This window comes from Pleomorphomonas oryzae DSM 16300 (genome assembly GCF_000422965.1).
Lineage (GTDB): Bacteria > Pseudomonadota > Alphaproteobacteria > Rhizobiales > Pleomorphomonadaceae > Pleomorphomonas > Pleomorphomonas oryzae.
In genome coordinates this window covers 511,854-569,524 of sequence record NZ_AUHB01000001.1, presented here as the reverse complement: position 1 = coordinate 569,524, position 57,671 = coordinate 511,854, and the positions used below count along the sequence as shown (strand labels likewise).

Annotated in this window: 48 protein-coding genes (2 of these 48 cut by a window edge); 11 read left to right on the top strand and 37 right to left on the bottom strand. The window is 63.2% G+C overall.

Features of this window, described 5'->3' with window-relative positions; all coding sequences use genetic code 11:
• The 3 genes from mmsA to glmU all read right to left on the bottom strand — a co-directional run.
• Positions 1-205: the beginning of a multiple monosaccharide ABC transporter ATP-binding protein gene (mmsA, locus tag G522_RS0102635; RefSeq protein WP_036837878.1), read on the bottom strand. Its footprint begins 1,310 nt before the window's first position; only the first 205 of its 1,515 coding nucleotides appear in the window; it begins with the start codon at positions 203-205; its stop codon lies off the left edge, out of view.
• A 187-nt stretch (positions 206-392) separates the two neighbouring features.
• Complete coding sequence (chvE, locus tag G522_RS0102630) at positions 393-1,457, bottom strand: multiple monosaccharide ABC transporter substrate-binding protein (RefSeq protein ID WP_026789720.1); 1,065 nt, start codon at positions 1,455-1,457, stop codon at positions 393-395.
• Between the two features lie 1,445 nt (positions 1,458-2,902).
• Entirely contained in the window at positions 2,903-4,270 is a 1,368-nt protein-coding gene (gene glmU, locus G522_RS0102620; protein ID WP_026789718.1) for a bifunctional UDP-N-acetylglucosamine diphosphorylase/glucosamine-1-phosphate N-acetyltransferase GlmU, read from the bottom strand.
• A 225-nt stretch (positions 4,271-4,495) separates the two neighbouring features.
• Between glmU and G522_RS0102615 the strand changes: the two genes are divergently transcribed.
• Positions 4,496-5,104, top strand: a complete 609-nt coding sequence (locus tag G522_RS0102615) for an NUDIX domain-containing protein (protein WP_051228146.1) — start codon at positions 4,496-4,498, stop codon at positions 5,102-5,104.
• 15 nt (positions 5,105-5,119) lie between these two features.
• Here G522_RS0102615 and G522_RS0102610 read toward each other — a convergent pair whose 3' ends face one another.
• Entirely contained in the window at positions 5,120-6,139 is a 1,020-nt protein-coding gene (locus tag G522_RS0102610; protein ID WP_026789716.1) for a substrate-binding domain-containing protein, read from the bottom strand.
• Between the two features lie 332 nt (positions 6,140-6,471).
• Here G522_RS0102610 and G522_RS25255 point away from each other — a divergent pair, with 332 nt between their 5' ends.
• The gene (locus G522_RS25255; protein WP_051228145.1) at positions 6,472-7,761 is read left to right on the top strand and encodes an ROK family protein; all 1,290 of its coding nucleotides are present in this window, start codon (positions 6,472-6,474) and stop codon (positions 7,759-7,761) included.
• 53 nt (positions 7,762-7,814) lie between these two features.
• On the opposite strand, the gene G522_RS25250 is transcribed toward G522_RS25255, so the two are convergent.
• From G522_RS25250 to G522_RS0102570, 7 genes are all read right to left on the bottom strand, one after another.
• Entirely contained in the window at positions 7,815-8,360 is a 546-nt protein-coding gene (locus tag G522_RS25250) for a DUF934 domain-containing protein (RefSeq protein ID WP_051228143.1), read from the bottom strand.
• A gap of 3 nt (positions 8,361-8,363) precedes the next feature.
• Entirely contained in the window at positions 8,364-9,116 is a 753-nt protein-coding gene (locus G522_RS25245) for a phosphoadenylyl-sulfate reductase (RefSeq protein ID WP_036837632.1), read from the bottom strand.
• Positions 9,106-10,761, bottom strand: a complete 1,656-nt coding sequence (locus G522_RS0102590) for a nitrite/sulfite reductase (RefSeq protein WP_026789715.1) — start codon at positions 10,759-10,761, stop codon at positions 9,106-9,108. The genes G522_RS25245 and G522_RS0102590 overlap by 11 nt, the downstream gene beginning before the upstream one ends.
• A 13-nt stretch (positions 10,762-10,774) precedes the next feature.
• Positions 10,775-11,071 carry a DUF2849 domain-containing protein gene (locus tag G522_RS0102585; RefSeq protein ID WP_051228141.1) on the bottom strand — a complete coding sequence of 99 codons (297 nt, stop codon included), beginning with the start codon at positions 11,069-11,071 and terminating at the stop codon, positions 10,775-10,777.
• 177 nt (positions 11,072-11,248) lie between these two features.
• A complete protein-coding gene (locus G522_RS0102580) occupies positions 11,249-12,544 on the bottom strand; it encodes an NAD(P)/FAD-dependent oxidoreductase (RefSeq protein WP_245586573.1) in 1,296 nt (431 codons plus the stop codon).
• Between the two features lie 200 nt (positions 12,545-12,744).
• Entirely contained in the window at positions 12,745-14,130 is a 1,386-nt protein-coding gene (locus G522_RS0102575; protein WP_026789712.1) for an aspartate aminotransferase family protein, read from the bottom strand.
• A 106-nt stretch (positions 14,131-14,236) separates the two neighbouring features.
• Positions 14,237-15,652, bottom strand: a complete 1,416-nt coding sequence (locus tag G522_RS0102570; protein ID WP_051228224.1) for a glutamine synthetase family protein — start codon at positions 15,650-15,652, stop codon at positions 14,237-14,239.
• 372 nt (positions 15,653-16,024) lie between these two features.
• Here G522_RS0102570 and G522_RS0102565 point away from each other — a divergent pair, with 372 nt between their 5' ends.
• The 5 genes from G522_RS0102565 to bfr all read left to right on the top strand — a co-directional run bounded on the left by G522_RS0102565 (position 16,025) and on the right by bfr (position 20,916).
• Positions 16,025-17,116, top strand: coding sequence for a polyamine ABC transporter substrate-binding protein (locus G522_RS0102565; protein ID WP_036837869.1), 1,092 nt, complete (start codon positions 16,025-16,027; stop codon positions 17,114-17,116).
• Positions 17,117-17,335: 219 nt separating this feature from the next.
• The gene (locus tag G522_RS0102560) at positions 17,336-18,487 is read left to right on the top strand and encodes an ABC transporter ATP-binding protein (protein ID WP_026789709.1); all 1,152 of its coding nucleotides are present in this window, start codon (positions 17,336-17,338) and stop codon (positions 18,485-18,487) included.
• A gap of 35 nt (positions 18,488-18,522) precedes the next feature.
• Complete coding sequence (locus G522_RS0102555) at positions 18,523-19,407, top strand: ABC transporter permease subunit (RefSeq protein WP_245586572.1); 885 nt, start codon at positions 18,523-18,525, stop codon at positions 19,405-19,407.
• Between the two features lie 9 nt (positions 19,408-19,416).
• Entirely contained in the window at positions 19,417-20,238 is an 822-nt protein-coding gene (locus tag G522_RS0102550) for an ABC transporter permease (RefSeq protein WP_026789707.1), read from the top strand.
• Between the two features lie 192 nt (positions 20,239-20,430).
• Positions 20,431-20,916, top strand: a complete 486-nt coding sequence (gene bfr / locus G522_RS0102545) for a bacterioferritin (protein ID WP_026789706.1) — start codon at positions 20,431-20,433, stop codon at positions 20,914-20,916.
• Between the two features lie 38 nt (positions 20,917-20,954).
• Here bfr and G522_RS28755 read toward each other — a convergent pair whose 3' ends face one another.
• On the bottom strand, positions 20,955-21,248 hold the full coding sequence (locus tag G522_RS28755) for a (2Fe-2S)-binding protein (protein ID WP_051228139.1): 294 nt from the start codon (positions 21,246-21,248) through the stop codon (positions 20,955-20,957).
• Between the two features lie 269 nt (positions 21,249-21,517).
• Positions 21,518-25,219, bottom strand: coding sequence for a PAS domain-containing sensor histidine kinase (locus G522_RS0102535; protein WP_051228137.1), 3,702 nt, complete (start codon positions 25,217-25,219; stop codon positions 21,518-21,520).
• A gap of 688 nt (positions 25,220-25,907) precedes the next feature.
• Here G522_RS0102535 and G522_RS0102530 point away from each other — a divergent pair.
• A complete protein-coding gene (locus G522_RS0102530) occupies positions 25,908-28,007 on the top strand; it encodes a PTS sugar transporter subunit IIC/EAL domain-containing protein (RefSeq protein WP_051228223.1) in 2,100 nt (699 codons plus the stop codon).
• 207 nt (positions 28,008-28,214) lie between these two features.
• Positions 28,215-28,883, top strand: a complete 669-nt coding sequence (deoC, locus tag G522_RS0102525; protein ID WP_026789703.1) for a deoxyribose-phosphate aldolase — start codon at positions 28,215-28,217, stop codon at positions 28,881-28,883.
• A 292-nt stretch (positions 28,884-29,175) separates the two neighbouring features.
• On the opposite strand, the gene G522_RS0102520 is transcribed toward deoC, so the two are convergent.
• Together G522_RS0102520 and G522_RS0102515 are read right to left on the bottom strand one after the other, a co-directional pair.
• Complete coding sequence (locus G522_RS0102520) at positions 29,176-30,126, bottom strand: aldo/keto reductase (protein ID WP_026789702.1); 951 nt, start codon at positions 30,124-30,126, stop codon at positions 29,176-29,178.
• Positions 30,127-30,250: 124 nt separating this feature from the next.
• A complete protein-coding gene (locus tag G522_RS0102515; protein WP_156886794.1) occupies positions 30,251-31,939 on the bottom strand; it encodes a methyl-accepting chemotaxis domain-containing protein in 1,689 nt (562 codons plus the stop codon).
• 185 nt (positions 31,940-32,124) lie between these two features.
• Between G522_RS0102515 and G522_RS0102510 the strand changes: the two genes are divergently transcribed.
• Complete coding sequence (locus tag G522_RS0102510) at positions 32,125-33,117, top strand: LacI family DNA-binding transcriptional regulator (RefSeq protein ID WP_026789700.1); 993 nt, start codon at positions 32,125-32,127, stop codon at positions 33,115-33,117.
• An 86-nt stretch (positions 33,118-33,203) separates the two neighbouring features.
• Here the strand turns inward: G522_RS0102510 and G522_RS0102505 are convergent, their stop codons facing one another.
• The 14 genes from G522_RS0102505 to G522_RS0102440 all read right to left on the bottom strand — a co-directional run bounded on the left by G522_RS0102505 (position 33,204) and on the right by G522_RS0102440 (position 47,454).
• Entirely contained in the window at positions 33,204-34,001 is a 798-nt protein-coding gene (locus tag G522_RS0102505; protein ID WP_026789699.1) for a transporter substrate-binding domain-containing protein, read from the bottom strand.
• 16 nt (positions 34,002-34,017) lie between these two features.
• On the bottom strand, positions 34,018-34,935 hold the full coding sequence (locus tag G522_RS0102500) for a glycosylasparaginase (protein ID WP_026789698.1): 918 nt from the start codon (positions 34,933-34,935) through the stop codon (positions 34,018-34,020).
• 3 nt (positions 34,936-34,938) lie between these two features.
• Positions 34,939-35,673 (bottom strand): amino acid ABC transporter ATP-binding protein, encoded by a 735-nt coding sequence (locus G522_RS0102495; protein WP_026789697.1) that lies wholly within the window; start codon positions 35,671-35,673, stop codon positions 34,939-34,941.
• On the bottom strand, positions 35,673-36,344 hold the full coding sequence (locus tag G522_RS0102490; RefSeq protein WP_026789696.1) for an amino acid ABC transporter permease: 672 nt from the start codon (positions 36,342-36,344) through the stop codon (positions 35,673-35,675). Before G522_RS0102490 ends, G522_RS0102495 begins: the two co-directional genes overlap by 1 nt.
• Entirely contained in the window at positions 36,344-37,006 is a 663-nt protein-coding gene (locus G522_RS0102485; RefSeq protein ID WP_026789695.1) for an amino acid ABC transporter permease, read from the bottom strand. The genes G522_RS0102490 and G522_RS0102485 overlap by 1 nt, the downstream gene beginning before the upstream one ends.
• A 104-nt stretch (positions 37,007-37,110) precedes the next feature.
• Positions 37,111-38,034: a LysR family transcriptional regulator gene (locus tag G522_RS0102480; protein WP_026789694.1), complete on the bottom strand. Its 924-nt coding sequence runs from the start codon at positions 38,032-38,034 to the stop codon at positions 37,111-37,113.
• A 70-nt stretch (positions 38,035-38,104) separates the two neighbouring features.
• A complete protein-coding gene (locus tag G522_RS0102475; protein ID WP_026789693.1) occupies positions 38,105-39,079 on the bottom strand; it encodes a quinone oxidoreductase family protein in 975 nt (324 codons plus the stop codon).
• 13 nt (positions 39,080-39,092) lie between these two features.
• Complete coding sequence (locus tag G522_RS0102470) at positions 39,093-39,497, bottom strand: carboxymuconolactone decarboxylase family protein (protein ID WP_026789692.1); 405 nt, start codon at positions 39,495-39,497, stop codon at positions 39,093-39,095.
• A gap of 10 nt (positions 39,498-39,507) precedes the next feature.
• The gene (locus tag G522_RS0102465) at positions 39,508-40,353 is read right to left on the bottom strand and encodes a branched-chain amino acid aminotransferase (RefSeq protein WP_036837631.1); all 846 of its coding nucleotides are present in this window, start codon (positions 40,351-40,353) and stop codon (positions 39,508-39,510) included.
• Between the two features lie 35 nt (positions 40,354-40,388).
• A complete protein-coding gene (locus tag G522_RS0102460) occupies positions 40,389-41,876 on the bottom strand; it encodes a sugar ABC transporter ATP-binding protein (protein WP_026789690.1) in 1,488 nt (495 codons plus the stop codon).
• Entirely contained in the window at positions 41,873-42,952 is a 1,080-nt protein-coding gene (locus tag G522_RS0102455; RefSeq protein ID WP_026789689.1) for an SMP-30/gluconolactonase/LRE family protein, read from the bottom strand. Before G522_RS0102455 ends, G522_RS0102460 begins: the two co-directional genes overlap by 4 nt.
• Positions 42,953-42,954: 2 nt before the next feature.
• Positions 42,955-45,159, bottom strand: coding sequence for an ABC transporter permease (locus tag G522_RS25235; protein ID WP_084632660.1), 2,205 nt, complete (start codon positions 45,157-45,159; stop codon positions 42,955-42,957).
• Positions 45,160-45,311: 152 nt separating this feature from the next.
• The gene (locus G522_RS0102445) at positions 45,312-46,343 is read right to left on the bottom strand and encodes a sugar ABC transporter substrate-binding protein (RefSeq protein WP_026789688.1); all 1,032 of its coding nucleotides are present in this window, start codon (positions 46,341-46,343) and stop codon (positions 45,312-45,314) included.
• Positions 46,344-46,473: 130 nt separating this feature from the next.
• A complete protein-coding gene (locus G522_RS0102440; protein WP_026789687.1) occupies positions 46,474-47,454 on the bottom strand; it encodes an ABC transporter permease in 981 nt (326 codons plus the stop codon).
• A gap of 519 nt (positions 47,455-47,973) precedes the next feature.
• On the opposite strand from G522_RS0102440, the gene G522_RS0102435 reads away from it, so the two are divergent.
• A complete protein-coding gene (locus G522_RS0102435; RefSeq protein ID WP_026789686.1) occupies positions 47,974-48,990 on the top strand; it encodes a LacI family DNA-binding transcriptional regulator in 1,017 nt (338 codons plus the stop codon).
• Positions 48,991-49,072: 82 nt separating this feature from the next.
• Here G522_RS0102435 and G522_RS25230 read toward each other — a convergent pair whose 3' ends face one another.
• The 8 genes from G522_RS25230 to G522_RS25225 form a co-directional block, all read right to left on the bottom strand.
• A complete protein-coding gene (locus tag G522_RS25230; protein WP_051228135.1) occupies positions 49,073-50,245 on the bottom strand; it encodes an aldose 1-epimerase family protein in 1,173 nt (390 codons plus the stop codon).
• Positions 50,246-50,409: 164 nt separating this feature from the next.
• Positions 50,410-51,687, bottom strand: coding sequence for a D-tagatose-bisphosphate aldolase, class II, non-catalytic subunit (locus tag G522_RS0102425; RefSeq protein WP_026789685.1), 1,278 nt, complete (start codon positions 51,685-51,687; stop codon positions 50,410-50,412).
• Between the two features lie 4 nt (positions 51,688-51,691).
• A complete protein-coding gene (locus tag G522_RS0102420; RefSeq protein WP_026789684.1) occupies positions 51,692-52,768 on the bottom strand; it encodes an ABC transporter ATP-binding protein in 1,077 nt (358 codons plus the stop codon).
• A gap of 57 nt (positions 52,769-52,825) precedes the next feature.
• Positions 52,826-53,779 carry an SIS domain-containing protein gene (locus tag G522_RS0102415; protein ID WP_026789683.1) on the bottom strand — a complete coding sequence of 318 codons (954 nt, stop codon included), beginning with the start codon at positions 53,777-53,779 and terminating at the stop codon, positions 52,826-52,828.
• A gap of 38 nt (positions 53,780-53,817) precedes the next feature.
• Entirely contained in the window at positions 53,818-54,690 is an 873-nt protein-coding gene (locus G522_RS0102410) for a carbohydrate ABC transporter permease (protein WP_051228133.1), read from the bottom strand.
• A 1-nt stretch (position 54,691) separates the two neighbouring features.
• On the bottom strand, positions 54,692-55,591 hold the full coding sequence (locus G522_RS0102405; protein WP_036837627.1) for a carbohydrate ABC transporter permease: 900 nt from the start codon (positions 55,589-55,591) through the stop codon (positions 54,692-54,694).
• Positions 55,592-55,770: 179 nt separating this feature from the next.
• On the bottom strand, positions 55,771-57,021 hold the full coding sequence (locus G522_RS0102400; protein ID WP_026789680.1) for an extracellular solute-binding protein: 1,251 nt from the start codon (positions 57,019-57,021) through the stop codon (positions 55,771-55,773).
• Between the two features lie 30 nt (positions 57,022-57,051).
• Positions 57,052-57,671, bottom strand: the 3' portion of a protein-coding gene (locus tag G522_RS25225) for an N-acetylglucosamine kinase (protein WP_036837625.1). 322 nt of this gene lie beyond the right edge of the window; the window shows 620 of its 942 coding nt (coding positions 323-942); the start codon falls outside the window, past its right edge — the gene reads right to left on this strand; it ends in the stop codon at positions 57,052-57,054.

Below are 57,671 nucleotides of genomic sequence, written 5' to 3'. Positions count from 1 at the left end.
TCGAGCCGAACTTCTTCAGCTCGCCGTTGTAGTAGATCTCGCCGTCATAGGTGCCGTGGGGATAGACGCCGCTCAGCACCTTCATCAGCGTCGACTTGCCGGCGCCGTTTTCACCGCAGAGCGCGTGGATTTCGCCTTCCTCAACCGAAAAGCTCACATCGCGCAACGCCATGACGCCGGGAAACGTCTTGGTGATGTTGCGCATCTCCAGGATCACGTTCGTGCTCACGCGAGGCTCCTTTGTCCGCCGATCTCCGATGGGCGACAGGCAGAATAGTCTTGTTGTTGGTGTATTGCCGCCAGGGCGTCCAAGGAACGCACCGATCCGCGCAGCGGGCAGATTTGAAGACCGCGCGGGGATGTACCCCGCGCGGAAAGTCGTGAGCCGAAGGTTACTTCAGCTGGTCTTCCTTGTAGTAACCAGACTTGATCACCACGTCCATGTAGTTGTCCTTGGTCACCAGAACCGGCTTCAGCAGGAAGGACGGAACAACCTTCACGCCGTTGTCATAGGTCTTGGTGTCGTTGACTTCAACTTCCTTGCCCTCGAGAGCCTGAGAGACCATCTTCACGGTCTGCTTGGCGAGCTCGCGGGTGTCCTTGAAGATCGTCGAATACTGCTCGCCGGCGACAATCGCCTTGACGGACGGCAGTTCGGCGTCCTGGCCGGAGACGTACGGCATCGGGGTGCCCTGGGTGCCGTAGCCGACGCCCTTGAGCGAGGAGATGATGCCGATCGAGATGCCGTCATACGGCGACAGCACGGCATCGACATGCTTGTCGGTGTAGTTGGCCGACAGGATATTATCCATGCGGGCCTGGGCGGTGGCACCGTCCCAGCGCATCGTCGCAACCTGAGCGAACTCAGTCTGCTTCGACTGCACGACGAGCTTGCCGCTGTCGATGTAGGGCTTCAGGACGCTCATGGCGCCATTGAAGAAGAACGTCGCATTGTTGTCGTCGGGCGAGCCGGCGAACAGTTCGATGTTGAACGGACCCTTGCCGTCCTTGAGGCCGAGCGGGGTCTCAAGCGACGAGGCCTGGAGCACGCCAACCTGGAAGTTGTCGAAGGTCGAATAGTAGTCGACGTTCGGCGAGTTACGGATCAGACGGTCGTAGGCGAACACCTTGACGCCGGCTTCATGGGCCTTGGCGAGGATGTCCGTCAGCGTCGTGCCGTCGATCGAGGCGATAACGAGGACGTTGACGCCCTTGGTCACCATGTTCTCGATCTGGTTCAGCTGGTTCGGGATGTCGTCTTCAGCGTACTGAAGGTCGGTCTCGAAGCCGGCAGCCTTGAACTGATCGACCATGCTGTGGCCGTCGGAGATCCAACGCGACGAGGACTGCGTCGGCATGGCAATGCCAACCTTGCCCTTGTCGGCGGCGTAAGACGCGGTGGCCATGGCGGAAACGCCGATCACGAGCGTGGCAGCCAGAATCTTGGTAAGCTTCATTCTCTCCCCCTTCAATCCCGCGAGAGTTGGCGACTTGCCGCTCCTCTCAGGGAATTCCGTGTGAGTTGGTGACCAATTCGTCAGGCGCTAATCGCCCCTGACGTCCTCATAAAGCAGGATGTACCCGCCTTATTCCCTGTTGGGGTCCGGCGGATTGCCGCCGGATCCGCTCCTTCCGTCCAAGCCGGCTGCTGCCGGGCAGGGGGAAGGACCTCCTTGATGCGAAAGGCAATCGCACGATCGCCGTCGCGACACCGCCCGAACGGGGCGGCGAACCATTGACTCCGAAATACTTCCGGAGAGCCGTAGGCCAAATCCGCACGATGGGCGGCGCACAGATCTTGTTTTCCCACCGGCAGTTTCACCGAAACCGCGTCGCTGTCCAGACCTTCGGCGTACCGACCATCGACTAACGAGTTGGCGCGCGCCATGGACCGACTGTCATTTACCAACGGTCCGGCGAGATCCGGGACTGCCACAAAGGCCAGAATGGCCGAAGAGGAAAATCCTCCCGTCATCCTGACCGCCAAGTACCTATCGGTGACATCTTTGTCCGTGGACGAAATGCCTTGCCGAGTGGGGCGCGATTCTTTCTTGTCGGGACTACGCTCCGCAAATAGACGGACAGAACCGGCCATAGGCCGCGCACTGCCGTCGGCATCACGCTCGCAACTCCCTGTCATGCCTGATTTTTCCCCCAAATCAGCCGGAATGTCCGTGCCTCTTCCCAGGCGCCGGATCGACTTTATGTAATAGTTTAGCCAAGCGCTCCCTCCTCTGCAAGCCCCGGCTTTATCCGTGCAATCCCTTGCATTTTCGCTTTAGGGGAATACGGTGCTCACTCAACCTGCCGTAATCAAAAGGGAAAATTCGACTTTAGGAGAATTTTGAGCGGTTTTCAAAGATCTTCAGATTATAAATTCGATTCTCAAACAAAATTTTTATAGGTAAAATACAAAAATACAATTTAGAGACGAAAAACGATGATATGATAAAACCATAAGAAGCATGTCGCTATCCCGGATCGTGCTGAGGAGTCGATTGCCCGCCAACCTTCCCTAGGGAAGGTTGGCTTGGAGAAGCGCTTCCATGGGAAGAAATAGTGCAGGATCGTCCATGTTTTGATGAACGTTTCGGTCAGCTCTTGGTATCGAAAACGTTGGCAAACGGTTCGGAAGCTGCGCTCACGCCGTAAAACCTGCCGAGCGAACACCGAAGCGGTAGGCCTCGGTGCTTTTGTCGCCTCGTCGCGGGGCGCTGTACTCCCCTGAATTTTCCTACCGGAGATTGTCTCCCCGACCGTTCAGTTGGCGCGCGCGATGTATCGCCACCCGTCGGTTTCGGCGCGACAATTGAGGCAAAAGGGAATGAATCGGCACCGCCATCCATTGGGATGGCCAACTTGCATTGCCAGTCAGCGGTCAGAAAGACGCCGCGGGGCGTAATTAGCCGCTGGACTTCGCGGCGGCCTTCTTGGCTGCGAGCGCAGCCTTCTTTGCCGCGCCCATGCCTTCCTTCACTTCCTGTCGGGCACGGCCGAAAGCCATGGCACCATCCGGCACGTCGGCGGTAATCACCGAACCGGCTGCCGTCAGCGCATTGTTGCCGACTGTGACCGGCGCCACCATGACGGTGTTGGAGCCAACGAAGACGTCGGCCCCGATGATGGTCTTGTGCTTGAAAACGCCATCATAGTTGCAGGTGATCGTGCCGGCGCCAACATTGGTGCGCGCGCCGATGGCGGCATCGCCGATGTAGGTGAGATGATTGACCTTGGCGCCCTGATCAACGCGGGCATTCTTGATCTCCACGAAATTGCCGACGTGGACATTCTCGGCAAGATCGGCGCCCGGCCGAAGACGCGCGTAAGGACCAATCACGGCCCCGCTGGCAACTCTGGCCCCTTCAAGATGGCTGAAAGCCCGGATGACGGTACCCGAGGCCACCTGCACCCCGGGGGCGAACACCACATTGGGGTCGACGACCACGTCGCGGTCGAGTTTGGTATCGAAGGAGAAGAATACTGTATCCGGCGCGACCAGCGTCACACCGGCCGCCATGGCCTCGGCACGCGCCCGCTGCTGAAAGATCGCTTCGGCGGCTGCCAGCTGGACGCGGTCGTTGATGCCGACGAATTCGCTTTCGTCATCGCCGATCACCGCTTCGGCTCGAAGGCCGCGCGCCGTTCCCAGAGCGATGGCATCGGTCAGATAATACTCACCCTTGGCATTGGCGTTGCCGATCGCTTCGAGCAGCTCCGGCAAGAGCCCGGCCCTGAACGCCATGATGCCCGAGTTGCAGAGACGAATCGCCTTGGTCGCAGCGTCGGCCTCTCTCTCCTCGATGATGGCGACAAGCCTCTCATCTTTGATAATCAGCCGGCCATAGCCGGTGGGCGCGTCCGTGGTGAAACCGAGCAGGGCAATATCGGCGCCGGCAGAAAGCCGGCCGATGAGGGCGGCGATCGTCTCGGGCCGGACGAGCGGCGTGTCGCCGAACAACACGAGAACCGGTCCTTGATGGTGAACAAGAGCCTCGCGGGCGGCCAGCGCCGCATGGGCGGTGCCGAGCCGCTCCCGCTGTTCGAAGACCTGCGCGTCGGGCGCGGCCTTGCCGAGGTGGGCGCGCACCTTGTCGGCGCCGGCGCCAATCACGATGGCAAGACGGTGGGCTCCCCCGGCGCGGGCGCTTTCGATCACGGCATCGATGAGTGGCCTGCCTCCGACCGCGTGCAGCACTTTCGGCAAATCGGATTTCATGCGCGTGCCTTCTCCGGCCGCGAGGACGACGGCGAGACAGGACAGATCGGTCATGCTGGGCTCCCAAACGATGGTTGCTGCATTTGGCCGAGGCGGGGGGCGGCGGTCAAGCTCAGACCGTACCTTCAGATCCCAATGTGCTGCGTCCCACTGTTGCTGACCGGCGACAGCGGCCCCTGAGGTGGTGTCGGCAATGCCGATTGTCGGACCGCCAGCGCTGGCGAGGGCGATGGTGGGCGGCTATCAAGGACCGCACCAACGGCGACAGGGAGATTCCACGTGGCAGACCAGCTGGCCGACAACCATTTGCCTCCCGTGTCGATCAAAGAGCGCCGAACCGTCTACGACGGCTGGTTGACGCTGGAAGTCGCGGTTCTCGAAACGACCGTTCATGGCGAGCCCCGGCTGGTGCGGCGCGAGGTTCATGACCATGGCGATGGTGCCGCCGTCCTGATCTACGACCCGATTCGCCGTACGGCCGTTCTGGTCCGGCAAGTCCGTGCCGCCGCGCTCCTGGCCGATGGCCACGGCATCACGCTCGAAGCGATTGCCGGCATTGTCGATGACGGCGAAAATGGCGAGACGGCCGTGCGCCGCGAGGCCTGGGAGGAAGCCGGTTGCGTCATTGGCAAGCTTGAGTTTCTTGGCCATCCATACTCTTGCCCGGGCTCGGTGACCGAGCGGGTCTGGCTCTATCTCGGCGAGATCGATCCTACGGCACCGCGCGGCAAGGGCGGCGGTCTTGCCGAGGAGAACGAAGAGATCGAAGTGGTCGAGCTGTCGCTGTCGGCGCTGGCCGAACTTGCCGATGGCGGCGAGGCGCTCGATCTCAAGACGCGGCTGCTTGTCGAGGCTTTGCGCCGGCGCCAGCCCGAGCTGTTCGCCTGATCAGACGCCGGGCGTTCAGCGACAATCGGTAATGCGGCCGGCCGGTACGTCCTGGCAGAGGCGCTGGCTGTCGATCCAACCGGCCGACAAGACGAGACCAAGTGCATCGACGGTGATGGTAAAGGGTTGGAGATAGAGCTCGTAAGTGGTGCCTTTGCCATCATCGGTCGGCTTGGCCACCCCGAGCTCCCGCGGCGGACGGCCATCTGCCAGCTTGAGCGCCACCTCGCCGGCCTTGCGGGCCAGCGCTGCGTGATCTTCCCAGATGGTGGCCGTCTGCAGTCCACGGGCAATACGGTTGAGCGTCATCGGATCGCCGCCCTGGCCAACGACGGCGACCTTGTCGGCAAGGCCTCGCTCCTCCAGCACGGAAATGGCCTCGCCGGCGCTCGCGTCATCGGGCGCCAGGACGGCGTCAACCGCATTGCGGGTGTCGTCGAGAATGTTGCCGAACGCTCGGCGAGCGTTGAGCGACAGGCCGCCCGGCGTATAGGCTTCCCCGGCGATCCGGATCAGGCCGGCATTCAGGGAATCCTTCAGCACACCTATTTGGCCGGCATAGAGACGAGCCGTCTGAGGATCGTCAAAATCGCCTTTGAGCAGCACCCAATTGCCGCGCGGCCGGGCCGCGTAAAGAGCCAGCGCCTGCAGCCGTCCGACATCGATCTGATTGAAGCCGATCGAGATCACCCCGTCGAGATCGATCGGGCGATCATACCCGATGACCGGGATGCCGGCGGCAACGGCCGCCCGGATCGGCGACTCCATGGCCCGCGGATCGACGGCGGCGACGATCAGCACGTCGATGTGCGCCTCGATAAGGCTTTTGACGTCGAGAATTTGTTTGGCAGCCGACAGGCGGGCGTCGGTTTCGATCACCGCGCCGGCGTTGACGGCCACGGCCTTGCGGATCGCTTCCGAATCCACTCTCCAGGGATAGGTGGTATCGCCTGGCCAACTGATGCCGATCACGGGCGAGGCGACCGCCGCCTGACAGAGCAACCCGAAGGCGATGGCCGGAAGCACCCTCCGCATGTCGAAGACGTCCCCCCGAATGTCGTTCCCATGAGCGCGCGGACAATACGCGCCGGACTTGGTGTTGTGAAGCGAGACAGCGATGCCGCTCGACCCTATGATTATCTTTGAAGCCCAAAAAAAGCGTGGACCGAGGCGGAGCGCAATGTCAATATTCGCATCGGTTCAGGCTGGCCGCCGCGAGGGAGGCGAACGGACGGCTCGGTCGCGGTTGGGAGCGGTGGGCTTCTCACGCTTCGAGTGCGCACCAACGGGGCAGGGCGGAGGTTCTGAAACGGACTGCGATCTAGGGCGTCGGAGGAGACCCCCCGACTGGGAGGACAGGCATTATTATGACCGTGCGTGGAGATGGGTCGCGTCGCGTCTCGGTCGGTAAGGCCGACAGCGATCACGTCCGTCGACAAAATCGTTCGCTGGTGCTGTCGGCGCTGAGGCGGCGCGAGCCGATTGCCCGTGTCGATCTTGGTGCCGAGACGCGCCTCTCGCCGGCGACCATTACCGCCATCACGGCCGACCTGATCGCCGAGGGACTGGTCGAAGCGCGCGACGACGAGGTGGAGGGCGGCGAAGCCCAGGCCGAGCCGGTGCGGCGGGGCAGGCCGCGCGTCATGCTGCGTCTCGATCCCACGGCGGGCTATGTGCTGGCCGCCAAGATCTCGCGCGACAGCGTCGTGCTGCAGCTCGCCGATTTCGACGGGCGGATTATCGCTCACAAGGAAGCGGCGGTGCCGACCTATGAGGAGACGCGCGACAGTTTCCCCGTGAAGCTGGCCGATCTTCTTCACGGCATCGTCGCCGATAACGGCGTCGACTTCCGTCAGGTGGCGGAGATCGCCATCGGCGCGCAAGGCTTCGTCGACACCAACGCCGGATCGGTGATGTGGTCGCCGGCTTTCAGTGTCCGTGACATGCGTCTCGTCGAGCCGCTCAGGGTACTGACCGGCCGCAACTGCATTCTCTCCAACGACGCCAATATGATCGCCCAGGCCCTGCATGAGGCCAATCCCGACATCTACAGCGGCACTTTCGCAGTGATCTTCGTCGATCAGGGTGTGGGAGCGGGCCTGTTCGTCGGCGATCGCCTGCATCACGGCGCCGCGGGATCGGCGGCCGAATTCGGCCACATGAATCATTTGCCCAATGGGGCTCTTTGTCAGTGCGGCCGGCGTGGTTGCCTGGAAGCCTATATTGCCGACTACGCCATTCATCGTCAGGCGCTCGGACTGCCGGAGGATGCGCCGCCGCTCAGCGTGCGCCCGACGCAGGGCGAGTTGATTGCCCACGAGGCAGCCGCCTATGCCGGCGACGAAGCGACGCGGGCGATCTATGCTCGGGCCGGAGAAGCGCTCGGTTATGGGCTGGCTCGGCTGATGGCGCTGATCAATCCCAGTCGCATCGTGTTGACCGGCGGTTCGGTGCGCGCCTATCCGCTGTTCGAGACGGGACTGAAGGCGGCGATCGAGTCGGCGCTGGTGGAGGATCTACGCCGGTCGACGGTGATCGAGACGCTGCCGTGGCAGACCGACATGATCATGACCGGTCTCATATCCTATATGCTGACCCGTCTCGATCGCGAGGTATTCGCCAATCCGGCCGAGGCCCGGCGGTTCCGCATCGCCTAAGCCCATCCCGCCAGACTATCCGTATTCGGGCGAAACTTCCCGAAGGGCGGCAATCAGGTCGTGCGGCGGCGGAGCCAGGGGCGCGTTCCAGCCGGCGGCTCCGGCAAGGCGCCGGGCTGGTAGTGGAGGCTGGGTGAGGGATCGCGGCCTTCAGCAAGATAGCGGCGGGCCGTCTCGTTGCTCACCTCGAAAGCCGTGAAGCCGACACGGCGCATCAAAGGGATTTCGTCGATCAGCACATCGCCAACCGCTCGGATCTCGCCCCTAAAGCCGGCCCGGACGAGGCGGGCGGCATGGCTGAAGCCGCGGCCATCGGAGAACTTGGGGAAGTCCACGGCGACGACGGCGACCTGGCCGAGAAGCGGCACCGCGTCTTCGAACCGGTCGGCCGGCGAGAACAGGAGGCCCAGCTGGCGGTTGCCGGTGCTGTTTCCTTCGAGTGCCGCCCGCAACGCGGCGAGCGGCAGGATCAGGCCGTCGCCGCCATTATCCTCGGCCGCAATGGCGAAGTCGTTCGGCTCGAAGCGGCCGGCGCGATAGATATCGGTCGTCGAGCTACTGGTGGCAGCGGCCTGCGGTACGATGGCGGTGGCGACCATGGTTCAAATCCCCGGAATGATTGCGCCCGAGGGCCGGCCGAGATGGATGCCGCATTCGGTTTTCGCTTTGCCGCGCCAGCGACCGGCGCGCTCGTCTTCGCCTGGCTTCACCCTGTCAGTGCAGGGCAGGCAGCCGATGGACGGATAGCCTTCGGCGACCAGCGGATGCGGCGGCAGCCGGCGCGTCTCGCGATAGGATTCTATGCGGGCTCGGTCCCAGCCGAGCAGCGGGTTGACCTTGATCCGGCCGTTCGCGGCCTCGAACAGCGGCAGCTTTGCGCGCGTTTCAGCCTGGTAGCGCTTGCGGCCGGAAATCCAGGCGGCATACGGCGACAGCGCGACGGCCAGCGGCGTCACCTTGCGGATCTCGCAACAGGCGTCGGTGTCACTCATCCAGAGGGCGCCAGCCGGATCGGTCGCGGCGAGGTCGGCAGCGTTTGGACCGTGAGTGATCACGCCGGTGAGGCCGAGCGCCTCCACCAGGGTGTCGCGGTAGGCGGTTGTCGCGGGAAACAGCTTGCCGGTATCGAGGAAGATCACCGGCAGGGAACGATCGATATCGGCGACCATGGCAAGCAGCACGGCACTATCGGCGCCGAAGCTCGATACCAGGGCGATCTTGCCGTCATAAAGATCGAGGGCGGCGGCAAGGATCACCTCCGCCTCTTCCCCTTCATGACGGGCGGAGAGAAGGCGCGCCTCCGAGGCGAGCCCTTGGTCCGGGTCGAGGGCAAGGCCCAGCGCATCAAGCACCATAAAGGGCCTCCTTGAACGGCGCCTCGCCGAGCCGGCGATAGGCGGTGAGGAAGGTTTCTTCCGGCGACAGCCGAAGCTTGATGTAGGTGTCGACGACGGTCTCGACGGCGTCGATGACACCCTCGGCGTAAAAGCCGGGTCCGATGATCTCACCGATCGACGCGCTCTCGTCGGGGTTGCCGCCGAGGCTGATCTGGTAGAACTCCTCGCCCTTGCGGTCGACGCCGAGAATGCCGATGTGGCCGACGTGATGATGGCCGCAGGCGTTGATGCAGCCGGAAATCTTGATCGACAATGGTCCAATCTCGTCCTGCCGTTCCGGCGCGCCGAAGCGCTCGGAAAGCTGCGAGGCGATCGGGATCGACCGGGCGTTGGCAAGCGCGCAATAGTCGAGGCCAGGGCAGGCGATGATGTCGGTGATGGCGCCGGCATTGGCGGTGGCCAATCCCGCCGCGGCAAGCGCTTGATAGACATCAGGCACATCGTCGAGCGCCAGATGCGGCAGGATCAGGTTCTGCTCGTGGCTGACGCGGATTTCCGAGAAGGCCCATGTCTCGGCGATGACTGCCACGGCGTCCATCTGATCAGCCGAGGCATCGCCCGGAATGCCGCCGATCGGCTTCAGCGAGATGGTGAGCGAGGTGTAGCCCGGTGCCTTGTGGCGGTGAAGGTTCTGCTTGACGAAGCGATCAAGCGTCGGGTTGGCGGTACGGGCCGCGTTGAGTTTGGCGGAAACCGCCGGCCGCTCTTCGAAGCGAGGCGGTGCGAAATAGGCGCGGATACGCTCCGCTTCCTCGGCCGGCAGGCCGAGAACGCCGCCACGGATCTGAGCGAATTCCTCCTCCACCATCCGCCTGAGTTCGTCGATGCCGGTCTCGTGGACGAGGATCTTGATGCGCGCCTTGAACTTGTTGTCACGCCGGCCGAACAGGTTGTAGACGCGCAGGATCGCGTCGACATAGGCGAGAATGTCCGCCTCCGGAACGAAGGGGTTGATCTCGCGGGCCAGCATTGGTGTACGGCCTTGGCCGCCGCCGACATAGACGGCAAAGCCGATACCGCCGTCGTCACCACGCTTCACCTCAAGGCCGATGTCGTGCAGGCGAATGGCGGCACGGTCGTGGGCAGCGCCGGTCACCGCAATCTTGAACTTGCGTGGCAGGAACGAAAATTCGGGGTGCAGCGACGACCACTGCCGCAGGATTTCGGCATAGGGACGAGGGTCATCGGCCTCGTCAAAGGCCGCGCCGGCGAAATGGTCGGCGGTGACGTTGCGGATGCAATTGCCAGAGGTCTGGATGGCGTGCATCTCCACCTCGGCCAGTTCACTGAGAATGGCTGGCACGTCCTTCAGCGCCGGCCAGTTGAACTGGATGTTCTGCCGGGTCGTGAAGTGGCCGAAGCCTTTGTCATAGGTGCGGGCGATATGGGCGAGCCGACGCATCTGGGTCGACGATAGCGTACCGTAGGGAACGGCGATGCGCAGCATATAGGCATGAAGCTGCAGATAGACGCCGTTCATCAGGCGAAGCGGCCTGAATTCGTCCTCGGTGATCTCGCCCTTCAGTCGACGTTCCACCTGGTCGGAGAACTGAACGACACGCTCACGCACGAAGGCGGCGTCGAACTCGTCATAGCGATACATGGCGGCCTCCTTCTTAGTTGGCACCGGGCCGGTGGTCGGACTTGACGGTGGGGCCGAAGGCGCGGATACGCTCGCGGAGCCGCTTCGGCACGATGTGACCGTCCGTCACCTCGACGGCAATCGGCGCCACATCCAGTACTTTCGACGCCTTGACGTCGGCGTTCGCCGCAGCCACGGCAAGGGTAAGCCGATCGGTACTATCGATCAGTTCCGCGGCATCGACATCAGCGACCCAGTCGCCGGCGGCCGTGCGGTAGACGACATCGCCGTCATAAAGTCGGTTGGCGGTCAGAATCTCGAGCATGGGCATTCCGGTATCCGCAAAGGAACGATCCTGACTGACACATAGTCGATTGGCAGGCCAAGAGCCTGCGTCAGCATTTCAAAAAGCATGGCGGCGGCGGAAAAAACATCCCACCGCCGGCGAATTATTGAAAGACTACAAAGGATATAGGCTATTTGTCGCGGAAAACTGCACCACTTCACGTCAGATACTGTCGAGTAGCTTGAACCAGGTCATGGCGGCGACCAGCGTGGGCCAACGCAGCAGCGAGCCGCCCGGGAAGGGCAGCACCGGCACCTTGGCGAACACATCGAACCGGCCCATGGCGCCGCTCACCGCCTCGGCAATCACATGGCCGACGAAAGGCGCCAGCATCACTCCTTGTCCGGAATAGCCGGCCGCGATGAAGACATTGGGCTTCGGACGGCGGATGAACGGCATGCGGTTGAAGGTGATGCCGAGCGTGCCGCCCCAGGCGTGGCTGACCGACACATTGGCGAGCTTGGGATAGACGCGGGCGAGATGCGGCCGCACGAAGGCCGCGATATCCTCAGGGAAATCGTGGCTGTAGGTCTCGCCGCCACCGAAAACCAGCCGCCGGTCGGGCGTCTGGTGCCAGTAGTAGACGACGAAGCGGCTGTCGCTCACCGCCTCCTCGCCAGGAATCAGCACCTCGTCGAGCGGCTCGGTGGCGACCACGAAATTGTTGATCGGCAGCACGCGGGCGTCGGTCTCGGCGTCGAGGCCGCCGAGATAGCCGTTACCGGCGATGATCACCGTGTCGACCATTGCCTCGCCATCGGCGGTGACGACGATCGGCTTGGACGCGTGGCGGATTTCGATGACGCGGCTGTCTTCATGGAGCGTCGCGCCGGCGGCAACGGCCGCCTTGGCGAGACCGAGGGCGAATTTCAGCGGGTGCAGCTTGCCGCCCTGCGGGTCGAAACTGCCGGCGTGATAGACGTCGGTGCCGATCCGCCGCGCCGTCTCATCCCGATCGAGAAACTGACGTTCGATGCCCCACTTCCGCTGGAGGTGATCGACGTGTCGCTTTTCCGCGTCGACCCAGCGCGGCTTGTGAACGGTGTGGATGAGGCCCGGCCGGAAGTCGCAGTCGATGGCGTGGTCGCTGATCAGCCGGTCGAGATGGGCGCGCGCCTCGTCGGCGAGCCGCAGAAGGTCGCGCGTCGGTCCTTCGCCAATCCTTGCCGATAGCCAGTCCGGATCCTGCCGTTGGCCGGGATGAATCTGCCCGCCGTTGCGGCCCGAAGCGCCCCAGCCGATCTTGTTGGCCTCGATCACCACTACCTTATAGCCGGCCTTCGACAGGGAAAGCGCGGCGGAAAGGCCGGTATAGCCACCGCCGACAATGGCCACGTCGGCCCGGTGGTGGCCTTTCAACGCCGGATAGGTTGGAATATCGCCGACCGAGGCGGCATACCAGGAAGCGACGTGGGGGGCTCGCCCTTCGGCGGGCATGAAGGTTGGCGCGGAGAACATGCTGTTCGATCCAAAAGTTGTCTCTGCCTGAAGCCAGGCCGGACGTCGGTGGAAGGCCGGCCAACCTGCGCCACGGGGCCGTCCTCCCGGTCGCTTCAGCGTCGTCCGCGTCTTATCGGTCGCACCCTATCTGAAACAATCGGGACTGCGTAATCCGAAAGTTGGGCAGCGCGGTTACCGCCGCCCAGCCGGTGGCATGTTCAGCCCATCAGGCCGTCGCGCTTCAGGTCGGCATGTGTCATGTCGAGCGTCAGGGTGGCAAGACGGATCAACTCGTCAGCCTCTCCATGGGTGAGCACGAAGGGCGGTGCGATGACCATGCTGTCATGAACATGGCGCATCACCAGGCCGTTTCGGAAGGAATGTTCGCGGCAGCGCAGACCGATGCTGCCGTTGCCGGCAAAGCGCCGGCGTGAGGGTTTTGCCGGAACCAGTTCCAATGCCCCCATCAAGCCGGTCATACGCGCCTCGCCGACCAGCGGATGGTCGCCGAGCTTCAGCCAGCGTTCGCGGAGATAGGGGCCGATGTCGTCGCGGACACGCTCCACCAGTTTCTCCTCGCGCAGGATCTTGAGATTGGCGATCGCCGCCGCCGCGCAGACCGGATGAGCCGAGTAGGTGAAACCGTGGTTGAACTCGCCGGTGTCCTCGATCACCCCGGCCACCTTGTCGGAAACCAGCACACCGCCGATCGGCAGGTAACCGGAGGACAGACCTTTGGCGATCGGCATCAGATCGGGCTTCATGCCGAAATGCTCGGCGCCGAACCAACTGCCGAGCCGGCCGAAGCCGCAGATGACCTCGTCGGAGACGAACAGGATATCGCGCTCGCGGCAGATGCGGGCGACCTCCGGCCAATAGGTGTCCGGTGGAATGATCACGCCACCGGCCCCCTGGATCGGTTCGGCGATGAAGGCGGCGACCTTGTCTTCGCCGATCTGATCGATCGCGGCTTCAAGCTCGCGCGCCGCCTTGAGGCCGAACTCGGCCGGCGTCAGATCGCCGCCCTCATCGAACCAATAGGGCTGGCCGATGTGGTGGATGCCGGGGATGGGCAATCCGCCTTGGGCATGCATCGGCGTCATGCCGCCGAGCGAGGCGCCGGCCACCGTCGAGCCGTGATAGGCATTGCGGCGAGCGATGATCGTCTGCTTGTCCGGCTTGCCGAGCGTCGCCCAATAGGTCCGCACCATTCGGAGCATGGTGTCGTTGGCCTCGGAGCCCGAGCCGCAGAAGAATACGCGGTTGAAGCCTTCGGGTGTCACCTCGGCAATCAGCGCGGCGAGTTCGACCGCCGGCGGATGCGTCGTCTTGAAGAACGTATTGTAGTAGGAAATCTCGGCCATCTGCTGCTGCACGGCCTCGGCGATTTCCGGCCGACCATGGCCGATATTGACGCACCACAGACCCGACATGCCGTCGAGAATGCGGTTGCCGTCGCTGTCCGTCAGCCAGACGCCTTCGCCTTTGACGATGACTCTGACGCCACCGGCGTTGAGCGAGCGGGTATCCGAGAATGGATGCAGATGATGTGCTGCGTCGAGGGCGCGGTAATGATCGGTCGGATAGGTATTGTGAATGAGCATGAAAGCCTCGGAATAAAGGCAGCCGGGTCGGGTGAACGGCGAAACATTGAGGGCGGAACCGGCACCCTTGCTCAGGATGCCGGCGCCTCCAGCGTGGACAATATCCTCACACCGCCAGCAGGAGATGCTGTCGCTCCCAGCTGGAAATGACGTTCATGAAAGTCTCGTATTCCTGCTGCTTGATCGCCCTGTAGGTGGCCATGAAGCGCGGGCCGAAGACATCGGCCAGATCGCTGCTGTCTTCGAACAGCGCTAGTGCCTCCAGGAGGCCGCGCGGCAGGCCGAACGGCAGATCGCGAGCCGATCCCGAGATGGGTTCCTCCGGCGCCAGCCGCTGTTGCATGCCGAGAAGACCGCAGGCCAGCGAGGCGGCGACAGCGAGATAGGGGTTGGCGTCCGAGGACGGCACCCGGTTTTCGACGCGCCGCGAGCCCGGCCCAGAATTGGGCACCCGGATGCCGACGGTCCGATTGTCGTAGCCCCAATGAACGTTGATGGGCGCCGCCGTGCCGCGTGTTAGCCGGCGGAAGGAATTGACGTAAGGGGCGAGGATGCACATCACCGCCGGCAGAAATCTCTGAAGGCCGGCAATGAAGGAGAAGAAGGCGGGCGTCGGGTTGCCCTCTTCATCGGAGAAGACGTTGCGACCGGTTTCGATATCCACCACCGACTGGTGGATATGCATGGCCGAACCCGGTTCTCGGCTCATCGGCTTGGCCATGAAGGTGGCGTACATCTTGTGCCGTAAGGCCGCCTCGCGGATCGTCCGCTTGAAGGTGAACACCTGATCGGCAAGGGCGAGCGGATCACCGTGGCGGAGATTGATCTCCATCTGCGCCGCGCCTTCCTCGTGGATCAGCGTATCGATCTCCAGGCCCTGTTTTTCGGAGAATTCGTAGATGTCGTCGAACAGGTCGTCGAACTCGTTGACGTGCTGGATCGAATAGGACTGCCGGCTCGCCTCTGCGCGACCAGAACGGCCGATCGGCGGCTCGAGCGGATAATCAGGATCGAGGTTCTGCTTGACGAGATAGAACTCGATTTCCGGCGCCACCACCGCGCGCAGGCCTTCGCGCTCGTAAAGACCGATGATCTTTCTGAGGATCTGTCGCGGCCCGAGGTCGAACGCCCGGCCGTCTCGGTGGAAGGCGTCGTGGATGATCTGTGCGGTGGGCTCCGACGCCCAGGGCACGGCGGTCAGCGTCGAGAAGTCCGGCTTCAGGAACACGTCGCCGTCCGATGGGTCGTGCTGGAAGGCATCATCCTCTTCGGGATACTCGCCGGTGATCGTCGTGGTGAACACGGACGATGGCATCGACATGACGGTCGAGGAGAAGAACTTGTCCGCCGGCATCAGTTTGCCGCGGGCGACGCCGGCAAGATCCGGCGTGATGCATTCGATGTCCTCGATGCCCCGCTCCTTGAGCCAGGTTTTTGCCTCGGCGAGCGTATCGACGCCCCGCTCCGGCTTGTGTTCGCCGACCCTCGGCGCGTCCTTGGGTTCGGTCGAAATCAGACTCATGATTGCTTTCTTTCGTTGCTGGCGCGCGAAGGCGGGAGCCTCTTCCATCCCGCCCGTCCGAACGCACGCCTTTGTGTTTCGGAAAATGCAGACCCCGTTATTTGTGATGATATTTTCCGGTTGGCGCAATTGCATTTTCGCCGGGTTCGCCGCGATGGGTGGTGAGAAAATGCCATGCGCTAGAAAATAGGCAGCAACCAGTTGTCGTCATCTCGCCGCTGTGCATAAATGCGCCCGACCGCCGTGTGCGTAGAACGCCGGATTCCCCCAGTCGTTCTATTGCAAAAGCGCCGGAGCTGGACCGACCCCGCCGGCTTCGCCATTGCGAAGACCAAGGGGCGGCCGCGACAGGGGACAGGGAGCATGACGAAAATGGTGAGACAGCGTCTTCTGGGTGCCGCCGCGCTGACGATCGCGCTCGCGACGGGCGCCGTGGCCGAGGACAAGGTTGTCAACGTCTACAACTGGTCCGACTACATCGACGAATCCGTGCTGCAGGAGTTCACCAAGGAGACCGGCATCAAGGTGGTCTACGACGTGTTCGACAATCAGGACATCGTCGAGACCAAGATGCTGGCCGGCGGCTCGGGCTATGACGTGGTGGTCATCACCGGTCCGTTCCTGGCGCGGCAGATTGCAGCGGGCGTCTACCAGCCGCTCGACAAGTCCAAGCTGCCCAACCTTTCCAACATGTGGCCAGAAGTGATGAGCCGCGTCGCCCAATACGATCCGGGCAACCAGTACGGCATCGATTATATGTGGGGCACCACCGGCATTGGCTACAACGTCGACAAGATCAAGGCGATCATGCCCGACGCGCCGGTCAATAGCTGGGACATGGTGTTCAAGCCGGAGATCATCTCGAAGTTCAAGGACTGTGGTGTGCAGTTCCTCGATGCGTCCGAGGAGCTGATCCCTGCGGCGCTCAAGTATCTCGGCAAGAACCCGGACTCCAAGGACCCTGCCGACATGGAGGCAGCGGGCAAGCTGCTCGCTTCGGTCAAGCCTTACGTCCAGAAATTCCATTCGTCTGAATATATCAATGCACTCGCCAACGGCGACATCTGCGTTGCCGTCGGTTATTCCGGCGACATCCTGCAAGCGCGCAACCGGGCGAAGGATGCCAAGAACGGCGTGACCATCAACTATGTCATCCCCAAGGAAGGCGCCAACATGTGGTTCGACATCATGGCGATCCCCAAGGATGCGCCGAACCCCGACGCCGCGCATGCCTTCATGAACTTCATGATGAAGCCTGAAATCATCGCCAAGTCGACCAACTACGTCGCTTATGCCAACGGCAATCTCGCCTCGCAGAAGTTCGTCGATCCGGCCATTCTGGCGGATACTTCGATCTATCCCAACAAGGACACGCTGGCCAACCTGTTCTCGACCACACCCTACGACGCCAAGGCTCAGCGGGTGCTGACCCGCGTCTGGACGTCGGTCAAGACGGGCATGTGATGCTTTGGGGCGCCGTTCAACGCGGCGTCCCATCTTCGGGCCAGAGCTCCTACGTGCCTGACGCGGATGGGAAATTTATGTACCCGATATGCCAATGCGCCGGCGTTCTGGCAAGTTGACACAAGGAACTGTCGAAAAGCGCCCGGCCCTCTGGCCGGGTGCTTGCATGTGACGGGTCATGGTGGCACGTCAGGCTTGGTGGAAACGAGGGTTCCGAAGATGATCGAGGCGGTTGGGCCGATCAAGCGCAAGTTTGCTCCCTGGGACGATCCGACGCTCAAGCCGTTCATCCGCTTTGAGAACGTCACCAAGCGCTTCGGCGACTTTACCGCCGTCGACAATCTGACCCTCGACATCTACGAGCGCGAGTTCTTTGCGCTGCTGGGGCCGTCGGGCTGCGGCAAGACGACGCTGATGCGCATGCTTGCCGGCTTCGAACAGCCGACCGAGGGGCGCATTCTTCTTGACGGCAAGGACCTGTCCGGCATTCCGCCCTATAAGCGGCCGGTCAACATGATGTTTCAGTCCTACGCGCTGTTCCCACATATGACGGTGGAGGGCAACATCGCCTTCGGCCTCAAGCAGGAGGGCATGGACACTTCCAGTATCAATACCCGCGTCGCTGAAATGCTCAGCCTGGTCAAGCTCGAGAAGTTCGCCAAGCGCAAGCCGCATCAGCTTTCCGGCGGCCAGCGTCAGCGCGTGGCGCTGGCCCGTTCGCTGGCCAAGCGCCCGAAGGTGCTGCTGCTTGATGAGCCGCTCGGCGCGCTCGACAAGAAGCTGCGCGAGGAAACGCAGTTCGAACTGATGGACATCCAGGTCGAGCTCGGCATGACCTTCCTGATCGTCACCCACGACCAGGAAGAGGCGATGACGGTTTCCGACCGCATTGCCGTCATGAACCACGGCATCATCGCCCAGATCGGCACCGCTTCTGAGATCTATGAACAGCCTGCCACGCGCTACGTTGCCGATTTCATCGGGGACATCAACCTGATCGACGGCACGGTGTCGGCCGTGAAGGATGGCATTGCCACACTTCACAGCGCCAGCGTCGATGCCACCATCATGGCCGAGACCGGAACGGGCGAGGTCGCCGTCGGCGCTGAGGCGGGCTTTGCCATTCGGCCCGAGAAGGTCCAGATTTCGCTGGAAGCGCCTCCGGCCGGCACGCCCAATGTGCTCTCCGGCGAAGTTTGGGACATCGGCTACCTCGGCGATATCTCGGTTTACCGCGTCCGTCTGGCCGGTGGCTCCATCGTCAAAGCGACGGTTGCCAACCTGACACGCATGGTCGAACGGCCGATCACCTGGGAAGACAAGGTGTATCTGACCTGGCCGGCCGACGCCGGCATCATCCTGCTGAAATGAAGGAACGGGCTATGGCGGAGCGCGGGACGCAAGGAATGAGGCCCTTTGTCGCCAAATGGGCGCTGGTGGCGGTTCCCTATCTGTGGAGCCTGATGTTCTTCCTCGCGCCGTTCCTGATCATCCTCAAGATATCGCTGTCACAGACGGCGATCGCCATGCCGCCCTATACGCCGGTCATCAACACGCTCGGCGAGTTCTGGTCGAAGCTGACGGACTTCTCTCTCGACAACTACATGTTCCTCGGCGAGGACCCGCTTTACTATTCGGCCTATCTCTCCAGCCTTCGGATCGCGCTGATATCGACGGTGCTGCTGCTGATCGTCGGCTACCCGATCGCCTATGGCATGGCCCGCGCGCCCAAGAGCGTGCGCAACGCGTTGGTCATGGCGGTGATCCTGCCGTTCTGGACCAGCTTCCTGATCCGCGTCTACGCCTGGATCGGCATCCTGAAGCCGGAGGGTCTGATCACCATCGCCCTGCAGGGGCTGGGAATCCTTGGCCCGGGCGAACAGATCCACATCTACAACACCGAGACTGCCGTCTTCATCGGTATCGTCTATTCCTATCTGCCCTTCATGGTGCTGCCGCTCTACGCCGCCCTCGAAAAGCTGGACGCGACACTCCTCGAAGCGGCTGCCGATCTCGGCTGCCCGCCCATGAAGTCCTTCTGGGTGATCACCTTCCCGCTGTCGCTGCCGGGCGTCATCGCCGGCTGCTTCTTGTGCTTCATTCCGATCGTCGGCGAGTTCGTCATCCCCGATCTGCTCGGCGGATCCGGAACGCTGATGATCGGCAAGACGCTGTGGGCCGAGTTCTTCAACAATCGCGACTGGCCGGTCTCCTCGGCGGTGGCTGTGGTGCTGCTGATCATCCTGGTGGTGCCGATCGTCATCTTCCAGAACCAGCAGAAGAAGGCTTGAGGGAGCGCCATGAACAAGACGACGAGCTGGTTCAATGTCACCTCGCTGGTGCTGGGCTTCGCCTTCCTCTACGTGCCGATCCTCATCCTGGTGGTCTATTCGTTCAACGCCTCGAAGCTGGTGACGGTCTGGGGCGGCTTCTCATCGCGCTGGTACGTCGAGTTGTTGCATGATGAGGCGATCATCGACGCCGCCTGGGTGACCATTCGCGTCGGCATTCTCTCGGCCTCGTTCGCCACTGTCCTCGGCACCATGGCGGCTCTGGTGCTCGATCGTTACAACAAGTTCCACGGTCGTGCCCTGTTCTCGGGCATGGTCTATGCCCCCCTGGTCATGCCGGAGGTCATTACCGGCCTGTCGCTTCTCCTGCTGTTCGTCGCCGTCGGCTTCGATCGCGGCTTCTGGACCGTAGTCATCGCCCATACGACGCTCACCATGTGCTTCGTCGCCGTGGTGGTGCAGTCGCGTCTCGTCACGCTCGACCGCAGCCTGGAGGAGGCGGCCCTCGATCTCGGCTGCCCGCCGGTAAAGACCTTCTTCCTGATTACCTTGCCGCTGATCCTCCCCGGCGTTGTCGCCGGATGGATGCTGGCCTTCACGCTGTCGCTCGACGATCTGGTGATCGCCTCCTTCAACACCGGCCCCGGCGCCACTACGTTGCCGATCAAGATCTATTCGATGGTCCGCCTCGGCGTGACGCCGGAAATCAATGCCATCTCAACCATCCTGATCTCGGTGATCGCCGTTGGCGTTATCGTGGCCTCGGTTATTTCGCACCGTTCGCAGGTGGAGAAAGAGAAAGCCGAGCGCGCGGTCTTCCTCGCCGGTTGAGCTCCGGCGCCGGAGCCCGTTTACGCCTTCGGCAAATCCGGGTCGAGGATACCGACCTCGGGTCAATTGCCAACGCTAGCCATTTGCTTCTAGTTTGATTTCGGGTGAGCCGGACGGGGCGCCCACCTGAAGACAGCTTGCATTTCTTGCGACTTACCGTAAGTTAGAAGAATTCTAACCAAGGAGGTTTTCATGCGTGGGAATGAGAAAGTCATTGAGCGTCTCAACGAGGCGCTTTTCCTCGAACTCGGCGCGGTCAACCAATATTGGCTTCATTACCGGCTCCTCGATGACATGGGCGTCACCAAGTTCGCCAAGAAGGAGCGCGAGGAATCGATCGAGGAAATGCATCACGCCGACCGGCTGATTTCCCGCATCATCTTCCTTGAGGGACATCCGAACCTTCAGACCATTCCGCCGCTGCGTATCGGCCAGACCGTGCGTGAAATTCTCGAGGCGGATCTGGCCGGCGAGATCGACGCGCGCAACTCCTACCGTGCCTCGCGCCTGCTCTGCGCCGAGGAAGGCGATTACGTCTCGATGGAGTTGTTCACCGACCTTTTGAAGGATGAGGAAGGCCACATCGATTTCCTGGAGTCGCAGATCTCGCTCTACGACAAGATCGGTGAGGTCGCCTACATCCAGCTCAACGCCGACAGCACCGACAAGGTCGACTGATAGAAGCGTTCCCGGCTGGGTCGTTTCACCGCCGATGCTCAGGCATTGGCGGCGATACGACGGCGTTGCTGCATGCTGTCGCGATAGGCGCGCTGCTGCTCGACGATCTGCTGGCGACGTTCGGCGAGGTCATCACCGGCGAGCCGCTTTTCGATATGCGCGTTGATCACGTCGATGGCGAGAGGAAAGCAGCCGCAGCAGCGGCCGCGCGTTCCGAGGCGGCGATAGACGAGGCCGGGCGTGATAACGCGGAGGGGCATCTCGGCAAGGAGTTCGTCGACAGCTCCCTGGATGTCTTCGACGGTCAAAACATTGCAGTGACAGACGATCATCGATGAACTCCGGGGCGCCATTGGCGACGCCTGTAGCTCTCCGCGTTTCCGCTGGAACGGCGGGAAATGTCCCTTGTTGCCGCGCCTTTGTTGATAATCATTCTCAATTTCATTTTCAAGCACGTGGAACTCCGCACGCGGCGCTGCAGGCCTGCCGGGCGATGAGCGCAGGGCTCAATTTCGTCTGATTTTCATGACCAAGCGATGCAAAACACCCGGCGGATAGGTCCGCCGGGTGCTGCATTTTCGCAGTTTGTCTTACCGTTTGGTTATTCGGCGAGGACTCGTGTCGAGGGGAAGGTGATCTGGATCATCGTGCCCTGACCGGGTGTCGAGTCGATCTGGAAGGCGGCGCGGTTGGCTTCGACCAGCGCCTTGGTCAGCGGCAGGCCGAGGCCGGTGCCGCCGCCGGTCCGCGAGGTCGACAACTGGCGGAACGGTTCCATGGCCTTGACGATGTCGCCCTCGCTCATGCCCTGGCCGGTATCGCGCACCCTGAGCACCACCTCGCCGGATTCCTCATAGAGCGTCGAGACGATCACCTGTCCGCCCGCCGAGTTGAACTTCACGGCGTTGGACAGAAGGTTCAGGATGATCTGGCGAAGGCTGCGATTGTCGGCCACCACCGGCGGCAGACTGGACGACAACGAGGTACGGATGATGATCCGCTCGCGGTTGGCCTGCGGCTGCATCAGCGCAGCGCATTCCCGCACCACATCGTTGAGCCCCACCGCTTCGAACGTCAGCTCGAGCTTGCCCGCCTCGATCTTCGAGAGATCCAGGAGGTCGTTGACGAGGCTCATGATGTGAGTGCCCGACACGTGGATGTCGCGTAGGTATTCCTTGTAACGGTCGTTACCGACCGGGCCGAAGCGCTCTTCCATCATCACTTCGGAGAAGCCGATGATGGCATTGAGCGGCGTGCGGATCTCATGGCTCATCTTGGCCAGGAAGTCGGACTTCTGCGACGAGGCGTTTTCCGCTGCCTTCTTCGCCGAGGTCAGCTCCTCCTCCGCCCGTTTCCACTGGGTAATGTCCCGCAGCACGGCGCAGAACTTGGTCGCCGACACGCGGCCGATGGTCATGAACAGCGGCACCAGACCACCGCCGGCAACGCGGCCGATTACCTCGCGCCCATCGTTGAGCACGCTGGAAAGCGCATTGCGGCTGAGGCCGTCGAGGTAGTCGAGGGCCGAGCGGTGGCTTTCCGGCGCCAGAAGGTCGACGAAGGCCATGCCGATCATGTGCGACCGTTCGTTGCCGAACAGCGCTTCGGCCGATCTGTTGGCGCCGATCACCAGCCCCTTCTGATCGAGCACCAGTACGCCGTCGGTAGCGGTGTCGAGAATGGCCTCCATGTCCTCTGTGCGCTGCTCGGCGGTGGCGAGGCGATCTCGACTGGTTGTCGCGACCGTTTCCTGCACGACCAGCAGAGAGGCGATTCCTCCCTCCATCGGCATGGAGTGCAACCGCGCCGACACGGGAATCTCCACGCCATCGCGCCGGCGAATGGCGGGAATGGCCGCATCTCGATTGAGCGCCGCCCCTTCAAAGACCTGAGCAAAGCCGCCGTCGGCATCGATCGCGGCAACGTCGGGATAGCCGCAGAGATCGAGAAAAGCCTTGTTGGCATGGATGATGTCGCCGCCTCGCAGGATGGCAAGCGCTATCGGCAACTTGTCCAGCAGGGCGATGTCGACCGTCGGGCCGGTATCCGCCGGCACCTCCGCCTTGCGCTCCACCACCGGTCCTTGCGGAACGATGGCGCGGCTGGCGGAATCGGAAAGGATACGCGGGCCGAAGGCATCGGCCAGCGCCTCGGCGATCTTGTCGAAGGCGTCGCGCTCGGGCTTGGAAAGCGCTCGCGCCTTGTCGCCCGTCAGGCTGGCAAAAGTGCGGTGTGGCTCCACTGGCGACGACACGACTTCGGGAACCGACGGAACGGCCGGTTCGGGATCGGCCACATCTACCGCTTCTTCTTCCGGCGGTGGCGTTATGAGTGGCAACGGTTCCTGCAATTCGTCCGTCTCGGCCGACGGCTCTTCGGCAACGACAGGCTCGCCACCAGCGTTGTCTGCCGGCGTAGAATCCTGACTTTCAGGAACAGCCTCGACGGGTTCGTCGGTCACCGGCTCCGCCGCTTCCGGAGCAAGCTCTTCAGCGGAAACGATCGACTCGGAAGGAGTGGCCTCCAAGACAACTTCAGTTGGTTCGTCTGGCTCCCCGGGGGCTTCTTCTTCCGAAGCGACCTCGCCGTCAGCAGCGGACGGGTCGAGATGTTCGGAGGCCGTATCTACCTCAGCATCCGATAGGTCGGATTCGCCGGAATTGCCGTCTTCGGCGACATTGTCCGCCTCGACCTGATCGAGCTCTTCCACCGCTTCCGGGGCGGTGTTTTCGGGCTCGGTGACGACTTCCGTGATAGGCGCTATCGGCTCCTCCGACACGGTTTCATCTATTGTCGGAGATAGATCGCCGAAGCTCTCGAGCGCTGCGGCGGGTGCCTGTTCGGGGGCGATATCGTCGACGACGGGGAGTACTGCCGGCTCAGCCGACATGTCAGTCCCGTCTGCCGGTTGCATTTCGTCAACGATCGGCAGCGGAGCCGCGCCATCCGGTTCGGAGAGGATGATCGGCTCGGCTGGCACCGGTGCCTCGAAGGCGGCCCCCGTCTTCAGGACGCCGAAGCCGCGATAACCCCGGAACGACCGCTCGCGGCCGAACACCGGCATGCCGGCCAGATCGGCTGGTACGCGCAGGTTTTCACCTTCCACCGGCCAGTCGACGGTAAGGCCGGTGAAAGTATCGCGACGACCAAGCGCCTCGGCGATCCGACCACCCGGATCGAACTCGAGACGACCGGCGACCTCCGTCCAGCTACGACCGAGAATGTCGGCCATGCCTGGGCCAACCGTGGCCGCAAGATCGGACGAAACAAAAGTGAAGGCGAGCTGCGGATCCAGCTCGAAAACGAAGCGCACGGCACGACCATGCGCCGGGAAGGTAAAGGTGGGCGCCGCCGGCGCCTCGACCGGTTCGGGCGATGCTTCTTCAGCGGTCGCCTCGTCATGTTCGGCCACTTCGGACGGAATGACTTCGATGGGCGTCTCGGCAGGTTCATTCGGCTCGGATGGCACGGCCGTCTCGGCGACTGTGGTCGTCTCGACGGGCTCGGATAACCTCTCTTCAGGAAGGACCTCCAGCAGCGCTGCCGGTTCTTCCTCGATCGCCTTTACGCTCTCGGTTAGGTCCTCGTGAACGGTGATCGCGGCGTCAGCGGCTGGTTCCGGCGACGCTTCCTCGGGAGAGGGTTCAGCCGCGTTGAAAGGTATTTCCTCCGAAGCGGCGTCGATAACTTCGGGAACCGTCGCGTCGGCAACCGACTCATCATTTTCCGCCGCCGGGGCGAACGCCATTTCTTCAGATGCCGCTTCGGCCGGCTCGACCATGTCCGTATCAGCCAAATCGTCGGCGTCCGTGGGGACGACGGCAGGAACGGCAGCGATATTCTCGACAGGCTCAGGGTCCGGCTCTGGCGTTGTCTCCGGTACGGCGGTTGCCGCCAAGGTGGCGAAAGCGGCGGTCGGGTCGCCGACGAACGACCCCGTACCATCGACGATGGTCAGCAGGATGGCCTTGATGCCGTCCGCTGTCACCCGGCTTGCTTTGCAGACCGTTGGACGCGGCAACAAACCGCGCTGGAGCGGCAACCGTTCGATACGGTCCTGACCGCTGGCCAACGTGTCGTCCAGCGCGGTGATGCGGCGGGCGAAGGGCGATGCGGCCGAAAAGCGCAATGCCGTCAGCTTTTCGACCGTTGCGATTCCGAAGAATGCCGCGCCAGCGGCGTTGGCCCAGAGTAGGCGACAGCCGGTTCGGTCGACGACCAGGGACGGCCGGGTGTCGGCAATGAGCGCCCCGACGTTTTCCGTCTGGCTCAAAACTCTGAACAGATCTGCTCCGCCGGACATGTCGCGTCTCCACCTTTCCCGACATCGGGGCGTCACGACCAGTGGCGCCGGCAGAACAAGTCCGCCTATCCAACCAATCGACCGAGCCGAATAACGAAAAGCCGGCCCGTACAGCTTCTCCAGTCAACCATATGTTAATAATATGGCCCCGATGCGAGCGCTACAGTCGATTTCAAGGCTATGCCGGCAACCTCTCAATAACCTTAACTTCAAGATCCCACGAAATTCCTCGTTACACCGATTGTCGCCGGACGGCTTGCGTCCACCGGTGGAACATCTTTTCGCGTCAATGAGATGCACGCGTGAGAGCCGCATAGCGATGCAATGCCTTTGCCTAAAGTGCGGAATTCTCCGGAAAATGACGCTCTTGCTCCGAACAATCGTTTCAGCCTTGTGAGTGGCCTGTCCCTTGTCGCCGAAATACTCGCTTTCGTTGAACAATAGGGGCCTTCGTCTACCTATTCAGTATTTCGGCAACGATTTTAGTCAAGGATGCCGACCCAGGCCGCTGTCGAAGAAGTGCAGCGACAGCGCTACGGGGCGGGCGACAGCCATGACAGATGAGCCGATCGCAGATGAGAGACATGCGGGAGCAGCGGCCATGCAACCGGGCCCGGTGTCCGTGTCAGCCGTTCCCGACGCCGGGAATACTCGATCGTCCGGCCGCCAATCCTTTTCGATTGTCGAGATGATGGGTCGCTTTGCTGCCTGGCCCCTGATGACCGCTCTCCGACGTGCGCTGCTGCTGTCGCTGCCGCTCGTACTGGTCGGCGCCTTCGCTCTCTTCATCTCCGCGCTGACTTCCCTTCCCATCGCGGCCGCGCTCCCGGTCGAAACGGTGGGAACCATACGCGCGGTCTGCGACGTCGTTGTTCAGGGCACCTTCGGCCTCGTCGCTCTGGTCGTGGTCATCGGCTTTCCCTATTCCTTCGCCAGCTTGACGAAGCCGGCCGTCGATCGGCACCCGGTCAATCCGGCAAGTGCTTCAATCGTGGCGCTCTCCTGCTTTTTCATTGTTGTGGCGCCCGATACGCTCGATCACTGGAAAGAAGCCCTTTCATCCTCGCGCGGGTTGCCGGCGGCACTGGTTGTCGCGGTCGGAGCCAGCTGCCTCTTTCTATACCTTGCAAGGCGTTCGCTCTTCCGCTTCCGGCTCAGCGGATTCGGCGCGGATCCGCTGGTCGGAGATCTTCTGTGCATCTTGCCGGCCGCAGTGGTCACCATCGCAGCCTTCGCTACGATCCGGCAGGTACAGCTCGACCTCGGTGGACCGGATCTGACAACAGCCCTGTCGGCAGCCATATCGGCCCCTTTTGTCGATGCCAAGCCATCGGCATTCCTGGCTGTGAGCTATACGCTGCTCAGCCAGGTGATCTGGTTCCTGGGCGGACACGGCGCCAACATGATGGGGCCGGTGCTGCAGCAGATCGTCACGTCGGCCAGCATGGTCGACCCCGGCGCGGGCGGCCAGACTCAGGTCATCACCTGGTCGTTCTTTTCGGTCTACAGCGGCCTAGGCGGTTCTGGTTCGACGCTCTGCCTGATCATCGCTTTGCTGTTTGCCGATCGCGAACCTTCGGTCCGTCGCCTCGCCTGGCTGTCGCTCCTGCCGGCACTGATCAATGTCAACGAACCCCTGGTGTTCGGCCTGCCGTTGATTCTGAACCCGATCTACGCCATCCCCTTCATCCTGACGCCAGCTATCCTTGCATTGCTCGGCTATTTTGCGACGCTTATTGGCTTCGTGCCGGTCGCCAGCCATGCTGTTTCCTGGACGATGCCACCGCTCCTGAGTGGCTATCTCACCACCGGGTCGCCTGCCGGCACTGTAGTACAGCTCATGGCGCTGGCGGCCGGCACCCTCATTTACTGGCCTTTCGTGCGCATCGCCGCGCGGGTGCGGCTCGCCGCCAACGCCAAGGCCATGCAGACGCTGCTCGATGCGGCCGAATCCGATGAGATCGTGCAGGGGTACCGGCTGATTGATCTGCCGGGGACCGCCGGGCGCTTCGCCAGCGCACTGGCCAGCGATCTCAACGATGCGCTTGGGTCGGACCGGATCTACCTTCATTATCAGCCGCAAGTCTGCATCGATGAGCGAAGGGTGTTTGGCGTCGAGGCGCTGCTGCGTTGGAATCACGAGGTCTACGGCCTTATCCCGCCTTCGGTAACGGTGGCGCTGGCCGAGGATATGGGTGTCATCGACCAGTTGGGCGAGCGGGTTCTCCGCCTCGCTTGCCGTCAGCGCGCGGCGTGGCGCGGCTTCGTACCTGCCGATCTGATCGTCTCGGTCAACATATCGCCGCATCAACTGCGAAAGGCCGATTTCGACCGGACGGTTCTGAAAATCCTCGATGAGGAAGGGCTGGCGCCCGATCTTCTCGAGCTCGAAATCACCGAGTCCACCTCGCTGACGCCCGCCGTTCAAGCGCTCGGCGCCCTGCTTCGTCTGCGCAGCGTCGGTGTCCGCATCGCACTTGATGATTTCGGCATGGGGCATACGTCCCTGCATTATCTGCGCGAGCTGCCGCTCGACACGCTCAAGATCGACCGCTCTCTCACCTTTACCAGCCAAGGCGATCTCAACGAGCACGTGATCCGGTCGATCATTGCGCTCAGCCGTACGCTCGGCCTCCGGGCGGTGGTGGAGGGCATCGAACAGCCCGAGCAACTGCCGAAGTTCATCGACCTCGGCTGCGGCCGTTTCCAGGGCTATCTTTTCTCCCAGCCGCTCGGGAGCGGGCCGTGTCTCGACTACATCAGAGCCAACACCGGCGTCGCTGCCTGAAGGCGGTCGGCTGCGATGGCTGTTGCCAAAGCCGGGACAGCGGCGCGCGATCCCCGCGCAAGGCCGGTAGGCTAGCAGGTGTCGAGGTCGTGAACTGCATTGAATTCAATTCGATGCTACTGGACCTTAAGTGCATTCCGCTGTCGGACAAGCTCGATATAGTTCGAGTGAATGCGTTTTGTGCCTGAGCATGAGTTGGGAGGCATCATGTCGATCACGTCATCGGCGGCGCTCGCCGCCATCATCGATCACACGATCCTGCGCCCGGATACCACCGAGGCGGATATCGATCAGTTCTGTGCCGAAGCGCTGCAGTGGAAATTTGCCTCGGTCTGCGTCAATCCTCTCAACATCCCGCGCGTCGCCGCTGCGCTGCGCGGTTCGCCGGTAAAAACCTGCTCGGTGATCGGCTTTCCGCTCGGGGCGACGCCGACCGATGTCAAGCGCCGCGAGGTCGAATGGGTGACGGCCCAAGGGGCAAGTGAAGTCGATATGGTGATCTCCATCGGCACCCTGAAGAGTGTCGGTGCCGGTCCGATCGGTGAGGAAGTGGCCGTGCTCAAGGCCGCCTGCGGCGACGTGCTGCTCAAGGTCATCTTCGAAACGGCCCTCCTGACCGACCAGGAGATCGTTGCGGCTTCCCTGGCTGCCAAGGCAGCGGGCGCCGATTTCGTCAAGACATCGACCGGTTTTACCCAGAAGGGTGCCAGCGTCGAAGCCGTGGCGTTGATGCGCCGCACCGTGGGACCGAAAATCGGCGTCAGTGCATCCGGTGGCATCCGGTCCTTCATCGAGGCCATGGCGATGATCGAAGCGGGGTCAAACCGCATCGGCACCAGTCGCGGCGTGGCCTTGATGCGGGAAGCGCATTTCTAGAGCAATTTCAGCAAAAGTGGGAACCGGTTTTGCGTCCGAAATTGCGAAAAAACAAAGAGTTAGAGCCTTTCCGGTGAACCGGAGTTCGCCGGAAGGGGCCTTAACGACGCGAGCACGCAGGACGAGAGCGGCAGTTCGCCGTCGCCTGAATGCATACCACTTCCAGCCGTTCGACCAAGTGGAACGAGACGGCGGCCGATGAACGTGCCCCCAGAGTGGACCCCATAAAACCGGCGCCGGGGTCGCCCGTACGGGATCGGCCCCAGCGCCTTCAGGTCGGTGTTTCAGAAGGTCAGGCGCTCGCCTTGTCCAGCAACTCGATCTCTGCCGGCGTCATATGCAGTGTCGCTGCATGCGCAAAGCTCTCGACATGCGTCACCTTGGTCGCACTGGCGATGGGCGCCGTAACGCCCGGCCGTGCCATCAGCCAGGCAAGAGCCACCTCCGCCGGCTTGGCGTGATGGGCTTCGGCCACCTGATCGATAGCGGCGAGAATGCCGAAGCCTCGCGCATTCAGGTATTTCTCGACACTGCCCGCCCGGCTGCTGCCCTTGAGATCGTCGGCCGACCGATACTTGCCGGAGAGGAAGCCAGCGGCCAGGCTGTAGTAGGGTACGACGCCGATATCTTCGTGCATGCAGAGATCGCGCAATGCCCCATCGAACTGAGAGCGTTCGGCAAGGCTATAGTTGGGCTGAAGCACCTGATAGGCCGGCAGATGCCGTTGCCGCGACACCGAGAGGGCTGCGCCGAGCTGTTCGGCATCGACGTTGGAAACGCCGATCGTCCTCACTTTGCCGGCACGGATCAGCTTATCATAGGCCCCCAGCGTCTCCTCAAAGGGCGTTTGATCCGGCCAATGGGAAAAATAGAGGTCGATCCGCTCGATGCCGAGGCGGGACAGAGATCGATCGGCGGCCTCAAGGATCCATGTCTCGCCAAGGCCCTTCTGGCCGGGCTGGCCGAGATCGGAGCCAACCTTGGTGAAGATCTTCATCTTGTCCCGGACGCCCGGCCGTGCTTTCAGCCAGCGGCCGATGATCGTCTCGGATTCCCCGCCTTTGTTACCTGGCTTCCAGCGGGAATAGACATCCGCGGTATCGATGGCATCGAAGCCATGGTCGACGAAGGCGTCCAGCACGTCGAAGCTGGCCTTCTCGTCAATGGTCCAGCCAAAGACGTTGCCGCCAAATACCAGCGGCGCGATATCAAAGCCGGTTTTCCCGAGCGGGCGCTTTTTCATTTTCCTCTCCGGTCGTTAGAAGAGTCCGTCTCGGACCGCTTCTGCCTCGGAGGATTATAGGAGGGTGCGCCGCGCCCGTCATGTCGGCGCTTCGGCCAATTCACGCGAGCTCAACCGACGAGAATCAGAACAACACGTCGTCGAAAAGGTCTTCGCTCTCCTTGGCCGCGACGGTAGGCGCCGGTGCGCCGTTCGAGCCCAGGATGGCCCGGTGAATGTCGCGCTCGGAGGCCATGGTGTAGATGGCGAAAAGACGCTCGGAGAAGTCGGTGTGTTCTTTGGCATCGGCAGCCAAGCCGAGGTGACCGTCGCTGCCGAACAACCGCCGGCAGGCTTCGAGATGTTCGCCGAGGTCCCTGGCGAAGTCGATGTCGCGGGCAATATGCGCGATCCGCTCGGCAATGGCATTGCCGCTCTCCGCCGCTTCCTTGAGGTACTGGCTGGTGCGGACGTTGGCTTCGCGCAGAGTGGCAACGGCGCCGTCGACCTCGCTGACGATATCGACGTGGCGAGCCTTGTCCTCGGTATCGATGCCGGCTGCCGTTTCCCGCATGGTCGACAGGCGCTGCAGAATGTCTTCCGCTGCGACGCCGAGTCTGGCCGCGTAGGTATTCATTTCCGCCGCCACCACGCCGACGGCGCGGCCCTTGGCGCCCAGGCGGTTGCTGCGCAGATAGGCGTTGATGGCGAGACAGCGGATGTCGTCGCGAACGCTTCGGATGTTGCCTATATTGCCCATGTTGCTGAGCAATTCCGTGGCGACCTGCTTGGTGGCAGCATAAGCGGCGGCGGCAAGCGCACCTGACCGCTCGATATCTCCCACTACGTTCCGCGCCAGACTGACGCCTTCCTCGATCGCCTGCATGGTTTCGCTGCCGCCGCAGCCCGCCTTGCCGTTCAGCGCCAGCACACGCTCGGCTTCCTTGGCCAGCCCCTCGATGGAGGCAACGACGACTCGTGTCTGCTCGGTGAAGTCCTTGATCAGCGCGGCGGTCTGCGCGGCCAGCAGCCGGATTGCCACCTGGGTCAGCGCTTCGGCCCGCTGGTCCGTATCGCAGCGGGGAAGCTCGTCGAGCAGAATGGCGATGCCGGCTTGCACATGTTCAATCCGTTGCCGCGCGACATCGCCGACCTGCAGAGCCGATAGTACCTTGCCGACTTTTTCCTGGACCGACCGCGCGACATCCGCCGTGCCGGCCGCGAGCCGCTTGAGACCGGCGCGGCGACTGTGCACCGCGTCGAGCGCGTCGGTTAAAGTCGATGAAACCGCCGACACCTGGGTTTCAAGGCCGGTGTCTTTTCCACCGGCGCAGGCCGCTGCGAGCTGGGTGCTCAGTTCACCGACCTTGGCGGCAAAAACGTCGATCTGCCCAATGGCTGAGCCCACATACTTATCGACGTCATCGGCGAATTGGGCGAACTCGGCAACGCCGGCGCCGGCAATCCGGGTTTCCATGGCACAGGTGGTGAGATAGCGCAGCGAGCGCTGCATGTCGCGCGTTCGCGGTGTAATCGCTTCACCGTCGGCGAGGATCGATACCAGACGCTGACCAGCAGCCGTCTCGGTTTCCACGAGTTCGGTGAGACCTTTCAGCGTGGCGGTTAGCCGAGCCGCGGCTTCGTCACAAGCGTGATCATCGAGAGCACCGGTGATGCCCTCGATCGCCGAGAGGAGGCGTGCGACGATGTCATAGGCCGCCATCAGCGCCCTGCCACCCTCGACGAAACGTTCTTCAATCCGCGAGCGAGCAGCCTCAAGCTGATCGGATACCGCACGCAGGTCGGGTCGGCGGGACATACCGTCGGAATTCACGCTTCTACTCCCTGTCTTGAACGCATGATTCCACAAAAGAGTGAACTATCGGTTCACCACCTGCGGTCGTTTGTTGGGGTGTTCTGCACCAACCGACAGGGAAAGCGGGCCGCAACATGCTTTCCACTTCATTTCCAATCATGCGATAAGCTGTTGCATCCATTCCGGAACGGACCCTGCCGATCATGACCGAAAAGCCGCCTCGCGAGGGCAAGCGACCGACGATTGCCGACGTGGCACGCGCGGCCGGCGTGGCGCCGGCTATCGTTTCGCGGGCGCTGTCGCCGAGCCGCCGCCCGGTGTCGCTCGAAAAGAAGGAGCGGGTTCTGAAAGCGGCGGCCGAGCTCGGGTATCACCAGAACCCGCTGGCGCGCGGCCTCGCCACCAAATCGGTCGATCTTGTCGCCGTCATCATCAATTATCTCAGCGATCTCTCCGACCTCGACCTGTTCGACCCGCTGCTCGACGGTATCCAGTCGCTCGGCAAGCAGGCAATCCTGATCCGCGTCGGCCGCACCAAGCGCATCGACGACTTCTTGCGCAATTCGCTGACCTACCACGTGCACGCCGCGCTGGTGTTCTCCGATTTTGCCGACGCCGGCGAGGTGCGTGATCTCTTTCACAGCGACAACGTGCTGATGCTCAATGGGCGCTTCGACGCTGAAAGTGCCCGCATTCATATCGACGAGGAGAGCGGCATCGACGAGCTGGTGCGGCACGCTCGTAGCCGAGGCGTTGGCAGCGCCGTGCTGGTAACCGGACGCGCCAGCTCGCTGGTCGAGGAGGCGCGGATCGCCGCTTACCGGGCCGCCTGCGCCACCGCCGGCATCCGCCTTCTGTCTGAAATCGGTGGCGATTATTCCTATGACTCCGGCATCAAGGCGGCGGTTGCTGTCTCCCAAGCCATGCCCGAGGCCGTGTTCTGCACCTCCGACTCCATGGCGATGGGGGTGATGGACGGCCTCGGTCGTGAGGGCCGGCGGCCACCCGCCGACTATCTGCTCTATGGCTTCGATGCCGTCGAGAAGGGCAACTTTGCCGCCTACGATATTTCCAGTGTCGGCTTCGACCGCTCGGCGCTGGTCGGCGGCATTCATGCCTATCTCAAGGCACCGGAGGAATTTCCAGCTGCCGGTCTCGACATTCCCACCCGCTTCATCGCGCGCAGCACGGGTTGAGACATCCCAATATGAAAATCTCGGCGCCGGTTTTCACCGACGCCGAGTGCGTCTGCGGTCCTCAATGGGCGGATTTTCCCGCCTTCTTACCAGAGCGGGGTCAGCGTCGGCGGATTGGCCTTCTCGCCCCACCACTTCTTGTAATTGGCTTCATAGGCGCCCGACTGGATGTAGTCGGAGACGAACATGTCGACCCAGCGCTGGAAGTCCGGATCGCCCTGAGCGATGGCGATGCCGATCGGGTCGTTGGAGTAGAGGCCGGGCAGGGTGGTGAGCGATGGCTCCTTGGTGGCGAGGTAGTCGAGCATCGACGAATCCTCGATACCGGCGTCGACGCGCTTCTGCTTGAGCAGCAGCACGCCGTCCGGCGAGAAGTTGTCGGTGTAGACCAGCTCGGCCGTCGGCACGGCGCGCTTCAGGAAGGTCTCGCCCGTGGTGCCACGGCCGACCACCACCTTCTTGCCGGCGAGGCCTTCCAGGGTGGTGATGCCGGCATCGGCCTGCACGATGATGCGGAGGCCGGCGCGGTTATAGGGGATCGAGAAGCTGACGGCCTTGGCACGGGCCAGGGTCGCCGAGGTGTTGGCGACCACGAGGTCGAGCTGGTTGGCCACCAGCATGGAGACGCGGGCGTCGCCCGAGACGTCGGTGAATTCGGGCTTCACGCCGAGCTTTTCGGCCAGCATGGTCGCCACGTCGACGTCATAGCCCACCGGGTTGTTCTGGGCGTCGCGGAAGCCGATCGGCTCGCCGCCCAGCGACACGCCGATGCGGATGGTGCCGGCGTCGAGAATTTCCTGCAGCTTGGAGCCGGCGCTGGCCGCGCTCACCAGCGTCAGGCAGACGGCTGCGGCGGCAAGAGTGGATTTCAGAAGCCTGTGCATGATGTGTCTCCTCTAGTCAAAGCTGTTCCGATTGCCGCCGCTCGGGTGCGGGCATGCCGGGTTCCCAGAACCAATAGGAGACCGGCTTGTCACCCCGGAGCGTGACGACGCGATGCTTGTTGTTCTTGTCGAGCGCATGAATGACCACCTCGCCAATGAAGCCATCCCTGAGGGCGAGGAGATCCTCGGCGGCGCGCTCTACCGCCGCATCGAGGGAAAGGCCGAATTTCAATCCCTGCACCACCGCATGCGAGGTAGCGCAGCGCATGGTCATCTCGCCGGTGTGGGTGCAGGCGGCGACGCCATAGCGGCTGTCGGCATAAAAGCCGGCACCAGGGATCGGGCTGTCGCCGAGCCGGCCGGGATATTTCCATGCCCAGCCGGAGGTCGAGGTGGCGACGGCGGCGTTGCCGCCGGCATCAATGCCGAGAAACACCGTGGTGTCGCGAACCCGCTCGGGATCGGTAATGGCGTTGGATAGCGGGATCAGCGGCACGTTCGGGAAGGCGGCGCGCGCCTTGTCGTCGAGCAAGCCATCGAGCTTCTCGCGCCACACCCGCTTGCTGTCGGGAAAGAGCACATTGTCTTCGCTGAAACCGATTTCACTTGCGAAACGACGCGCGCCTTCGCCGGTCAGCATGACATGCGGCAGGCGTCGCATCACCTCGCGCGCCAGCTTGGCCACATGCAGGGTGCGCGGTACGGCGCCGACTGAGCCGACGGACAGCGTCGTACCGTCCATCACGGCGCCGTCGCATTCCATGTCGCCGACCATGTTCGGCCAGCCGCCGTAACCGACGGAGCGCACGCTCGGTGCCGCTTCGACATAACCGATACCCTCGACCAGGGCATCGAGAGCAGCGCCCCCGGCGACGAGGGTGTCGATGGCGTGCGAGAAGCCGGGTTCAGCCTCGGTGTTGGCGATGAGGATCAAGGCTCAGTCCTTCTTCATCTTGGATAGGAATTGCCGGATACGCGGCACGGCCAGGCCGCCGTCCTCGGCGAAGAATTGCGCCGTCGGCAGATCGACGATCAGCTCGCCCTGCTCGAGGAAGACGATGCGGCTTGAGATGTGGCGGGCGAACTCGATCTCGTGGGTGACGAACACCATGGTCGTGCCGTCGGCGGCGAGCTCGGCAAGGATGCGCAGCACGTCGCCGGTCATCTCGGGATCGAGGGCGGAGGTCACCTCGTCGAGAAGCAGGTAGCGCGGCTGCATGGCAAGCGCCCGGCAAATGCCGACGCGCTGGCGCTGGCCGCCGGACAGCTGCTGCGGGTAAGCATCGGCATGTGCCGCGAGACCCACCTTGTCTAGCAGCGCCCGGGCGCGCGCCTCGGCCTCGGCCTTGGGCAGCTTCAACACTTCGATCGGCGCGAGGGTGATGTTCCTCAGCGCCGTCATGTGCGGATAGAGGTTGAACAGCTGGAACACGGTGGCCGAGGCCCGGCGGGCGGCAACAAGGCCAGCCTTGGTCGAGACATCGTGACCGTCGACGGTGATCTTGCCGCCCGACAGTGTTTCCAAGCCATTGATGCAACGGATCAGCGTCGATTTGCCCGAGCCGGAGGCACCGAGGATAGTCACCACCTCGCCCGGTTCGACCCGGAGGTTGACGCGCTTCAGCACCAGCGTCTCACCGAAGCGCTTCTCGACGTTTTCGGCGACGATCATCAGATGCCTCCCCATTTGACGGACTTGCGGAGCGCCGCTTCGATGCGACCGCCGACGTGGGCAAGCGTCTTTGCCGCGATATAGTAGATGAGCCCGATCACCGCCCAGACGATGAAGGGCTGCAATGTCCTCAGATTCAGGATGTTGCCGATCTTGGTGAGATCGAACACGCCGATCACCGAGATCAGGGACGTCACCTGCAACTGGTTGACCAGGATGCCGACCAGCGGTCCGACAGCAAAGGCGGTAGCCTGTGGTGCGATGACAAGGCGCAAAATCTGGGAACGGTTGAGACCAAATACCTTGGCCGCCTCGATCTGGTCGCGGTCGATGGATTCGATGCCGGAACGGAAGATGACGAAGGCAAAGGCGGCTGTGTTGAGACTGATGGTCAGCGTGGCTGCTTCGACCGGTGTCATCCGGATATGCAGGAAGGCCGGGATGCCGAAGAACACCAGGAACAGCTGCACCAAGACAGGCGAATTCTTCAGTGCTTCGGTGACCACGACAATCACTGGTCGGCAGCCGGGAATACGGTAGTGATGGACGACGGCCAGCAACAGCCCGATGGCCAATCCGATCAGCGTTGTGCCGATGAACAAGGCGAGGGTGACGCCGAGGCCCTGCAGCAGCAGGATGATGTCGTAAGGGGTGAAGTCGGCGTAGCGCATCAGCCCCCCGTCATGAAGCGGTTGAGGCGATGGTGGATCGCCGAGATGGCAAAGGACAAGAGCGTGGTCAGCGAGGCATAGAGCACCAGCAGCACCGCGTAGACCTCGAAGGGCTTGAAGGTGGTGGCGGCGACGATCTTGGCGGCACCGGTCAGCTCATTGACGGTGATGGTGGACAGGATCGACGAGGTCAGCACCAAGTTGATCAGCACCGAGCCCATCGGCCGCACCGAAACGCGCATGGCGATCGGCAGCACGATGCGGGTGAAGATCTTGACCCGGCTGAGACCCGACACCTTGGCGGCATCGATCACGCCGGCATCGATGGTCAGGATGCCCGACAGGATGACGTCGGAGACGAAGGCACCGCCGGCAATCGACATGGCGATGACGCCGGTCTCGAAGGCGCCGATATAGATGCCGAGTTCAGGCAGACCGTAGAAGAAAAAGAACAGCTGCACGAGAAAGGGCACGTTGCGGAATACATCGCCATAAGCGTTGGCGATGCCGCGCACCAGCTTGTTGCCCGACGACCGCATCGAAGCCGTTAGCGCCCCGAGCAATACCGCACCGGCGATGGCCAGCAGGCAAGCGGCGATCGTCAGGGCGAAGCCCTGCAACAGAAAGCCGATGTAGGGCTCGATCACCCTCCAGAAGCGCACCGATGTTCCCCCGCCGTTATTGTTGTGAAAGCGGTTTCACTTTTTGTAGGGACGATTCCAAAGGCTGTCAAGCAAGGGCCAAGCAACCGTGGTCTCGTGACCTTCTAGGCGACCGCCGCGGTTCCCGATCCCAAATCCTGTTCGCGAGCGATATGGGCGGCCAGTGCGTCGACGAAGCGGCGGCCATAAGCGGGCAGCGGCGTCGAGCGCGACCAGATGGCGGAGATTTCGAATTCCACCGGCCGGCCCTCAATGGCGATCGGCCGCACCGTCAGGTCGGTCTTCAGCGCGCGGATCGAAGAGGGCAGAACGGCGACGCCGACATTGCCGATGGCCATGGAGAACACGGTGTGTGGCGAGCCGCTTTCGAGGGCGATGCGAGGATCGAGGCCGGACAGACGGCAGGCCGCGTCGAACATCTCGCGGCTGACGTGGCGACGGTTGAGCAAGAGCAAGGGATGGGCGCACACCTCGGCAATATCGATTGGCACGCCCGTGCTGCCGATGCGCTCGGCCGTGCCGATGGCCAGAACGGCAAGGTGGCAGAGCGGCCGCGCCTCGATATCGGGAGTCCGGGCATAGCTCGAGGCGTTGATGGTGAGCTGCACCACGCCCGACCGCAGCTTGGCGTCGAGGTCGGCACCGCCGCCTTCCTCGAGGCGGATATCGACGCGCGGGTGCTCAGCCTGCCACTCGCGCAGGAAATCGGGGAAATAGCGCTCGATGAGCTGCGAGCAGGCGCCGACCTTGAGCACGCCCGCCTCGCCCTTCTTCAATTCCTCGGCGGAGAGACGCAGGTTCTTGGTGGCGATCAGCACCTCGTTGATGCGCGTGCGTAGCGCCTCGCCCTCGGGCGAGACGCGGATCTTCTTGCCCATCCGCTCGAACAGCTCCACCCCCAGCGTCTGCTCGATGCTCTGGATCTGGCGCGACAAGGCCGACTGGGTGATCGACAGTTTTTCGGCGGCAACCGTGAAGCTGCCGCATTCGGCGACCGTCATGAAGCTCTGCAGCAGCCTGTCGTCCATGGCCCGCTCCCGGTTGGGGATGAGCCTCAAGTCCTACACGCGCCGGGCGTCCCCCTCAAGCGATGATGCCCTATACCGTCAGGACCGAGGCCCCAGCGGTGGCTCGGCTCTCAAGCGCACGATGAGCATCGGCGGCGGCCATCAGCGGAAATCGCTGGCGCACCTCTGCCTTGACGGCACCTGACGCAAGGCGGCCGAACAGGTCGGCGGCGCGCGCCTCCAGTTCGGCCCGTTCCTCGATGAAGTGGAACAGCATCGGGCGGGAGGCGGAAAGCGAGCCGCCCTGTGCCAGCATCGACAGCGTGAAGCCCTCGATCGGCCCCGACGATTGGCCGAAGGAGACGAAGGCGCCGCGCTTTCTCAGACATTTCAGCGAACCGGCCCAAGTGTCGCGACCGACGCTATCGTAGACCACGTCGCAGCCGCGACCGTTGGTGACGCCGAGCGCCGTCGCCACGAAGTCGTCGCGGCGATAATCGATGACGTGGTCATAGCCGTGGGCAAGCGCGAGCTCGGCCTTCTCCGGCGAGCCGACCGTGCCGATGGTGGTGGCGCCGAGCGCCTTCAGCCATTGTCCCATGAGAAGGCCGACGCCACCGGCTGCCGCATGCACCAGCGCCACGTCGCCGGATTTCACCCGAAAAGTCGAGGTGACCAGATACTGAACCGTCAGCCCCTTCAGCATAACGGTGGCGGCAATCTCATCGGAAACGCCATCGGGCAGCTTCACCAGCCGGTCGGCGGCAATGACCCGCCGCTCTCGATAGGCACCGAGCGGCGTTGTGTAGGCCACCCGATCGCCTGGTTTCAGTCCCTTGACGTCCGCCCCGATGCTTTCCACCACCCCGGCTGCTTCGGCGCCGACAACCAGCGGCGCCTCCGGCCAAGCATAGAGGCCGGACCGATAGTAGGTGTCGATGAAATTGACGCCGACGGCAGTGTGACGCACCACGGCTTCGCCGGCTGCCGGCACGCGATCGGCGACCTCTTCCCAGCTCAGCGCTTCCGGACCACCGGGAGCGCTGAGCAACATGGCTTTCGACATTTTGCCTTCCCCGTCAGACCTGGAATTCCGGATCGACCGGAATCTGCAGCGCCTGAACGACGGCGTTGGTTTCCGAGGCCATGCCGATTACCGACAAGAGTTCGGCATGCATGCCCTCCGTCATGCCCTTGGCCTTGGCCTGGGCGGTATGCGAGTGGATGCAATAGCTGCAGCCGTTCACCGTGGAGACGGCGACGTAGATCATCTCCTTGACCACCGGCGACAACTCGCCCGGCGCGACCATCACTTCCTTCAGACTCGCCCAGGTGCGTTCGAGAAGCTGCGGCTGGTTGGCGAGGCCACGCCAGAAGTTGTTGACGAAGGTCGATTTGCGGGTGGCGCGGATGTCGTCGAACACCGCTTTGACGCGCGGGTTGGCGTCGACCTCGGCGTCGGTCCAGAGTTTCACGGTTGTCATGATCTTGTCCTCAGCGATGGGCCCAGGCCCAATAGAGTTCGCGCGCCTTGCGCCCCTTGGGGCCAAAGGCCAGCGTCTTGTCGTCAAAGCCGATCACCGGCACGACCTTGGAGATATTGCCGGTCGAGAAGATCTCGTCGGCGGCGCGGAAGTCGTCGACCGACAGCGTGATCTCATGAACCGTCTCGCCAGCGTCGCGCAGCAGCCCGATCACACGCTTGCGGGTGATGCCAGCGAGGAAGGTGCCGTTCGGCACTGGCGTGAAAAATTCGCCGCCCTTCACCAGGAAGACGTTGGCGGTGGCGAGTTCGGCGACATTGCCGGCGAAATCCTGCACCAGCGCGTTGTGGAAGCCCTTGCCGCGCGCCTCGCGGATCATGCGGGCGTTGTTGGGGTAGAGACAGGCGGCCTTGGCGTTGGTCGGCATGCACTCCACCGTTGGCCGGCGGAAACGTGTCGTGGTGATGGTGAAGCCCTTCGGTTCGACCATCGGCATCTCCTCAAGGCAGAGCGCGAAATCGGTCGAGGCGGGATTGGGGGCAACCACCGAAGAGTCGCCTTCTTCGGCCCAGTACATCGGCCGGATGTAGACGGCTGGGTTAGGCCCGAACTTCTTGAGGCCTTCCTGCGTCAGTCCGATGATCTCGGCGTCGCTGAGCGTCGGCTCGAGGCCGAGGTTCCTGGCCGATTGATTGACGCGCGCCGCATGCAGGTCGAGGTCGGGAGCGACGCCTTCGAAGGCGCGGGCGCCGTCGAACACCAGCGAGCCGAGCCACGTGGCGTGCGAGTTGGCCCCGAGCACGCGGACATCGCCCTCGTGCCAGGCGCCGTGATAGTAGGTCCAGATGCGGGACATCGTCTTGGCTTTCCTCTTGTTCTTGCGCCCTGTCTTCAGTGGACGGAAGCGTACATGATGCGCTCCTCGCTGGCGTCCAGCGGAGAGAATTCCTCGACCACGCGGCCCTGGCGACAGACCAGGATGCGGTCGGAGAGTTTCAGGATTTCCGGCAGGTAGGACGAGATCACCACCACGGCGAGACCGTCGTCGGCGAGCTTCTCGATCAGGTGATGGATCTCGGCAATCGCCGCCACATCGACGCCGCGCGTCGGTTCGTCGAAGATGACGAGACGCGGCTTCTGCACGAGCCCCTTGCCGATCACCACCTTCTGTTGGTTGCCGCCGGACAGTTCGACGACGCGGGCATCCGGATTGATGGCGCGGATGTTGAGCGTCCGGCCCCAGCTCTCGGCGAGCTGCGTCATCTCGGCACGGCTCACCACCGGTATCTTGTTCTGACCGGCGGCGAGATGACCAGAATAGAGGTTCTCGGCGATAGACATCGTCTCGAAGAAGCCTTCGAGCTTTCTGTCTTCGGTAACATAGACGATGCCGTCCTGCATCGCCGGACGAGGCGTGTTGTAACGCACCGGCTTGCCATCGAGCGCCACCTCGCCGCCACGGTTGAAGTCGCGCTTCATCACGCCGGCGACGATCTTGGCCGTCTCGGTTCGGCCGGAACCGACGAGGCCGAACAGGCCGGTGATCTGGCCGGCGAAGATCGAGAAGGAGGTGTTCTTGACGATCGCCCCCATCGAGAGGTCCTGCACCGACAGCACCTTGTCGCCGGCCGGGCGGACGGCCGTCTTCTTTGCCGCGTCGCCGCTGGCGAGCGTGCGCCCGACCATGGCACGCACGATCTTTTCGCGGGTGAAGTTGGCCGTAACGTCGGTGACGACGCGGGCACCGTCGCGCATCACGGTGATGCGGTCGGAGATATGCAACGCCTCTTCGAGCGCGTGGCTGATGAAGATCACCGCCACCTTGCGTTCCTTGAGGCGGCGGACCAGGGCGAAGAAATGCCGCTTCTCCTCCGGGGTCAGCGTCGCTGTGGGTTCATCGAAGATGATGATCCGCGCTTTCAGGCGCACGGCGCGGGCGATCTCGACCATCTGCCGCTTGGCGGCGCCGAGCGTGGCGACCGTCGCCGTCGGGTCGACCGTGAAGTTCAGCGATTGCAGGAACTGTTGCGCCGAGATGGCGACGCCGCGCAACCGATTCAGGAACTTCTCGTCGCCGAGATAAAGGTTCTGTGCCACCGTCATCGACGGCACCAGCGACGTTTCCTGGAACACCATGGCGATGCCCTGTTTCAGGGCGTCGGCCGGACCGCCGAAAGTGACCGGCTTACCGTCGAGCAGGATTTCGCCCGATGATGGCGGCACCACGCCGGCAATCATCTTGGTCAGCGTCGACTTGCCGGCGCCATTCTCACCCAGGAGCGCGTGCACCTCGCCCTCGGCAATGTCGAAATCGACGGCGTCGACGGCAAGGTTGCCGCGATAGCTTTTGGAAAGGGTGCGCGTCTCGATCAGCGTCATGCCGCACCTGTCTCGATTTCGAGGACGACGTTGCCACCACGCGAGGCGGCGAACAGCACGCCGCCGATTTCCGCCATGTCTCGAATGCCGTGCCGGCGACCGTCGGCGCGGCTATGCAGGCTGGATACCGGACGGAGGTGATCGTCGAGGCGGGCAATCAGACCATACGACCGCCCCGGTGCCCAGGGCTTGCGCACGCCCATGGTGACGACGCCGCCGCACTGCAGCGGTTCGAGGAAGGAATTACCTGAACTCATTTGCGGCGCGATCCAGAGATCACGGGGCACCGTCGCCATCATGTCCTCGCGATAGGCGGTCTCGGTCAGAACCAGTTCGATCAGGCGGTTGCGGGGCGCCATCAGCGCCAGCCAAGCGCCGCCGCCAGTGGCGCGCGTGAGGCGGGCCGGATAGCCGGGCAGGTTGGACAACACGGGTTGCGGCTTTGTGCGCCCGTCGCCCGTGATGCGCAGAAGCCGATGCCGAGAAGCTTCCGAGACGATCACCGATCGGTCGGGCTCGACGAGAAGGCCTGCTGGCCAGGCGAGACCATCGGCGATGATGCGTCCCTCACCCTCGACAAGATCGAGCCGCAGCACCGCGCCACTTGCTCCCTTCGCCATCAGATCGCTTTGCCAGTCGTCGGCGGCAAAGCGAGCCGAGCCATCGGCAACGTAGAGAATGCCTTCGCCGGCTGTCGCGAGCGCTGTTGGCGCATGAATGCGGCGACCGGCCACCTCGGTGAGGATGCGGCCGTCGAAGCGGCCACCCAGGAAACGGATTTCACCGCTGACAAGCGCAATGGCGAGGCCGCCGTCAGCGAAGGCTGCCAGCGCAGAAATCACCGTCTCGAAGCGGCGAAGTGTCGTCGGCACACCGCCCTCCAGAGGAAAGGCGAGGAGTTCGATTCCCGAAGCGACCAGAAGCCGTCCCTCGTGAACGAGCAGAGCTTCAGGGTGCGCCGCTTCAGTGAAGGTCTCGGCAGTCTCAAGCTGCGTATTGGGCCGGAAGGCGCCATCCATCGGTGGAATGGTGACGGTCTTGCCGCGGAACGGATCGAGAAGGGCATCCCACCACATTTTTACGCCCTCCCTTCGGGTAGGGTAGTTTCAGCGCTTTCGCGCCGCCTCGCCGCTTGGTTCGGGTCGCCTTCGGCGACGGTTTCTGTCGTGCTGGACCAGTAGGACTTCCAGCTCGTCCACTCGGGATTGGCGCCGGGAATTTTATATCGGCCGATGCGGTTGTTGAGGATGCCGCCGATGAACAGCTCACCCTTATGCTCGCGCATCGAGGTCACCATCGGATGGTTGTCGCCGGTGAGATCGCCGAGCGTACAGACAATGCGGCCTGCCTCATCGAACTTGATGACGCCGCCGCTGTTGATGTTGGGGAACAGCCAGTCGTCGCCCGGCAGACGGCGGGTCATGCGCTTGCGAAATCCAGGGTGGCGCAGCGACAGGTCGAAGGTGGGGGTGCGCACGCCGAGCCAGGCCATCCAATAACCGCCGTCGGAGGCGCGGTTGATATTGTCGGGATAGCCGGGCATGTCGGCGATCAGGCACTCCATGGTGCCGGCCTTAGGCCCTTCGATCCAGTAGCGATGCACCGAGCAGGCCCAGCTTTCGGCGATCAGGATCGACCGTCCGTCATGGGCAAGGCAGACGCCGTTGGCATAGCGCAAGCCATCATGCACGGTCTTGGTCCGGCCGGTCTTCGGATCGTAGACCAGAAGGCGGCCGGTCGGTCGGCTCTCGATGGAATCGAGCACCCAGTCGTGGGCATCGTAGCGGGTGGTGGAATCGGTGAACCAGACGCGACCGTCCGGCCCGATGTCGCAATCGTTGGGGTCGCGCAGGCGAGCGTCGTCGACCACCGAGAGCCAGGAACGGTTGGTCTCGGTGGAGAGGCGCGTGACCTCCCCATCCCTGGCGATCGAATAGAGCCCCATGGCGCCGACACAGGTCTTGATCGACCCGTCACGATCCATGGCAAGGCCGAGCGGAAAGCCGCCGATGTGGGCGAACACTTCCGAGCGCTTGTAGTCGGGCGCGAACCAGCGAACGATTTCGCCATGGCGGGTGCCAGCGTAGAGATTGCCGTCCTCGTCGAGGATGACGTCTTCCGGCCCCTCGACCTCGCCGAGAGCGATCGGCGTAGCTTCAGACAGACGATCGTTGAGAGCATAGGCGCCGCCGCCGTTCGGCAGTGCCGACTCTTCTCCGCTCATGCGATGATGAACAGGGGCCACATAGACCTCGGCCAGCACCTTGTGCCGGTTCTTCGCCCAGCGGATATCCAGCACCACGGCGAAGGCCAGCATGAAGCCGAGGACCAACTGGTTGGATCCGGTGCCGTAACCGAGGCGGATCAGACCGTTGGTCATGGTCAGCACGGCGATCGCGCCCATCAGGCCCTTGGCGATCGAGCCGCGGCCACCACCCAGCGAGTTACCGCCGACCACGGCGGCGGTGAGGGCGGCAAGCTCGAGGCCGGACCCTGTGCCGGGGCCGGCCCCTGACAAACGCGCCGCGAACAGGAAGCCGGCGATGCCGGCGCTGAGGCCGGAGATCACGTAAGTGAGGAACACCGTGCGACGCACGGGAATGCCGGCGTTATAGGCCGAGCGGCGCGAGCCGCCGACGGCGGAGATGTGCCAGCCGAGGCGCGAGCGGCTGAGCAGGACGTGTGCGAGAAGGGCGAAGGCGCCGGCGATCAGGATCGATACGGGCAGGCCGCCGAGCGAGCCGGTGCCGATATAGTCGAACTGGTCGTTGAGGATCGGTGACATCTGGAGCTGCTTGCCCCAGGAAATGATCAGGATGTCGTAGAGCGACCGGCCCATGATCAGCGTGACCAGCGTCGTCAGGAAGGCACGCAAGCGCAGATAGCCGATCAACACGCCGTTGAAGGCGCCGCAAAGACCGCCGGTGGCGATCGCCAGGACGAGAGCGAGCGAGACCGGCAGTTCCCAGAGATAGATGCCGACCACCGACATGAAGACGGACAGTGCGTAGATCGAGCCGACGGATAGGTCGATGCCGCCACCCAGCATGACGATGGTGAGGCCGATGACGACGATCAGGAATTCGCCAAGCTGGCGCGTCGTATCGAGCAGGCTGGCGGGGGCAAAGAAGCCGTTGATCGCCGTGCCGAAGATGGCGATCACGGCGGAGAGTAGCAGGAAGGGCACGAGGTTGTCGGCCCAGCGCTTGGTGAGGATTTCGCCGACGAGGTGGGAGGGGATCGCGTTGTAGATGAGGCGCGACAGGCTCTCGGGTAAGCGCATGAAACTTCCACCTGATCGATCATCCGGCCGGTGAGACCGGATCGGACAGTCTGCCTTTGGAACTGAAGGATGGAGGCGGCCGCTGGCTCGGCCGCCTCCGCGTGACGCGCGCTGTCCTCCCGGCTCGAACGGGGAGGACACCCGCCCGCGCCTTACTTGGCGAGCGCCGCCTCGGCCGCCTGCACATCCTTGAGGCTCCAGCAGGTGCCGGGCTTGAGGTCGGCCTTGGTGGTGGCGGTCTCCAGCGTATAGATCCAGCTCTTGGCCTGGCCGGGCTTGAGGCCGGACTGCAGCAGGAACTTCAAGAGCGCCGAGATGTCCCGCGACTGGCCCTTGACGTCGGTCATCACCACGGCATGGAAGGTGCCGTCTTCAAGCGCCTTGCAGTCGAGCTCCTCGCCACCGCCGGTGGTGACAAGCTTGACCTTGCCGGTGAGGCCGGCGTCGCGGATGGCGGCGGCGGTGCCGGCGGCCGTGTTGTCCCAGAAATCGATGACGGCGCAGACTTCCGGATGCTGCTGCAGCAGCGTCGTCGCCACGTTGCGGGCAGTGGTGACGTCCCAGTTGCTGTCCGGCGCGCCAACGAGCTCGAAGTCCGGATGGTCCTTCAGCACCTTGGCGATGCCGGCATACTGGTCGAGCGACGACGAGTTGACCTGATCGCCCTGGATGAGGCCGATCTTCTTCGACGATCCGTCGCCGCAGGCCGCCACGGCCGCCTTGGCCTCGAGTTCACCGAGTGTTTCCCAATTGGAGCCGACGAAGGCGTCGGACGCGAAGTTGGAGCGGTTGTCGACCTGGATCACGAAGATGCCGGCGTCCTGCGCCCGCTTGAACAGTTTGGAGTAGGAGGTGAGGTCGGGCGTGTGGACAAGGAGCGCCGCCGGCTTGTCGGCCGAGGAGATCAGGTCGGTGATCGCCTGGGCGCCGGCCGCCGTGTCCCAGTTGGGATCGCGGGTTTCCCAGACGCCGCCGAAGCCGCGTACTTCGCTGCCGATATAGTGGTTCCAGCCCTGTGCGAGGTCGAAGCCGAGAGCGAGCGGGATCAGCACGACCTTCTTGCCGGCCAGCGACTGCTGGACATAGGCGGGGCCGGGGTCGCCGGTCTCCTGGGCGAACGCGGGCAGGGTGGCGAGGCAGAGGGCAGCGGCAAGTGTCCGCGCCAGCTTTGTCTTGATCGTCATGAGTGGTTCCTTTTCAAGGGTTTCCGACCCGGTGAGTGCATCGCTTCACCCCCCCTCGAGCCAAGCGATGGATTTCCAATTTCCTGCCCGTTTCCGATGGTTGCGTTGCCGTGCGACCGCCGGAGAGGGATCATATGTCTCCCTGCTGCCCGACCTGCTCGTCGCGCGGGTTGAGGCGGCTGTCGATGATCAGGGCGACGAGCAGGATCGTCGCCTTGATGAGGTTCTGGTAGATGTTCGGCAGGTCGAGAATGGTCATGCCGTTCAGCATGATGCCGATCAGCAGGGCACCGATGACGACGTTGCGCATGCCGCCCTTGCCGCCGGAAAGACCGATGCCGCCGATCACCACCACGAGGATCACGTCGTAGAGCAGCGTCGAGTTGACGACGCGGGTATTGATCGACTGCAGGCCGGCGGCGGTGATCAGGCCGGCCAGCCAGGCGACCAGCGCCGACACCACATACTGGCCGATGATCATCGGCCGCACGGGGATGCCCATGGTGCGGGCGGCCTGGTAATTGTCGCCCATGTAGTAGACGTAGCGGCCGAACTTGGTGAAGCGTAGCGCGACGAAGCTGAGGAAGGCGGCGACGGCGAACATCACCACTTCGATCGGCATATGGGCGAGCCGGGCCTGCCCGAATTCCAGGATGAACGACGCCGACGGCGGAACCGGCACGGCGTCCTGCACGATGAAGCGCGAGCGGACGAGGCCGAATACAAAACTGGCGGTCGCGAGCGTGGCAAATACCGCCGGCACCTCGGCGTAGGCGATCAAAAGCCCGTTAATGATGCCGACCGCCACCACGCCGGCAAAAACGATCGCCGTGGCGAGCAGCGGCGGCGTTCCGGCGTTCATCATGGCAAGCTGCCAGGCGGTGGCCATGGCCATCACCGCCACCATGGAAAGATCGATGCCGCGGCCGATCACCACGATGCCCATGCCGACGGCGAGAATGCCGAGCACCGAGACCGAACGCAGGATCGCCACCAGATTGTTCGGCGCCAGAAAGCCATCGAGAAGGAGGGCATAAGCGGCGAACAACACGACGGCGAACAGGAAGACAATGCGCTCCTGGCTGAGCGTTCCGGACTTCAAGACGGACATGCCGCCAAACTCTCTCTGCTGAAAACGAAGTCAGCCTAAAAGGCCGGCATAAATGCGTCCAATGCAAATTTCGGATCGGAATCGATGCAGAATAGGAATGCGGGCGATAAGCCGCGCAAGGAACGCAAAGTCTGTTCTGCGTAGGCGATCTTTCCGGAATGGCTTTGCGTCGGAAAGGCGATTGTGAGACTTAAGTTTTTACGGCCGGCCCAAGGCGGCGCCTCCTCCCATCCCCAGCTTCTTCCGGAGCAGTGCTATGATCCGGGCATGCTCGTATCCACGCCAGAATTTCACGGGTCTGATCATCCAGGCGATGGCTGGATTTTACGCGCGAAAAATTATAACTTGACGCGAGAAATGCAGGCTGCAACATTTGCCAGTTGAAAAGCGCACTTGGTCTTGCCGGCTTGCGGCGGCCAATCTGACGATTGGCGTCCCGTCCTGGAAGCATCTACAATGGCTGGGATGCTCCGGTTGGGGTGGAACGGGGATGGCAGAGTGACCACGACGATCCGTACGATGGAAGAGTTTTCCGATTACGTCGGACTGTCTCGCCCAACCGTCTCCCGCTATTTCAACGATCCCAACTCCGTTCGTCGACAAACTCGGGAAACCATCGAAAAAGCCATCAAGGAATCCGGCTTTCGGCCGAACTTGTTCGCCGTGAATCTCAACCGTCGGCGCACAAATATCCTCGGCATCATCATCCCCAACTCGACCGACGTGTTCTACATGGCCTTGACGCGCCGCATCGAAGTTTTGGCCGAAGAAGCGGGCTATCTCGCCTTCGTGCTGTCGTCGGATGGCAAGCCCAAGCTCGAGGAGCGGGCGATCGAGACCTTCAAGGGCATGAACGTCGCCGGCGCAGTCATCGCGCCGCTGGGTGTGCAGTCCCATCACGACAAGCTTGCCCGGCTTGGCTCCAGCATCCCTCTGATCTACGTCGACTCCCAGCTTGATGCCGCGTCCGCCTTCGTTGGTACCAACAACCGGCAAAGCTTCCGCCTCATCGTCGACTATCTATCGCGCTCCGGCGACGCGCCCTGCTATTTCGGCATGCCCTCGGTCAACCGCAACGCCATCGAGCGTCGCGATGCCTATCGCCTTGCCATGGAAGAGTTGAAGCTGGAGCCTCGCTACGTGGCGACGCTGCCGGACACGTCCTGGGATTTCGAACGCTTCGGCTTCACCGAGGCCGTTCGTATTCTGGGCGAGGGAGGCTTTCCCACCAAGACCGTGCTTTGCGCCAATGACCGCATCGCCTTCGGCGTATTGGCCGCCGCCTATCAAGCCGGCCTCAAGGTCGGTCGTGGCGACGATTGCGACCTCCGCATTGCCGGCCACGACGATCATCCGCTGTCGCGCTACACCTGCCCGCCGCTGACCACCGTGGCGCAGAACTACAACGAGATCGGTCGCATCGCCATCGAGCTGCTGCTGCACAAGATCAACGCCCGCTTCGATGAGGACGTCGAGCCGCGGCCGAACGAGCGCGTGCTGCTCAACGCCGAGATTATGCTGCGCACCTCGGCTTAAGGGCTCTCTTCACTTGGCAAAAAGAAGCCCTCTCCACGTATTGGCGTGAAGAGGGCATGTGCGGCTAGCGGTATGATTATTTTCAGGCTTTTGTCTGGCTGCGCAGGATCGGCTCCTTGTGCACGGTCGCCTTGACGCCCGATTTCAGCTTGTCGATGCGGGCGTTACAGGCCGCGACGGCGGATTTGTCCGTCAGAAGATTGAAGCGCATGCGGAAGCGGGCCTCGGCTCCTGGCTCCAAAGTCTTGAGGCGACCAGCGGCTCGCTCCACCGGTAGCGGGTAGGGATAGTTGGAGCCCGGTTCGAGGCCGGTCACATAGCCCTGCTTGTCGGTGTCGGTGTTCTTCCAGAGCGAGAAGGCCGGCATTTCTCCGACATGATAGGCAATGGAAAAGCCGAGTGTTTCCGATGCGTTGATCAGGGCCACTTCGGTGCGACCGTCGGCACCGGCTGCGAGCTCACAGGCATAGAGCATCTCGTCGAAGTCGCGCGTCGGACCACGGTAGCGGTCCCAGGTAGCCAGATCCGGCTTGGCGGCGTCGTTGAACGGCGTGATGTGGGTGAAGGGGCCGATGACGCGGGCACCTTCCTCCAACACCGGACGACCGACATTGGTGTGGTAGATCACTTCATAGGAGTGGGCATAGTCGGCGCGGTTGACGAGGCGGTCGTCGAGCGAGAACCCGGTATCGCCAGGCACGACCGTCAGTTCGGTCCAGGTCTCGAATTCGACGTTCTTGAACGCCTTTTCCTTGATGAGGCCGCAGAGGGTGATGCTGTGTGGCGCCTCGCGCGAGATGCGCACCTCCACCTTGGAGACAGGCGTATTTCCGGCTCGGCCGTGCAGCGTGTAGACCTTGTCGCCGTCGACGATCGGATGGCCGGTCCACTCGTAGCCGCAGCGCACCATCAGCTCGTTGAAGCCTTCGAGCCAGCCGAGGCCGTTGCGCTCGCCAAGGCGAATGAAGGAGGGATGCACGACCTCATCGACCGGCGACGCCCAGCCGAAGTTGATGCCGTCGAGCCCCGCTCGCAGGATACCCATGCCGCGCGTCGGGATCACCGTCACCGAGAGCCGGCCAGACCGGATGGTCACGAGCGTACTGCCTTCCTGCCGGCCGCCGTGCAGCGTCTTTTTCACGATCTCGAAGGGTGCACCGCTGTTGATGCCGAGCTCGCCGGAGGTGATCGCCCAATCGGCGAGTTCCAGCCCGCCGGCCGTGTCGGTCAGCGTGAAGATGAAATCATCCTGCATATTGCTTGTCCCATATTGCCCGGAGCCCGACGCGAAACTCTACTGGGGCGGGCACCTAGCTTCAATTTCTGCGCTTCCGGTGCTCACGAACCGCAAGTTCGCTCCGCTCCGGTTCTCGAACTCATCACTAACTGCCACACCCCAGCGAGTTTCGCGCCAGGCTCTCAGAGGCAGGCTTTGAAATAGTCTTCGAGGACGAGGTCGACCATGGCAAGCGACAGGCCATGGGCGGTGGGGGTGACCCGGCCGCGCCGGACGCCCTCGTAGACACCGCGAAGATACTGGCTGATCAGTGTCTCGGGTATCGGGGTGGTGCCGAACAGGGCGAGCAGTTCCTCGGCCGCCTTGGCAATCTCCGGCTGCGGCCAGTAGTAGCGGATGCGGTCCGAATAACTGAAATGCCGCTGCAGCCGCTGCTCGTCGGGCGTGCCGAAATAGTATTTCGCCCAGTTGTCGGGATGGGCGAGCATCACCCGCTCGAAGGTGGTTTTGAGCGTCTCCTTGCGGCGGCCGGCGTAGAGCACCTCGGCGATGTGATCGAGGCCGTAGAGCGCCTCACGCAATGCAAACGTCAGGGCCGGGCCGACCTTCAGGATCGAGAAGCCGTTGTCGACCAGCGCCTTCAGCGCTTCGGGCGTCTGGTAGTCGGTGGAGTGCGCCTCGAAGACGAAGCCCTTGAGGTCGGCGAGCACGGCGGAAAGCGAGGCCGCCTTGCCGGCATCGAAGGCGACGACGTTGTGATTGCCGAACTCGACGCCCGGCTGAACGACGGCACCGACGGCGCGATCGAAGGCAGCGGCGATGCCGGCCTTGGCGAAGGCTTCGCGATGGACGGCGATGGTGTCGCGGGCCGCCTGGGGCTTGGTGACTTCCAGCTCCTCGATCTCTTCCATGGCGCCACCGGGGATCGGCACCTCGGTGCCGACGATGTAGACCGGCTTGACGGTGGAGCTCTTAGTTGCCGCCTCGGCGACGGCGGCGAGCGAAGCGGCCCGCTCGGCAGTCAGTGCGTCAGTGAGCGCCACCGGTTCGCCGGCGCAGCCCATCGAGGTGTCCAGGTGAAGTTTGGTGAAGCCGGCCTTGGCGAAGGCGTCGATCATCACCTTGGCCTTGGCCATGGCCTCGCTGGCCGGCAGCTTCTTCCACGGGTTGGGGCCGAGGTGGTCGCCACCGAGGATGACCTTCTCGAACGGGAAACCGACGCGCTTGGCGATGGCCTCGACGAAGTCGCGGAAATCCCCAGGCGTCATGCCGGTGTAGCCACCGTCCTGGTTGACCTGGTTGCAGGTGGCTTCGATCAGCACCGGCAAGCCGAGACGGGCGGCATGCCGCATGGCAGCCTCGATCACCACCGGATGGGCAGAGCAGATCGACGGAATGCCGCGCAGGCCAGAGGTGCGGAAGCGCCAGCTGGAAATGTCGCTCAGCGGGTTCAAAGCCATGTCGTCAGCTCCTTTCGATGCGCTGGCCGGTCGCCCGGTCGAACAGATGGATGCCGCCGGGGCCAATGGCGACGAAGGCGCTGGAGGTCTCCGCCACTCGTTCGGAGTGAATGACAACGACCTGATGGCGGCCGAGGCGGCCGAAGACGTGGGTCTCGTGTCCGGTTGGTTCGATGAGATCGATGGCGAGTGACAGGGCGCCGGCCGTTTCGCCGGTGACGAAATTAAGATGTTCGGGGCGGATACCGACGGTGACAGCTGTGCCCTCGGCCACCGGGTAATTGGCGAGCGGCAAGCGCAGCCCGTCGTCGGTCTCGGCGAACAAACGGTCACCATCACGCCGTGCCGTCGCCTCGATCAGGTTCATGGCCGGCGAGCCGATGAAGGTGGCGACGAACAGGTTGGCCGGCCGGTCGTAGACGTCAAGCGGCGCGCCCACCTGCTCGACGCGGCCGCCGTTCAGGATGACGATGCGATCGGACATGGTCATGGCTTCGATCTGATCATGCGTGACGTAGATCGAGGTGGTGCCGAGCCGCCGCTGCAAGGCCTTGATCTCGGTGCGCATCTGCACGCGCAGCTTGGCGTCGAGGTTGGAAAGCGGCTCGTCGAACAGGAAGACGCGCGGCTTGCGGACGATCGCCCGCCCCATGGCGACACGCTGGCGTTGGCCGCCCGATAGCGCCTTCGGCATGCGATCGAGATAGGGCGTGAGGCCCAGGAGATCGGCCGCTTCCCTAACCGCCCGCACGATCTCCGGCTTCGGCACGTCGCGGAGCTTCAGGCTGAAGCCCATGTTGTCGGCGACCGACAGGTGTGGATAGAGCGCGTAGTTCTGAAACACCATGGCGATGTCGCGGTTCTTCGGCGCCATATCGTTGACCTCGCGACCGTCGATCGAGATTGTGCCGCCGGAGATGTCCTCGAGGCCGGCAATCATCCTGAGCAGGGTCGACTTGCCGCAGCCGGACGCGCCGATCAGCGAGATGAATTCGCCGTCGCGGATCGAAAGGTCTATGCCGTGGATCACCTCCTCGGCGCCGTAGCGCTTGACGAGGCGGCGGATGTCGACGGTGGCCATGAAGAACTCCTGCAAAAGATCATGCGGGCCGCCGGCGACCGACGGCCCAAACGCGGCTCAACCGAGCACCACCACCTTGGAGAGGTGGCGCGGCTGGGTGCTGTCGATGTTCTTGGAATTGGCGATCCGCTCGCCGAGGATCTGCAGGGCCGCCAGCATTTCCAGCGAGCGCTGCAAGCCCTTGGTGGCGATCGGCAGGCTGAGGTCGCCCGGCCCGCCGAGGCCGATCACCTTGGCGCCCTTTGCCCTGAGCTCGCCAACGAGCTTGGCCTCCTCGCCCGGCTGATCCTCGCTGTAGAGCATCACGATCAGCATATCTTCGTCGACAAGGCTCATCGGACCATGGCGATATTCCATGGTGTGGAACGGCTGCGACACCGAGATGCTCATTTCCTGCAGCTTCAGCGCACCTTCGGAGGCGATACCGAAATAGACACCGCCGCCGAGCACCACGAACTTGTGCCGCCCGGCCGCCACAGCCGGCGCCTTCTCGCTCATCGCTTCCACCGCGGCGCGCGCGCCGGCCACCACGGCCTGCTCGACCTTCACGCCGGCCATGCGCAGGCCCATCAGCAGCATCAGGCTGGCCGACGACGACATGACGATACCCTCGTCGGGGTGGGTCGGCGCGAAGGCGACGATGTCGGCCGCCTTGGCCATCGAGCTGTCCTTTTCGCAGGTGATCGCCACGGTACGGATGCCGAGCTTGTGGCTTTCCCGCACCGCCTGCACCACTTCGGTCGATTCACCGCTGCGCGAGATGCCGACCACCACCGCGCCGTTGAGGTCGGGCAGGTAGGAGCGATGCCGCAGCGCCCATTCCGAACCGGCGACGGCGATGGCGCGCTTGCCGTTCTCGTTGAAGGCGACGGCCAAGCTCATGGCAACGTAGTAGGACGTGCCGCAGCCGACGAAGATATAGGTGTCGGCCTTGACGCTCGGCAGCGCGATGTCGATCGCCTTCTCCCAGAAGGGGAATTGCTCGACGATGACGCGTTCGGTGGTGTTCATGGAAGTCGTCCTTGTTTTGTCTGTCTGTTCTTGGGAGATCACTTGGTCGCGCCGGCCATCAGTCCGCTGACGAGGTAGCGGTTGAGGAACAGCACAAGCAGAACGGGCGGGATGATGGCCAGGATGCCGGCGGCATTCATCAGGCCGAAGTCGATGTAGTTGCGCGTCACGAATTCCGGGATCAGCACGGTCAGCGGCTTGGTGGCGAGCGTTGGCGAGAACACCAGGGGCACCATGAATTGGCCCCAGGCATTGAGGAAGGTGAGGATGGCACTGGCGATCAGCCCCGGTGCCGATAGCGGCAATACGATGTGGACCAGCGTGTAGATGCGTCCCGCACCGTCGAGCCAGGCCGCTTCCTCCAGCGAAATCGGCATGGCCTGGTAGACCGACCGCATCAGCCAGAGCGCCAGCGGCAGGAAGGCCGAGACATAGATCAGCGTAATGCCGGTGTAGGTGTCGATCAGCTTCAGCGAAATCATCAGCCGATAGAGCGGGATCATCACTGTGTAGGCAGGGATGGCCAGCGTCGCCACGACGGCGACGAACAACAGGTCGCGGCCGGGAAACTCAAGCCGCACGAAGGCGTAGGCACCGAAGGCGGCGATCGCCACCGTCACGATGGTCGCCAATATCGAGGTAATCAGGCTGTTGGCGAGCGCCGCCGAGAACTGCGGCCACACCGACTGAACGGCGTTGCCCTGCGACATGCTGGTGGCACCGAACAGCTTGGCATAGTGCTCGAAGGTGATCTGCTGCGGCCAGAGGGACGGGGCACCCAACAGGTTCAGCGGCGGCGTCAGCGAGGTGACCAGCGACCAGTAGATCGGCCCGAGGGACCAAGCCACCAGTAAGGTTACGGCAAGGACGGTGCCGATCCGCCCAGGCAGTGTGGATATGAGGCTGCGCATGTCAGTCGTACCTCGTTTCGCGGTAAACCCGGAGCACATAGATCAGTGACACCAGGAGCGAGGCGAGCATCGCCAGGATCGAAAGTGCCATGCCGCTCGAAAAACGCAGGTTTTGGAAAGCCGTCAGATAAACCTGGATGATCACCGACCGGGTATCGAGGCTCGAACCAGACAGGATCCAGGCCTCGTCGAACAGGTTGAAGGCGAACACCGTCGACTGGCTGAGGGCGATCGCAAGCCCGCTCGAGATCAGCGGCAGCGTCACTAGGCGGAAGCTCTTGATCGGGCCGGCGCCATCGAGTCGGGCCGCTTCGTAGAGATCACGTGGAATACTTTGAAGGGCAGCCAGAAGGATGACGGCGGTCAGTGGCATCATGCGCCAGACGTGAACCAGCGAGACGAGGAACAGCGCCGTCGCCCGGTCGTTGAACCAGACCTGACGGGAGTCGATGACGCCGAGCCACAAGAGCGCGTGATTGAGCAGGCCGTAGCTCGGATTGAAGATCCACATCCAGACGATGGCGTTGACCACCGGCGGCAGGCACCAGGGCAGCACGGTGATGGCCAGCAGCCATTGCCGGCCGTGCTTCACCCGGTTGAGCAGCAGTGCCGCGCCCATACCGCCAATCGTCTCGAGCACCACGGCGATCGCGACGTAGGCGAGGGTATTGAGCCAAGCCGTCTGCACGTTGCTGTCGGCCATCAGGGCGCCGTAGTTGGCAAGGCCGACGAATGGCGTGCCCGGCTTCATCGGATCGATCCGGAAGAAGCTATCAACCACCGAGGTGGCAAGCGGCCAGAACACCAGGCCGCCCATCACGATGACAATGGGAATAACGAGCGCGGCGGCAAGGGCGAGTTCGCCCGGCGTTCGGTTTCGTCTGGGATAGGAGGAGGGCATCAGAACTCTGCGTTCTCCAGGCAGCCGGCCGGTGCGCGAGACGATGTCCCGAGCGTCAGGCTGCGCCGTGGCAGGAAGGTAGCGGTAGGGTAGGCCGTTGCCCCGCCTCTACGGCGCGGTGGCGGCGGGCCGGCTCCGCCGTCCGGTCTGGCTCCCGGACGGCGGTTGGGACCGGCGGATTAGTTGCTTTGTGCGTCGGCTGCGGCCTTGGCGATCGCGGCGATGGCGTCGTCGACGCTGAGCTGACCCTTGGCGGCCTGGTTGATGGAGCTCGCGACCGCGGTCGAGAACTGCGGATACCAGCCGGGCGTGCCCTGAGCGATCAGCGGCTCGACGACAGCCGCCTGCTCGAGCAGAACGTCGCCCTGCTTCAGTTTGCCCTGCTCATTGAGCGTCCTCAGCACCGACATGCGCGGCGGCAGGTTGCCGAGCGCCTCGTAGGCGGCGATTTCGTTCTGCGGCATGGCCAACCAGGCGATGAAGTCCTGCGCGGCCTTGGCGTTGGCGGCACCGGTCGGAATGCCGACCGCTTCGGGCAGACCGAAGGTGCGAGACTTGCCGGTCGTCGACGGCATCAGCGCTGCGGCGACATCGTTCGCCACCTGCGACTTGCTGGGATCGCTGTAGACCGAGAGGTTGCCGGCCCAGCCGGCGACGTCGAACGTCAGCTTGCCAGCCTTGAAGACTTCCTGCACCTCGACGTCCTTGAGGCCGGTGGCCGCCGGATCGATCAGACCATCCTTCAATGCGCCGATCTCGAAGGCCAGCGCCTTGTAGCCGCCGGAGTCCTTGTCCGTGAACAGCGGCTTGAAATCCTTGTCGAACAGGTCACCACCGAACGCCTTGGTCAGAAGATACCATGCGGTCGAGGTGCCTTCGGTGGCTGACAGCGGCAGGCCGATCGGGAATTCGGCGATGCCGGCACTCTTCACCGCCTTGGCGGCCGCCAGCAGCTCGTCGGGCGTCTTCGGGGCTGCCTTGATGCCGGCCTTGTCGAGGTGGGCCTTGTTGTAGATGAGGATGCGGAAGTCGTTGCTATAGGGCACGGCCAACAGCTTGCCGTCATAGCGGAAGATCGAGGCGGTGGGGATGTCGGCGATCACCGCCTTATCAATCTTGTCGTCGAGCGGCACGTACCAGTTGGCGGAGCCGAACTGACCGACCCACGACCAGTCCACTTCGGTCGCGTCGGCGGGGGCCGTGCCGGCTACCATCGAGGTGATGATCTTGGTGCGGATATCGTCCCAGCCGAGCGTCTGCGCATCGAGCGTCACGCCGGCATCCTTGGCGAAGCGATCGGTCATTTCCTTGGGCAACGTGCCCCAGGGCGGCAGCAGCACGGTGAGTCCGTCGGCGGCGAACACGCTGCCGGCAAACGAGGCGAGAAGCGGCAAGGTCAGCGCTGAGGCAAGAAAAACACGTCTTTTCATTATCGTTCCCCTTCTTGGTCAGATTGCCTTTCAGGCGAGAGTCATCCGGAGGGCGGCGCCCAAACGGTCGACCCAAGCGTCATCAACAGCCCAGCCGGCGAGCCGGGCTGCCCTGAGCGCCGCGCCGCCAACGGGCGGCAGACGCGGCGATGATGGCGATGTGCCGAGGCGCACCGTCATCCGGTCCAATATCCCGGCGGCGTTGAACACCCCGCCGGCATAGCTCCAGCGGATAGGCGCCATGCCGCCGCAACGGCGCCAGGCGACGACAAGCTGTTCGGAGAGCTCGGCGGCGGCGCGGTCGAGCAGCCGACCGGCTACCTTGTCGCCCTTGACGGCAAGAGCCGTTACGTGGCGAGCCAAGCCGGCAATGCCTGAACGGCGGCTTTCGAGCCCGTAGCACCAGACCATCAGTTGGTCCGGCTTGATGCCCATGGCAGCGAACATCCCCTCGGCGAAAGCTGGCGACGGTTCGCGACCGTCAATATGGCGTGCCAGCAGCATCAGCACTTCGCGGCCGAGCCAATAGGCGCTGCCCTCGTCGCCGAAGATGTCGCCCCAGCCGCCGACCCGGATATGCGGGCTGTCAGCTTCGCCAAGGCTAGCCCAGGCCATCGAGCCGGTGCCAGCCAGGATGAGAGCACCGGCCC

Excerpts from the sequence above, each read along its gene's own strand:
- chvE (WP_026789720.1), bottom strand. The coding sequence starts at position 1,457 with ATGAAGCTTACCAAGATTCTGGCTGCCACGCTCGTGATCGGCGTTTCC.
- glmU (WP_026789718.1), bottom strand. The coding sequence starts at position 4,270 with ATGACCGATCTGTCCTGTCTCGCCGTCGTCCTCGCGGCCGGAGAAGGC.
- G522_RS0102610 (WP_026789716.1), bottom strand. The coding sequence starts at position 6,139 with ATGCGGAGGGTGCTTCCGGCCATCGCCTTCGGGTTGCTCTGTCAGGCG.
- G522_RS25255 (WP_051228145.1), top strand. The coding sequence starts at position 6,472 with ATGACCGTGCGTGGAGATGGGTCGCGTCGCGTCTCGGTCGGTAAGGCC.
- G522_RS25250 (WP_051228143.1), bottom strand. The coding sequence starts at position 8,360 with ATGGTCGCCACCGCCATCGTACCGCAGGCCGCTGCCACCAGTAGCTCG.
- G522_RS25245 (WP_036837632.1), bottom strand. The coding sequence starts at position 9,116 with ATGGTGCTTGATGCGCTGGGCCTTGCCCTCGACCCGGACCAAGGGCTC.
- G522_RS0102590 (WP_026789715.1), bottom strand. The coding sequence starts at position 10,761 with ATGTATCGCTATGACGAGTTCGACGCCGCCTTCGTGCGTGAGCGTGTC.
- G522_RS0102585 (WP_051228141.1), bottom strand. The coding sequence starts at position 11,071 with ATGCCCATGCTCGAGATTCTGACCGCCAACCGACTTTATGACGGCGAT.
- G522_RS0102580 (WP_245586573.1), bottom strand. The coding sequence starts at position 12,544 with ATGTTCTCCGCGCCAACCTTCATGCCCGCCGAAGGGCGAGCCCCCCAC.
- G522_RS0102575 (WP_026789712.1), bottom strand. The coding sequence starts at position 14,130 with ATGCTCATTCACAATACCTATCCGACCGATCATTACCGCGCCCTCGAC.
- G522_RS0102570 (WP_051228224.1), bottom strand. The coding sequence starts at position 15,652 with ATGAGTCTGATTTCGACCGAACCCAAGGACGCGCCGAGGGTCGGCGAA.
- G522_RS0102565 (WP_036837869.1), top strand. The coding sequence starts at position 16,025 with ATGGTGAGACAGCGTCTTCTGGGTGCCGCCGCGCTGACGATCGCGCTC.
- G522_RS0102560 (WP_026789709.1), top strand. The coding sequence starts at position 17,336 with ATGATCGAGGCGGTTGGGCCGATCAAGCGCAAGTTTGCTCCCTGGGAC.
- G522_RS0102555 (WP_245586572.1), top strand. The coding sequence starts at position 18,523 with ATGAGGCCCTTTGTCGCCAAATGGGCGCTGGTGGCGGTTCCCTATCTG.
- G522_RS0102550 (WP_026789707.1), top strand. The coding sequence starts at position 19,417 with ATGAACAAGACGACGAGCTGGTTCAATGTCACCTCGCTGGTGCTGGGC.
- bfr (WP_026789706.1), top strand. The coding sequence starts at position 20,431 with ATGCGTGGGAATGAGAAAGTCATTGAGCGTCTCAACGAGGCGCTTTTC.
- G522_RS28755 (WP_051228139.1), bottom strand. The coding sequence starts at position 21,248 with ATGATCGTCTGTCACTGCAATGTTTTGACCGTCGAAGACATCCAGGGA.
- G522_RS0102535 (WP_051228137.1), bottom strand. The coding sequence starts at position 25,219 with ATGTCCGGCGGAGCAGATCTGTTCAGAGTTTTGAGCCAGACGGAAAAC.
- G522_RS0102530 (WP_051228223.1), top strand. The coding sequence starts at position 25,908 with ATGATGGGTCGCTTTGCTGCCTGGCCCCTGATGACCGCTCTCCGACGT.
- deoC (WP_026789703.1), top strand. The coding sequence starts at position 28,215 with ATGTCGATCACGTCATCGGCGGCGCTCGCCGCCATCATCGATCACACG.
- G522_RS0102520 (WP_026789702.1), bottom strand. The coding sequence starts at position 30,126 with ATGAAAAAGCGCCCGCTCGGGAAAACCGGCTTTGATATCGCGCCGCTG.
- G522_RS0102510 (WP_026789700.1), top strand. The coding sequence starts at position 32,125 with ATGACCGAAAAGCCGCCTCGCGAGGGCAAGCGACCGACGATTGCCGAC.
- G522_RS0102505 (WP_026789699.1), bottom strand. The coding sequence starts at position 34,001 with ATGCACAGGCTTCTGAAATCCACTCTTGCCGCCGCAGCCGTCTGCCTG.
- G522_RS0102495 (WP_026789697.1), bottom strand. The coding sequence starts at position 35,673 with ATGATCGTCGCCGAAAACGTCGAGAAGCGCTTCGGTGAGACGCTGGTG.
- G522_RS0102490 (WP_026789696.1), bottom strand. The coding sequence starts at position 36,344 with ATGCGCTACGCCGACTTCACCCCTTACGACATCATCCTGCTGCTGCAG.
- G522_RS0102480 (WP_026789694.1), bottom strand. The coding sequence starts at position 38,034 with ATGGACGACAGGCTGCTGCAGAGCTTCATGACGGTCGCCGAATGCGGC.
- G522_RS0102475 (WP_026789693.1), bottom strand. The coding sequence starts at position 39,079 with ATGTCGAAAGCCATGTTGCTCAGCGCTCCCGGTGGTCCGGAAGCGCTG.
- G522_RS0102470 (WP_026789692.1), bottom strand. The coding sequence starts at position 39,497 with ATGACAACCGTGAAACTCTGGACCGACGCCGAGGTCGACGCCAACCCG.
- G522_RS0102465 (WP_036837631.1), bottom strand. The coding sequence starts at position 40,353 with ATGTCCCGCATCTGGACCTACTATCACGGCGCCTGGCACGAGGGCGAT.
- G522_RS0102460 (WP_026789690.1), bottom strand. The coding sequence starts at position 41,876 with ATGACGCTGATCGAGACGCGCACCCTTTCCAAAAGCTATCGCGGCAAC.
- G522_RS0102455 (WP_026789689.1), bottom strand. The coding sequence starts at position 42,952 with ATGTGGTGGGATGCCCTTCTCGATCCGTTCCGCGGCAAGACCGTCACC.
- G522_RS25235 (WP_084632660.1), bottom strand. The coding sequence starts at position 45,159 with ATGCGCTTACCCGAGAGCCTGTCGCGCCTCATCTACAACGCGATCCCC.
- G522_RS0102445 (WP_026789688.1), bottom strand. The coding sequence starts at position 46,343 with ATGACGATCAAGACAAAGCTGGCGCGGACACTTGCCGCTGCCCTCTGC.
- G522_RS0102440 (WP_026789687.1), bottom strand. The coding sequence starts at position 47,454 with ATGTCCGTCTTGAAGTCCGGAACGCTCAGCCAGGAGCGCATTGTCTTC.
- G522_RS0102435 (WP_026789686.1), top strand. The coding sequence starts at position 47,974 with ATGGAAGAGTTTTCCGATTACGTCGGACTGTCTCGCCCAACCGTCTCC.
- G522_RS25230 (WP_051228135.1), bottom strand. The coding sequence starts at position 50,245 with ATGCAGGATGATTTCATCTTCACGCTGACCGACACGGCCGGCGGGCTG.
- G522_RS0102425 (WP_026789685.1), bottom strand. The coding sequence starts at position 51,687 with ATGGCTTTGAACCCGCTGAGCGACATTTCCAGCTGGCGCTTCCGCACC.
- G522_RS0102420 (WP_026789684.1), bottom strand. The coding sequence starts at position 52,768 with ATGGCCACCGTCGACATCCGCCGCCTCGTCAAGCGCTACGGCGCCGAG.
- G522_RS0102415 (WP_026789683.1), bottom strand. The coding sequence starts at position 53,779 with ATGAACACCACCGAACGCGTCATCGTCGAGCAATTCCCCTTCTGGGAG.
- G522_RS0102410 (WP_051228133.1), bottom strand. The coding sequence starts at position 54,690 with ATGCGCAGCCTCATATCCACACTGCCTGGGCGGATCGGCACCGTCCTT.
- G522_RS0102405 (WP_036837627.1), bottom strand. The coding sequence starts at position 55,591 with ATGCCCTCCTCCTATCCCAGACGAAACCGAACGCCGGGCGAACTCGCC.
- G522_RS0102400 (WP_026789680.1), bottom strand. The coding sequence starts at position 57,021 with ATGAAAAGACGTGTTTTTCTTGCCTCAGCGCTGACCTTGCCGCTTCTC.